Raw genomic sequence first — 55,989 nt, forward strand, 5'->3', positions numbered from 1 at the left:
CGCCGAGTGTGTCTGCCACGGGCTGCGGAAGGTGTTCGAGCACATTGGGGCCGCACCGAGGCACCTGGTGCCCGATTATGTTCCGCGGAACATAATCCGGGACGAGCCGCGGGACCGTGCCGCCGAAGAACGCGAACATCTCCGCATGCGCGCGCAGCCACGAATCCTGCCGCATATCCAGGCACGCCTCCACGAACGCATACCTGCTGAACGGCAGACACGCGACGAACAAATACACCTTCGAGACCTCTCCCGTTGCCGGATCGACCAGCTGCATCGTCGGCCCAGACCAGTCGACCTCGATGCTGCGGTCGGCCTTGTGGCCGACCCGGGACGAGGCGCCAGTGACCATCGCGTGATCGCCATAAAGCCTGCAGAACCGGTCATAACTCATCGCCGCTTGCCCCGCCCGACCGGATGCGTCGACATACTCCTGGTGCAGCAGCTTCAACGTCACCCCAACCCTGGCCAGCTCCCGGTGCACCTGGCCCCAGTCCGGCTGCATAAACACGCTCTCGCGCACCCCGCGGCCGGGAAATAGCGCCAGATAAACCTCACCATCAGACAAATCAGCAACGTCATCCCAGCCGAGCCCTGCCAGATCAGCAGCCTCGATCACCGCCTGAACGCTGTGCCGAGACATGCCCTGAGCAGACGAGATAGCCCTGCCCGATAGGCCTTGATTGCGAAACTGCAAAACCAGTTTCGCCTTGATCTTCCGTACCATTGCCGGTAATCCTTCCGCCACGTGGCCCTCACGTGGTGGAAGGAGCCTTACAGATGGCGCTCACCCACACCGACACTGGCGCTCACCCACGCCAATCGGGATTCCGACCACGGCGCTCACCCGCACCACCTCTGGACCCCCTGAAGGCCAATATTCAGTGATGAACGTGGTTCCTCGATTCGTGCCCGAAAGTCGTGATCCTGCCGAATCCGGATTGGTGACTCGGGTCGTGTCGCTTCTGCGGTCGGTATCGTCCGCCGCTGATAAGGCCAGCGAGTCGGAGTTGCCGCCGAAAGGCAAAAAATGGGGTGTGCACAATGTGCACACTTTGGGCCTCGGACTGAGGCGTACATCGGTCGGATCGGGCCGGATTCCGCATGTTTCCGGGGGAGTCCAGTGGTTTCGGGGGCTGGATTCCGGTTCGAGTCCCGCCTCGGGCACAGTGTTTCCTCAGGTCAGGGGCTTTTGAGTGTTATTTCGTGTGCACATTGTGCACACTCTGGACTCTGATCTGATGTTCCGGGTGTGTGGGGTCCCGGAAACGGCCTATTCGGTTGTGTGGGGAAGCGGCTGCCTACGGCGGGCCGGGTACCGCCCTGCGGGGTCTCTGCTGGGAGTTCATCCTCGTTCGTCCTTCCGTCGGGTTTTCGCGTTCACTTCTTCATGGTGGCTAGAGCCGCGTACAACATGACTTGCTGGTTATTCTTTGGATGGACCTGGGTTTGCGGCCGGTCCGGAATTTTCCGCTCTGATACCTGTTCATGCAGGACAGCGGGGGGAACGGCATGACATAGCCACTGATTCGGAGCTGATCATGAGCTTGCTGAGCCTGGCCAGTCGGCAGGCGGGGCCGGCCTCGAGGGCGAGTTGTAGGAACTGGTGGGCCCTGCTGCCATGGCCTTCCCACCATTTAGCTCGCCGCCGCAGCCATCATTTTCCCGTCATCGCCGCATCCGGCTTCTGGGTAACCGGCGTCTCTGTCCTCGCTGTATTGGCGGTGGGAGCTGGCCACGTTGCCCTCAATCAGATCCGGACGATCTCTGCCTCCGCCGGCGTCAACGCGGCGAGGGCCTCGATCCAGAAGGCCGAAGCGAAGGCGCTGCGGGCCAAGAATCGGGAAGAAGAACAGAAGGCCGTCGCCTCGCAGGTGCCCGAACACAACGAGAGACCGGCCCGCCGCATAGGCTGACCGGTCTCTTCCAGGAGCTCTAGAGCGGCTGGATGTTTTCCGCCTGGGGCCCCTTGGGACCCTGGGTGATGTCGAACTGGACCTTCTGGTTCTCGTCCAGGGACTTGTAACCGCTGGAGGCGATTGCCGAATAGTGTGCGAACACGTCAGCGCTTCCGTCGTCGGGGGCGATGAATCCGAAGCCCTTTTCGGCGTTGAACCACTTGACAGTACCTGTAGCCATGCTGATGTCCTTCACGGGTCGCTGGTCGGTTCCGCTTCTCGGATTGCCGTCCCGGCCACTCACACGGCTGAGCTTATGTGGGTGGTCCGGCCACTGGCAAGAAATTCCGTCAGCGGCGGACAGAGAGCATCCTTGGGCTTGTGCTGAGCGCGTGCTCACCGCGCGACCGGGCCGAAGGCCCCTTATGCGGGACGCCGGGACCGGTTAATGCGTTCAGGGATCTGGTCGTGGACGCCACATTGCGGCGCACGGCCCTTTCGAGCCCGGGCCACCGGAAAACTGCCCGCTGAATAGCCACCATTCCGTGTACGCGGAAAGGCTTAGCCAAGAAGGTCATTTTCTTGCTTCATGTTGTAGTCCACACCGCTGTAGCCGCCGTCAGTGACGATGAACGCTGCTTCCGGGCTTAGTAGAAAAGCGACGACCGAGGCTATGTCTCCAGGTGCTCCGTTTCGACCCAGCGGAGTCAGGCTTGCTGCTTCGTATGATTCGCTGATGATGCCGCTGTCGACCCAGCCCGGGGTCACAGCGTTGACCCGGATTCCTCTGGGCCCAAGAATGTTGGCGAGGCTCCGCGTGACGGAAAGAAGTGCCGCCTTGCTAGCTGAGTAGCCGATGCTTCTGAAGGACCCGATGTGAGCGTCCGTGCCGGCTATGGCGACGGAGGTGGATTTACCATCGGTTCCCGTCCTCGGCCGGTTTTTGTCCCGGCAGTGATCCGCGCTGGGGCGGACCATTGTGCCGTCCGTGGGGATTTGGAATTGGACGTTGTCGGCGGGGCTGCGCGGGGATCATCACGGGCCTCATTGCGGCTTGGTCTCCGCGATGCACGCGGGCGACGGTCCCCACTTAAACTGCCAGAATCAGCCCTTGGCCAGCTGCAGAAGAGTCCAGTCGATACCGTGCGTCGGAACCGCCCACGAAAGCAGCACGCGGATCATGATGGGCGGAATCATCAAAACAGCCAATTCGGCTTCTTCTGCCCAGCGACGCCGGGGGGCTTCCGCATACCATTCGGCGACGGGAACAGTCCGGTTACGAATCGAATTTGGTGTCGAGAATCTCAAAGTCGTTGGATCTCCGCAAGCGACTAATTGCTGAGCAGTATTTGCATGAAGATGCCAAGCAGGATTGAGGAGGCCTAAGACGTGCCGCTAGCAATCCCGGCGTTGAGACTTGGCGTGATCCGCGCGTTCAAGCAGCCGGGACACCATGTAGCCGATGACGAGCCCCCAGAACGCCGGATGGATGTTGAAAAGGCTCAAACCGGAGATGGTCACGACGAAGGTCACCAGGGACCCCAATGTGAAGGCTGTGGCGAAGGCGGTCAAAAAGGCTTGCTGGAGGGCCCTCAGCATCGCAAGGCCGCCCAGGGCCAGGATGAATTCCGTGGGCGCGGCGAGCATGAGACGGGTGAGGGTGGGAGCCAGGAGGGCGCAGATTATGGCCAGAACGCCGTACACCACTGCAGCTGTGTACTGGCGCTGCCTGCTTCCCGAGGAGGTCATGAGGGCGTTCGTGGGGCCGGTCACGCAGGCTGAAACAGCGCCGCAGCAAGCGTTGAGCAAGGAAAACGCGCCTGAAACGATGGCGAAGACATTGATCGGCGGATTGTGGCCGGCGGCACCGAGAACGGCGACGCCCTGGCCATTCTGAACGAACAGCACGGTGAGGGCCAGGGGAACAACCAGTTCGAGCTGGGCAGCCCAGGTGAACTCAGGAAGGGTGAAGACCGGGGTGGCAAGAATCGGTCCGCTTTCCCGGAGGGCAAACTGACCACTTGCCGCCACGGCCAGGCAACCGACCACAAGGGTGCCGAGCACCGGGGGAATGAACCTGCCCAGGGCAGGCACGGCCGAGAGGACCAGGAAGACGGCCACCATCGGGACAGTCACCACGGGGTTCGCCTGGGCTGAGGCAACGACGTCGGTGCCGAATTTCAGGAACACAGCGGCCACCATGGCCATGACGATCGGCATCGGGACGGCTGCCATGATCCGGCGAACCATTCCGGTGGCACCCAGCCCGAGGATGAGAATGCCGGACGTGAAGAACGCCCCGACCACCTCCGGAAAGGACAAGTGCTGCAGGGACGGGCCCAAGAGCACTGTGCCGGGAATGGACCAGGCGAAGCCGAGGGGCTGGCGATAGAGGAGCGACATGAACAGGGTCGCCGCCCCGCCCGAGAAGAGGATGGCAAACACCCAGGACGCGAGCTGGCCTTGGGTAAGTCCGCCCGCCGTTCCAACGGCCAGCGTGACCGCTATCGGGCCGGAGCCGGCAAAGATGAGGCCGATCACCCCGTTGGATACGTAGGGCGTGCCCAGGTCACGGAGGAATTGGCGCACCCCCGCGGGGCGAACCCCCGGGCGTTCGAGCAGCGGCTGGGACTCCGGGGCCACAGCGGCTTCCGCGTGGGGCATAGCGGGCTGGATCTCGCGGGATCGCGGCATTCTGGCTCCTGGGAACGGCGGAAAAAAACACTGGCGCCCCGGAGTTGGCACTCCGGGGCGCCGTCCGTGCAAGAGCCGAGGCGCCGGCACCGATTTCGGGCGGTGGTTCCTACTTGTGCTGGCCTTCCTTGGCGAGGACGTAGTCATAGACCACTTCTTCGCCGGACTGGCCGTCCGTGCGCGGCCGCGGGTCCAGCATCAGCTCGGGCTTGACCGCCGATGCGATGTCATCGTCGTTGTGAGGATCGCCGGGGAAGTACAGCTGCTGGGTTACAGGCTGGAAGCCGGGCGCGGAGACCTTGATGTGGATGTGCGCCGGGCGCCAGGCGTGCCACCCGGCCGCGTTGATCAGCTGCCCGCAAGCTCCGTCCGTGGGAATCTGGTACGGCGCCGGGCGCATCGTGTTGATTTCGAAGCGGCCGCCGTCCTTCGCCTTGACCGTGGCGCGGAAGAGCCACTCGGGGAGGCCCGGGGCGTACTGGGAGTAGAACCCGGCGCTGTCCGCATGCCAAATTTCCACCTGGGCACCTTGGATTGCATTGCCTTCGGTATCAGTGAAGCGGCCCGTGAAGTGCAGTGGGGTGCCCTCCTCGTCCTCGCGCATCTCCACGGTGCCAGGGCTCTGGAGCACGGGGGAGCCGGGGACGTAGTAGGGTCCCTCAATGGTCCCCACGGTGCCCGGACGGTCCTGGGAGTTGACGTCCTCGACAGTGTGTTCCAGCCACACGTCCAGGAACAGCGGCCATTCCCCGTCTGTCCCTACCTTGATCAGCCAGGCCTTGAGTGCGTTGTATTCCTCGTAGGTGACCTCGTGTTCGACGACGATGTCGTTGGCGGCCTTGATGAGTGCCCCTGCCAGCAGGCTCACCCTTTCCTTCGGCACGTCCAGCTGCGCGAGCTTTCCTGAGGCGGTAAAGCGCTCGGTGGCCTTTGAACCGGCTTCGACGGCAGTGCCCTCGTCCTCTTTACGGGCGTCCGTTTGGGTGTCAGTCATGGTGTTCTCCATACTCTTCGTTGAACAGGGGAGGAAGGGTTCCTGCACCCGGTGCGAGTCTCAGTGCGCCGGGGTGTAATTCCGCGGTGACGTGGCTTCGCGTGATGTCTGTCTCATGATAGGCCTCGCGATAAGGACGCCACAAATATCAATTTGGCCGCTTTTTAGTCATGAAGCCTACATAATTTCACCCTTGGTCGAACCTAGGTGTTTGCCTGATGTGAGGGTGGTCACGATAGGGCAGGATTGCCTGACAACGTCCCCCGCCGGCGCCCCCGGCTGGCCCGGACCTTCCGCCAAATTTGTATAGCACCCTCCAATGAAGGAGCAGCCATGACCGAGAACCTGACCCATGTCCGTGAGGTCCTTTCCGACGCCGTGATCGACGACCGTGAGAACGGCGTCATCCGGGCCAAGCGCGAAATTTTCACCGATGAGGATATTTTCGAACTGGAGATGAAGCACATCTTCGAGGGCAACTGGGTTTATCTCGCCCATGAGTCCCAGATCCCCAATGTGGGGGACTACTTCACCACGAACATCGGCCGCACTCCCGTAGTAATCACCCGCGACAAGGACGAGAACCTGAACTGCATCGTCAACGCCTGCTCCCACCGCGGCGCGATGCTGTGCCGCCGCAAGACGGACAACCGCACCACTTTCACCTGCCCGTTCCATGGCTGGACCTTCAAGAACTCCGGTGAGTTGCTGAAGGTCAAGGACTCCCGCAACGCCGGCTACCCGGAGACTTTCAACAAAGAGGGCTCCCACGACCTCACCAAGGTTGCCCGCTTCGACTCCTACCGCGGTTTCCTCTTTGGTTCCTTGAAGGCGGACGTGCTCCCGCTCGAAGAGCACCTGGGTGACGCCACCAAGGTGATCGACTCCATCGTGGACCAGTCCCCGGAGGGACTCGAAGTGCTGCGCGGCTCATCCACCTACACATATGACGGCAACTGGAAGGTGCAGGCGGAGAACGGCGCCGACGGCTACCACGTCACCGCCGTGCACTGGAACTACGCTGCCACCACCGCCCGCCGCAGCGCAGGCGACTCCGCCAACAAGACCAAGGCCATGGACGCCGGCAAGTGGGGCAAGGTCAAGGGCGGCTTCTACTCCTACGACCACGGCCACCTGCTGCTATGGCAGGAGTGGACCAACCCCGAGGACCGCCCGCTGTGGGACCGCCGCGAGGAGCTCGTGGCGAAGTACGGCGAGGAAATGGCCAACTTCATGATCAACATCTCGCGGAACCTGTGCCTGTACCCGAATGTCTACATCATGGACCAGTTCTCCTCCCAGATCCGCCACTTCCGCCCCATCTCCGCGGACCAGACCGAGGTCACCATTTACTGCATCGCACCCAAGGGCGAATCCCAGGAGAACCGCTCCAAGCGCATCCGCCAGTACGAGGACTTCTTCAACGCGACGGGCATGGCCACCCCCGACGACCTCGAAGAGTTCCGATCCTGCAACAAGACTTACTGGGCCACCTCGGCGCCGTGGAACGACATGACGCGCGGGTCCACCCACGAGATCGCCGGCCCCGACGAGCAGGCCCGGGCGCTGGGTATGACCAAGGTCATAGCCTCCGGGGTGCGCACGGAGGACGAGGGGCTCTACCCGATCCAGCACGGGTACTGGAAGGAAGTCATGGACCGGGGCTTGGCGGAGGCGGAGCGCTCCGCTTTGGATAGCCTCCCCGTCACTGCCTGACCGCGTCCACGTCGAACCAGAGAGAGTGCATAACCCATGATCAACCTGACAAAACCTGCTCCGGCGCTCAGGACCGCCGAAGAGATCGCCACGCTCGAAACCGTCCGTGCCTTCCTGTACCGGGAGGCCCGGCTGCTGGATGAGCGCCAATTTGATGACTGGCTCCAGTGCTACCACCCGGACTCCGAGTTCTGGATGCCCGCATGGGACGTCGACGACCGGCTGACCGAGGACCCGCAAAACGAGATCTCGCTCATTTACTACGATAACCGCGGCGGCATTGAGGACCGGGTCTTCCGGATCAAGACGGACCGGTCCTCGGCCACCTCCCTCCCGGAGCCCCGCACCGGGCACAACATCACAAACATCGAGATCGTGGAGCACGACGGCGACCAGGTAAAGGTGCGCTTCAACTGGTTCACCCTGTACTTCCGCTACAACACAACGGACACGTACTTCGGGACCAGCTTCTACACGATCGATCTTGCCGGCGGGGAGCCGGTGATCATGAAGAAGAAGGTCGTCCTCAAGAATGACTACATCCACCACGTGGTTGACGTCTACATGATCTGACGGCAGCGTGCCGGTGCCCGCCCGGCCCCGGCCTTGACCGTTTCAAAACCGTGCCCGGCGGGCACATCCACACTTTCCCGGGTCGCTACGACGCGATCCCCAGCCAGGAGGAAATCATGGGCCACAAAGTAGCCCTCAGCTTCGAGGATGGCGTCACCAAAGTCATCAAGGTCGGCGACTACGAGACCGTGATGGACGCCGCGTACAAGGCACGCATCAACATTCCGTCGGACTGTCGTGATGGTGCGTGCGGCACCTGCAAGGCGTTTTGCGATTCCGGTTCCTTCGATCCGGGTGATTACATTGACGACGCCATGACGGAGGAGGAGCTCGAAAAGGGCTACATGCTCACCTGCCAGGCAGTGCCGGAGTCCGATCTGGCCATTCAGATCCCTGCCACGTCGGAGTCGGCGAAGACCTCGGCCACCACCTTCACTTCCACCGTGAAGGAACTCAACAAGCACACGGAAACAACGGTGTCCTTCACCTTGGACGTGGAAAACCGGGATGCTCTGGCCTTCCTTCCGGGCCAGTACGTCAACGTCAAGGTCCCCGGAACCGACGCGGAGCGTTCCTATTCCTTCAGCAGCGGCCCCGAGGTGCACGATGCGTCGTTCATGGTGCGGGTGACGCCCCAAGGTGCGACGTCCGAATACCTGCGCGACAGGGCAGCGGTGGGCGACACCATAGAATTCACGGGTCCCTACGGCTCGTTCTTCCTGCGCGAGCCCAAGCGACCCCTGCTGCTCCTGGCAGGCGGTACCGGCCTGGCCCCGCTCTTGTCCATCCTTGAGAAGCTCTCCGAGAATCCGCAGTCGGTGCCCGTCCACCTAATTTATGGTTTGACCCGCGAGGCGGACATCGTTGGCTTGGACTGGCTGCGGGAATATGAGGCGAAGCTGCCCGGATTCACGTGGGACTACATTGCTTCCGAACCGGGCACGTCTGCTCCAAACACGGGTTATGTCACCCAGATCATTGCGCCCGCGCACCTGTTCGACGGCGATGTTGACATCTATCTTTGCGGGCCGCCTCCCATGGTCAATGCCGTGTCGAAGTGGCTGGACTCCGAGGGCATCAAGCCCGCCAACTTCTATTTCGAGCGGTTTGCCCCGAAGGAGACCACCGGCGGCGACGCGGAGACAGGTGCACCGGCAGCCGTGGCGAAGATCGAGGCGGAAGGCGACACCATGAGCCGTAGCGAGGCCGTCTCGTCCCTCGAGACCGGCCGGCTGGATTTCCGCAAGGAGGACAGCTTTGCCCAGCTCGACGCGCGCATGGGCCTGGAGCTCGCAGTGAGCGAGCTGATGCTGGGCCGGCTCAGCCAGGAGCAGCTGCACCAGTTCCGCCGGCTTGCCGAGGCCACCACGCGCTTTGTCACCAGTGGCACCATCCAGGACCCGGATGAGTTCGCGCGGACCAACGAGGAGTTCCACGAATACCTCTTTATGGTCTGCGACAACCCCATGCTGCTCGAGTCCTACCGCCGGCTCGACGTCCATGCTCAGATGGCGGCGGCCTTCGAGGCGGGAACCAGCATCTTCATGCGGGTCACGCAGGACCATCTGGATATCGTTGACGCCTTCGAACGTCAGGACAAGGCGCGGGCGCGCGAGGTCATCATGGCCCATGCACACGACGCCAAGGACACCATGGCGAACGCGATCGATGCCAAGGCCGCCCACTGATGACGCAGCCATATGCTGGACAGTTCATTACTCCTGGCCGTTATGCCGGCAAGGTGGCTCTTGTGACCGGCTCCGCCCAGGGCATTGGCCAGAAGGTAGCGGAGCGGATCGGGGCCGAGGGCGGCGCCGTTGTCCTCGTGGACCGGTCCGACCTGGTCCATGAGGTGGCGCAAGGGATCGAGGAGGCGGCCCAGGGTTCCGGTTCAGGAGGCTCGGCTACCTCGGTGACCGCAGATCTTGAGACCTTCGCAGGTGCGCAGCAGGCCGTGGAGGCTGCGCTGGCCGCCCACGGCCGGGTGGACGTACTGGTCAACAATGTCGGCGGCACGATTTGGGCCCGCCCGTACGAAGAGTACGACGAGGAGAAGATCGAGAAGGAAATCCGCCGCTCACTCTTTCCCACCCTCTGGACCTGCCGGGCGGTGCTGCCGGCCATGCTGAAACAGGGCTCCGGTACCATCGTCAACGTTTCCTCGGTGGCCACCCGCGGGCTGCACCGGGTGCCCTATGCAGCGGCGAAGGGCGGAGTCAATGCCTTAACGCAGTCGTTGGCAATGGAGGTGGGCGGACGAGGCATCCGCGTGGTCGCAACCGCACCGGGGGGTACCGAGGCGCCGCCCCGCAAGGTCAAGCGGGGGCCGGAGGCCGAATCCTCCACGGAAAAGGCCTGGTACCAGGTGATCGTTGACCAAACCGTGGATTCTTCCTTTTTCAAGCGCTACGGGACCTTGGACGAACAGGCCGCGCCGATCGTATTCCTTGGATCAGATGAAGCGTCTTACCTCACCGGAACCATCCTTCCAGTTGCTGGCGGGGACCTGGGCTAAGGCCGCCGTGATGAATTCCCGCCGCCAGGGCCGTACGGTCCGCTCCAGTAGGATTGCGGTCATGACGACGGGCTCCATAAGCAGTGAAATGGCGGAGGACCTTCCGCTCGTTGGCCGGCGGGAGGTCTTCGAGGAGCTGTTGGAGATTCTCCGCACTGTCCGCAAGGGACATGTGGGCGCAGTGGTGATCTCCGGGCCATCGGGCTCCGGGAAGACCGCAGTGCTCGATTTATTCCTTGAGCACTGCCGCACCGGGGTCCGTGGTGTCCGCGTACTGTCCGCCATGGGCGACGAATGGGAGGCGCAGTTTGCCCTCGCCGGTTACTCCCAGCTTATGCTCGCCGCGCCGCTTCGCTCGGCAAAGGATTACGACGGCGGCCCGCCGGTTCCCGCTGGCCCCGTCGCGGCTCTCATGCCGGCCCAGGTGGTCAATTACGCTTCGACGCTCAGCGCCCACCTTGAAGGACTGCAGTCGCACGGCACCGTAGTTGTCGCCGTCGACGACGTTCACAAACTCGACGCCGAGAGCCTGCGCATCCTCACCTTCGTCATGCGCCGGCTGCACGGAAAAAGGATTCTGTTCCTGCTCACGATCAACCCCGATGACGCAACACGTGTCCCCGTAGGTGCCCTGGACTTCCTTTCAGGTCATCAGGTCACCCGGATCCCGCTGGATCCGCTCACGCCCAAGCAGGTCCAGCATCTTGCCCGGACGAGGCTCGGCATCGACCTTAGTGCCACGGCGGCCCACGGTCTGGTCCAGCACACCGGCGGAATTGCGCAACCGGTCGTCGAGCTGCTCCAGGAGTTACCAGCGGAGACGTGGCAGACGTGGTTTCCTACCCTGCCTCCGACCTCCCGGGTGCGCGCCCGGATGCGCAGCGTCCTGGCGGCCGCGTCTCCCGGGCTGGTCTCTGTGGCAGAGGCTGCGTCCGTGCTCGGACGCAGCGCGGGTCTGGCGGAGGTTTCCCAGGTCAGCGGGCTGGAGTCGGTCATGGAGGTACTCGACGAGGGACACCGGGCAGGGCTGCTGGGGTTGACTGTTGATCAGGCCCGTTCTTCCGTTGTGTTCTTTGAACCAGGCACAGCTCAGGCCATCTACGAACAGATCGTCCCCAGCCGGCGCATCGCGCTGCACCGGCTGGCAGCTGAGGCCGTGCAGCCCGAGGGTGAACGTCTGGGCCACCGCGTCTCAGCGACTCCCGGAGCAGACGAGGCCCTTGCTGAGGAGTTGGAGGAGCACGCCCGGGGCCAGGCCCTGCTGGGGGTGTGGCAGGATGCCTCGACGGCGCTGTTCTCCGCGTCCCGGCTTTCCCAGGACACCCGTTCCCGGAACGACAGGCTGTTGAGAGCCGTGGACGCCCTGGTGGGTTCCGGCAATATAGCCCAGGCCCAAATGTGGAGCGCGGCAGTGGACGCCCTGCCGTCCTCACCGCTCCGCTCCTCAGTCCTGGGATACCTCTCTACTGTGTCGGGACAAAATGACAGCGCGCAGACGCAGCTGGAGATGGCGTGGCGCACCTGCAACCCGCAGCGTGATCCCGCGGCCGCCGCGCAGGTGGCGCAGCGCTTCGTCCTGCACGGGGTAGCGTCCTGGGACGGCCCGCTGATTACCGGCTGGGCCGAACGGGCGATGGAACTTACGCAGCCGGGAACCCCTGCGCACATTGAGTCAGAGGCAATCTACGGCTTGGGCCTGTATGCACAGGGCCGGCTTTCGGAGGCGGAGGCCTCCTATCACCGGGCCTTCGAACATGCTGCCGAGAACGCCCAGAAGCAGCGGGTCCAGATGGGTGCCGGCTGGCTGGCATTGCGCCTTGACAACGTTGAGTCAGCGTTGATTAACTTCGAGGCGGCTGCTCCCACTGAGTACCGTGGCGGCTCGATGCGGATTTCCCTGTGGGCCGAGGCCTGGCTGGCGCGTACCCACCTGGTGCTTGGCAACTGGGATGCGGCTGCTGCCACCGTGGCGCGCGCATCTGTCCGCCTCGAAACCTCGCGAATGCCGCTGATCCGGCCCCTGCTGTACTGGACAGCGGCGGAGCTTTGGTCCATGCGCGGGGACTGGGACCGGGCCCGATACTACGTTTCACAGGCAGCGGTGCAGCCGGGGACCTACCGGGCCATGCAGGTGCCGGCAAGCCTTGCCCGTGCCCGCTTCCACGAGGCTCGGGCCGACTATGAAAGCGCTTTGGCTGTGCTGCAGCCGCTGACGGAGCTGGACCCCTGGACTGAGAACCGGGTGTCCTTCTGGCCCTGGCAGGACACCTACGTCAACGCCCTTGTCATGACTGATCAGCTCGACGCCGCCGACTCGTTCCTTACCGCGTTTGAACGGGTTCCGCGAGAGCGGGAAGTGCCTTCGGATCTGGCGCGGATGGCGTGGGCGAGGGGCCGACTCGTGGCCGCGCAGGGGGACCCCGACACTGCCAGGGAGCACTTCGAGACGTCCCTGGGCCACCTCCGCGGGCTTAACCGGCCGTATTTGCGGGCGCGGGTCAGCTTTGCCTACGGCCAAAGCATGCGCCGGGCGGGCAAACGGCGCTTGGCGTCCTCGGTCCTGCGCGTGGCCCGCGACCTGTACGACTCCCTTGGGGCGGCCACGTACGTGGAACGGTGCGACCGTGAGCTCAAAGCAACAGGTCTTGACGTCGGTAACCTGCCCGATCCGGCCGATCCCGTGCTCATGGCGGCCAGCGACCACCACCTTCAGTTAACAGCACAGGAACGGGCGGTGGTCGAACTGGTAGCGGCCGGGGCTACCAACAAGGAGGCGGCGCGGGCTCTGTTCCTGGCGGAGAAGACGGTTCAGTACCACCTGACGCGGGTCTACCGGAAGATGGGAATCCGTTCCCGCAGCGAACTTGCGGCTGTGTTCCGGGCCAAGGACTGACCCGGAACACAGCTTGTTCTGAAGTAAGCAGGTGTGACTTGACCCGGCGTTTACTTGACGTCGGACGGGTGCTTGGCGAGCGGCACCACCGAGATGTCCATGAAAGGGAACAACGGCAGGTTCTGCAGGATCTCATGAAGTTCGTCGTTCGAATCGACGTCGAAGATTGAGTAGTTGGCGTACTCCCCAACCACTCGCCAGATTTCCGGCCACTTTCCCGAGTGCTGTAGCTCATGCGAGTAGGCCTTCTCCTTGGCCTTGATCTCCGCGGCTTCCGCGGCGGGGAGGTCGGCGGGCAGGTTTACGTCCATGTGGACAAGAAATTTCACGGATCTACTTTCGGAGGTTGGGATGTCATCGGTCTGAGCGGTACAGGGAGAGCTTGTCTTCATCAACGGCTGTGCCCACGCCTGGTCCCTCGGGAACACGGATGCGACCGCCGGTGATGGCCAGGGGCTCGGCCAGGAGGTCGTCGGCCATGTCCAGGTAATTCGACAGCTCCGCCGCACGCTTGGCCGTATGGGCGAAGGCAGCGCCGAAGACCACCGAGGCGGCGGTGCCGACCTGAGTGTCGATTTGGTTGCCAATATAAACGTCGATGCCCATACCCTCGGCCATCCCCACGATTTTGGCGGCCTCGGTAAAACCGGACCGTGCCGTCTTTACAGCCAGGAGGTTCGCGCCCCCGGTGAGGATTTCCCGTGCGGCCTCACCTAGATTGGCAGCAGACTCGTCCGCAGCGATGGGGATGGGGGAGTTCGCCACGAGGCGACGGCGCCCGAGGACTTCGCGGGCGTCGTCGGGTTCCTCCAGGAACTGCAGGCCCAACTCCGCCGTGCGTCGCAGCACTTCGGCGGCCTCGTTGGCGGACCACCCGCGGTTGGCGTCCATGTAAAGCTCAGCGTCCTCGCCAAGGCCATCGCGCAGTACCCGGGCGGCCTCGATGTCGAGGTGAAGGGGACGGCGCCCGGTCTTGAGCTTGAAGGTGTTGATGCCATAGGTCTCGCGGAACTCCAGCGCCAATGCCAGCAACTCCTGGGCAGGCTTAAAGCCGAGCATATGGGAGACCCGGAGCGAGTCGGAGTACCCGCCCAGCAGCTTTGTCACCGGCTGCCCGAGAGTCTTGCCAATGACGTCCCACAGGGCGATATCCACGGCCCCCTTGGCCGTCTGGTTGTGGACAGTCCGGTACAGGATTTCCTGGACCTTCTCCCGGTCAAAGATGTCGACCCCGATCAGCTGAGGGGCAAAAATATCTTCTACCACCGCGACGATGGACTTCTGCGTCTCACCATAGGTGTAGGGGCGCGGCGGTGTGTCGGCAGTGCCCACCAGCCCGTCGTCTGTGCGGAGCCTGATGATCACATGGTCTGCCTCGTGCACGGACCCGGAGGCGAAGTGCAGGGGGTGGAGATAGGGGATCGAGTAGGGGATCGCCTCAATGGCTGCGATCTTCATCAGCGGGTCAGCCTTTCATCAGTGGGAAACGGCACGGGGCCGGGGTGAGGGGGCAGGCGCCCGGGCTCTGCAGTCGCGGTATCAACGACTTCCAGGAAATTTTGCAGCAGGGTGGAGGGATGCCCGCGCATCCAGGCGACTGCGAGTTCGACCGCGGGGACGTTTTCAATCTCCCGGTAGGCCACGCCTTCGAGTTGGATGGCCCGCACGCTGGACGGCATGACGGCCACCCCGCCCCCAGCGGCCACGAAGGCCAGCATCGTGGAGGTCTCTCCCACCACCTGGGCGATGCGTGGCCGGAAGCCGGCCTGGCGGCACAGGTCCGACGTGGTGCGGTAGAGCACAGATTCGGGTGCATAGGCGATGAAATCCTGGTCCTGCAATTCGTGCATGGCCACGGTCCGGTCTACGGCCAGGGCGCTGAACGAGGGAAGCGCGACGACAAGCGGTTCCTTGGCCACAATCCGGTAGTCGATGTCCGGTGAAGCAACGGGGGGGCGCAGCAACGCGGCGTCGAGTCTACCCTCCCGCAGCCCTGCTTCCATGGAAGGAGTGAGCATTTCGCCGTGCAGCGCAAGGGACAGGCCGGGCAGGACCTGCTTGGCAAGGCGGGCGATCTGCGGCATGACGCCGTAGGTTGCCGACCCTGAGAAGCCCACCCTCAGGACGCCGGTGGCGCCCTTGCCCACTTGAGAGACATCGGCCTGAAGTGTCGCTAACTCGTTGACAATCTGCCGACCGCGATCCAGCAGGAGTTGGCCCGCCGCTGTGAGGTCCACCCTGCGGGTGGTTCGGTTGAGCAACTTCACGCCAAGCTGGTCCTCCAACTGACGAATCTGCTGCGAGAGAGGTGGCTGCGCCATGTGGAGGCGCTTGGCGGCGCGGCCAAAGTGCCGTTCCTCGGCAACCGCGATGAAATAGTTCAATTGGCGGATGTCCAAGGTGCTGCCGTCCTTCTGCCGGGACCGGCCTCAAGGATGCTGCCCTGTGCGCGGTAATTAGTTCAAATAATAACTATAATAAGCCCTACTAGGTAATCTGGCACGCGTAATACTGTCAGGGCAGCATCACGCGGGCTACCTGAGTTGCTCCGAAGGGATACTGTCCCTTGTCCGCCCTTCGACGATCTCCTCCACTTTGTGCTCGGCTTCCTCCAGCTTTCGCTGGCGGGGGACCAAAACGGTCACGACTGCGCCGACGAGGGCTACGGCCCCATAGATATAAAATGCAGTGGCCCCGCCAATGCCTGCGGCAGCCAGCCAGCCACCGATGATGGGTCCCAGTATCCCGCCGAAGCGTCCCACACTTGCGCACCATGCCACGCCAGCGGCCCGGGCATTGGTGGTGTAGTAATTCGACTGGAACCCATAAATCAGGACCTGGGTGCCCAGTGTGCCTACCCCGGCGAAGGCGATGAAGGTGAACAGCAATGGCAGCGGGAAGCTGAAGGTCATCAGCACCAGGCTGATGGTCGCCAGAACAAAGGTGGAGGCGATGACCCGCTGGGGGCCGCCCTTGTCAGCGAGGCGCGAAAGCAGCAGACCGCCCGCGACGGCACCCAGGTTCAGCGCCAGGGGGAAGAACAGGGAGTATGTGCGCCCGTAGCCGTAGCCTTCCATGATTTTCGGCAACCATGTGTTCAGGCCGTAAGTCAGGAGCAGGCCACAGAACGACATCAGGCCAAGCAAAATGGATGGCACAGCGAACTGCCGGGAGAACACTGCGGCGAAACCTGTTTTTTGCGGTGCGGCGCCCACCTGTTGAATGACCCGTTCCTCGATAAGCGGAACGCCGGTGCGATGCGAAGCGGCCTGGGCTTCCTGCTCACGGCCGCGGGCCAGCAGCCAGCGCGGAGACTCAGGGAGCTTGAACCAGGCGATGGGCACGAGGAGGACGAGGGGTAGGGCGCCGATCATGAACAGCCCGCGCCAGCCGATGTCATTGAGCAGCAGGATGCCCAGGATTGATGCCAGGACGCCGCCTGCAGGGACTCCGGAATACACAATTGCGTTGTAGAACTGACGCCTTCCGGCGGGTGCGAATTCAGCCATGGTGGCGCCGGCAGTAGCGATAACCACTCCCAGGCCAAGCCCGGTAACAAACCGCAAGGCTCCAAAAGCAGTGACGCTGGTGGCAAAGGCCGTGACGAACATGCCCACCGAGAACCAGGCGATGCCCAGGAGCATCAGCCGGCGCCGGCCGAAGAAGTCGCCGACTGCGCCGCAGATCAGGGAGCCCACGAGGACTCCGATGAGTGCCCAGGATCCCAGGAGGCCGGCGGCGACTGTATCAAAAGCGCCGATCTGGCTAGGGTCCGCAAGCAGCCCCGGAAGGACAGTGCCGTAAATAACGAGGTCGTATCCGTCAAACACGAGGGCTGTGCAGATGATGAAGGCCACCCAATTGGCGGTGCGCGCCTCCTTTTTTGGATTTTCGGCTATAACGGCATGCGGTTGTGTCATGATGCCAGGTCCTCTCTGGGGGAAGTGAAGGCGGAGCAGCGCAGCGAAGGATCTTCGGGGCCGTCTTCCGATTGCTTTCAGCCTGACAGAGCTGTGATGCAAGTCATATGAGGGAAATACCCGGCTTTTCGCCCGGGGGATATTTATATGCTGCACATATCAAATGGGTGTTTTGGGAGCAAGACCCGGGGCAGTCCCGCCCGTCTCAATCCATACGATCTGGATATGGAACAGCAGGGCAGGAACGCTGGTCGGAATACTGACGCGTGGATAGGCTGGCAAAATGATCAAGCCCGCACGCCTTCACTCAGACCTGTCCCGCCTCGGCCGGGAGTCGGACATGTTCCTGGCCACCGTTGAGTCCCTTGTCGACGACGAGATGACCGCTCCCTCGCTGTGTGAAGGGTGGACGCGAGCCGATGTCATCGCCCACGTCGCCTCCAGCGGCCGCGCTTTGGTGAAGCTCATCGACTGGGCCACGTCAGGTGAGGAGCGTCCCTTGTATGCCTCACGGGACGCCCGCTCCCAGGAGATCGCCGCCTTGGCCGCTCTCCCGAGGGAAGAGCTCGTCGGGGAATTGCGGGAGTCGGCCCGGAACTTCGCCGAGCAGGCACAGCGGCTGGGCGGGGGGCTTGCGGCCCCTGAGGTGCAGCTTAACGGCGGTGCGCTCCCTGCCACCTCCATCGTTGCGCTCCGGATTGCCGAGGTGGTGGTGCATCACCATGACCTCGACACTGCCTGGACCATCGAGGAGGCCGATCCGGATTCGCTGCTGAACGCCCTCGAAGCCGTGGTGCGTTCACTCCGGGCCAAGGGGTCGCCGGGAATGACGTTGGTGACCGAGGAACGTGACGAGTGGGTGATCGGCGACGGCGGTCTGCGGGTTGTGTCCGACCGCGAAGGCCTGCTCCAGTGGCTGGCCCGCGGGGACGCCGAACATATTGACGTGGACGGCCCGGTGCCGGTGCTGCCATCCTGGTGAGCGGACGTGCGGTGGCACAAGGCATGACTGCAGCGGTCCAGGACATGGATGCGGAAGGAAGTCGGGCGACGGCCCGGGTGTCCTTGCCCGATTCAACGTTGCCTGCGGCAGGCTGAAAGGGGTGTGCACATTGTGCACACCCTGGGCTTCGGATCGGGTCGTACTGGTGCCGGACTGGGCCGGATTCGGGATGTTTGCGGGGGAGTCCAGTGGTTTCGGGGGCTGGATTCCGGTTCGAGTCCCACCTTGGGCACGTATTCCCCCCTCGTCAGAGGGGGTTTTGCTTTTAATGTGTGTACATTAACCCTCCGCGGGTCCCTCTGATTGTGGCCGCGGTCTGTGGCTGGTGCCGCGGTGGCCTGTAAAGTTGTGTGGGTGGCGGGCTAGGGTCCTGGCTGGTGGGCCCTCCGCCTGCTGGCGTCCTGGGTTGTCGGTCCTCTTTGTGGCTTGTTCTGATGGCCCTTGTTGGCCGTCACTCATTCATGGCTACGGGTTGTGTTGACGACATGACCTAGGGAAATTTCCTTCTAGCTTTTCCTCCAATAGCTGCTTCCTGTGGGCCAAGCAGAGCGCGCGCATCGCGGGTTTGTCCGGCCAAAGGGGGTGTGTAGATTGTGCACACGCCCCTGGACGGGCATCCGCTCGGCGTGCATTGCGGTCCTTTCCTGCAACTTTTCGGCTGGTATCAGTTCATGCGTCCTGGCGTTCTGGGTGACATGTCCTGAGGGAAAATCGGTGTCTGTCGCGTTGTTAGGATGGCTGGCCGCCCAGTTGGCCATCACGTGAGTCCTCCCGTTCTTTCTTTTGCTTCAACGACGTGTTCCATTTTCTGGGCGTCGTTTCCGACGTGGGCAGGCGGAGCCCTCGTTTACGCTGACCCGCTTTACGATGTCAGCTTTGGGTACATCCCGCTTCAAATACAACTTCCTGGCGGGGCGGATACAAGGGCGCTGCATCTTTCGCAGACCGTGCGAACTGCCATACGCCAAAGCTAATGGCACGGGAGCCATGGCGGCCTGCGGACTTGGCTCCGCGGCATGTCAGGCACTCCCGTCGCTTGCGGGGAGCACTGGCGTGGCGTAGGCGTGGCTGGTCTGGACGATGTCGGTGACGGTGTCGAGTTCGGTCGCATTCCGTGGCCCGTAGATCATGACCATTCCGTGGGCGAGGCGGATGCCCGCGAGGGGGTGGGCGACGGCCCATCCCTTGGCGATTGCGTCGCGGCTCAGCGCCAGCGGCAGTGCCAGATGCAGAGAACCGTCGTAGTCGGGGTGGAGGTGTGCGAACTCGCCAACTTGTGGCACGAGGAACGCATCAAGCGGGGCCCCCGGGCCCTGTTCGACCATGAAGCCAGATGCGCCGGGTACGGAGATGGCTGACTGACGGGCGGTTACCCCTGGCAAGGCCGTGATGCTGCTGAGGAGTTGCTCTCGGATATGGAGGGGGCTGTTGTCGGAGCGTTGCTCCTGGGGAATCGACCAGGAAACTTCGGGCCGGGTACCTTGGCGGGCCGGAAGTTTGCCGTCTGGAAGGGTATCCCACCTGCCGGGCCCGGAGGGCAGAATGCTGCGGGTGGCGAGGAAATTCAGACGTTCTGCGATCCAGCCGTCAAGCTCGGCAATGGTGGTGTTGGTGAGCCCGTGGCCGCCGGGGTCGCGGCGTGCGTAGGCGGGTGCGCCGGAATCGCCGAGCAGGTAGGTCCACGTGCGGTCCAGCAGTTCGCGGGGGATGACTGTGTCCGTGTCGCCTTGGGCTATAAAGACCGGCACTCCGGCCAGGCGCGCAGGTGAGGTTGGGACGCCGGCGTCGAACGGTAATGTTCCGTACAGGATTGCAGCGCCGGCGAAGCGCTGCGGATCGGCCAGAAGCAGACCACCGGCGAACGCGGCGCCGCCGCTGAAGCCAACGAGTATTACCTGGCGGCCCGCGGGCGCCACGTCGTCGAGCCACTCCCGGAACCAGGCCATGGTCTGAGTGAGGGACTCCGCGACCGGACGGCCGATTCCGCGGTTGGCGAACCAGGCGTATCCGCCTCCGGCGGGGATCGGTGCGCGGACGGCTGCGTACGATGGTCCGGGTGGCAGGTGTCCGGCTAGGCCAATGATGCCGGTCTCGTCGGCGCCGCGTCCGTGCAATAGGACCACAAGGGGACGGTCGGGGGCGTCAGGGCTGTGCCAGATGGCGGTAGGTTTGCCGAAATCGTCATTCATGAGTTGTCCTCCTCAGTGCTGGCTGTGGCGATGCGGCCGGCGGTGGGCACGCCGGACCATCGGGCCAGTTCGGCGTCGAGCTCCAGCGGCTCGACGGGAGCGGTGTTCTCGTACTCGCCCCAATGCTGCCGGGGAAGCATCCACATAAGTTCGAACTCGTTGCCGTCCGGATCTGCGCCGTAGATGCTCTTGGTGGCGCCATGGCTGGACTGACCGGTGTATGCGCCAGCGTCCGTCAAGGTCCGGCGGGCCTCGGCGAGCTCATCGATGGTGTCCAGCTGCCACGCGAGGTGGTAGAGCCCGACGCCGCCACGCACCGTAGGCGCCGCGGCGGCGCCTACGCCGAAGAGGCCGAGGTCGTGGTGGTTGCCGGAGCGGGGCAGCCGCAGGAATGCAGCGTTCGCAGCCGGTTCGCGGGCGACCACTTCCATGCTGAAGACGTGGGTGTAGAAGCGCTCGGCCCGGTCAAGGTCGGTGACGAATAGTACGGCGTGGTTCAGCCGGACGGGGGAGACTGGCATCGGAGGTAATTCTTTCTCTGTTTGGGGCCATGAGCGTGCCTCGGGAGCCGGCCAGAATGAAGGCGGGGCGGCTCCCGGTGATGCGATGCTGCGGGGTTGGGCTGACCGTCGGGTCAGGCCTGGACGGCGAATCCTCCAGTCCAAGAGATCTTCTCGCCGGCCGCGAGGGCGATCTGAAGGAAGCCCTTTGCCTCCAGCTCACGTGCCCGTCGCAGTGAGCCGGCATCAATGGCGCGCAGGCCGCCGGCAGTGATGACCTCCGCGAGCCGGGATTTCGCGTCGGCGTCGTCCCCGGCGATCAGCACAGTGGTGGGTTGCCCGGCGATCTCGCCCGCGGCCAGGGTGGCCGCGAAGGTGGTGTTGAAGGCCTTCACCACGTGGGAGTTCGGTAGCGCGGCCTGGATTTCGGCAGCGGCCGAGGAATCAGCCGGCACGGTCAGGGAGTCGAAGGTTTCAAAGTTCAACGGGTTGGTGATGTCCACGATGATCTTGCCGGCGAGCTGGCCAGCACGTTGGGCCAGGATCTCCTGCACGGCGGGGTAGGGAACGGCCAGGACGACAATCTCACCGGTGACCGCCTGGGCAGTGTCCTCGCTGCCGAGGACCTGGACGGTGTTGCCGCCCTTTTCAACGATGCCGGCGATGGCCGTGCCCATGTTGCCCGTTCCGAGGATGCTTACAGTGGTCATAACGGTCTCCTTCGTTTCGAACCCCAGTTGATTGAGGCTTCAACTAAATAGTAGCGGCTAAGGTTAGTTGTCGCAACAACAAACTTCGGAGAGAATGGAGCCATGGAAACGAACTGGCTTACAAAAGACGAATTGGCTGCCTGGGTGCGGCTGTATACGGTGGTCGAGCTGCTGCCCAATGTGTTGGACTCCCAGCTGCGCCGTGACGCGGACCTGACCAGTTTTGAGTACTACGTGCTCGCGATGCTCTCCGAAGCCCCTGACCGGACCCTGCGAATGACCGCCCTGGCGGCCCGGACCAGCGCCACGCTGCCCCGCCTGTCCCACGTCGTCAAGCGGCTCGAGGCGCGCGGTCTAATGGAGCGCTTTCCCTGCCCCGAGGACCGGCGTGCAACCAACGCCCGCATCACCGATGATGGATGGCGCAAAATCCTGGAAGCCGCGCCGGGCCATGTGGCAAACGTCCGCAGTCACGTCATTGACGCGCTCACTCCCGAACAGCTCGGCCAGCTCCGGGGGATCGCCGATGCCCTCCTGGGGAGGCTGGATCCTGATGCGGCTATGGCGCCCCTCTATCGCCGTCATGACGTGACTGCATGAGCCCCCTCGCCAGTCCCGCTCAGAAAATACTGCGCACAGTCGACAAATTAGTTGACGCAACAACCATTTACTCTTAGAGTGGTACTTGAAACATCAACTAAACTTCCGAAGGCCGGGCTTGAACCGCCCCCTTCAGGAAGCCAAGACAAAAGGAACGATCCCATGACTTCTCCGGTCTATCCCGCTGCCACGCAGTCCAATCTCGCCCGTACAGTCCTGCGCCTGGCCGTGGGCGTTGTCTTCTTTGCCCACGGCTGGCAGAAGATCTTTGAATACACCATCCCGGGCACGCAGGCCGCTTTCGTTCAGATGGGGGTACCGGCTGCTCAGCTGGTTGCTCCCGCCATCGGCGTTCTGGAACTCCTTGGGGGCGCCGCCATCATTCTTGGCGTACTGGTCCGCCCAGTGGCCGCCCTCCTGGCACTGGACATGCTCGGCGCCCTGTTCCTGGTCCACGCGCCGGCCGGCATCTTCGCTGACAAAGGCGGATACGAACTCGTGCTCGTCCTCGCGGCCGGCGCGGCAGCCCTCGCCATCGTCGGGGCAGGCCGGTTCTCCATCGACGCCCTGGTCTTCGGCCGCAGCCAGAACCGCACTATCGCAGCCCTGGCCTAAGCAGCAGGCAGCCTCAAGACAAAGCACGGCGCCCGGAACCCGCACAAACGGGTGCCGGGCGCCGTTCTTGGTTACCGACTCGATCGGATGATTCTGAGCGTATCCTCCTTGCACCATGCGGAGCCGTGAAATGAGGCATGGAGGGATGCTTGATGCAGGCGTCCTCGAGGAGCTTCTCCAGCCGCTGGATCTCCCGGGTCCGTTCCCGGGTGATGATGGTCCTGGCCCGGGTCAGGTCACGCAGTTCACGGATCGGCGGCGGGGGCACAAACGAGGCACGGACCAGCCCGTGGGCGCCCAGATCGGCCAGCCAGGCAGCGTCGGAGACATCGGTTTTGCGGCCCGGGACGTTCCTGGCATCACGGGCGTTGACCAGAACGACATTCAGGCCCTCGTCCTCGAGCAGGTAGTAGAAGGGACGCCAGTAATCACCGGTCGCTTCCATCACCACCAGGCTCACCCGCTCCTTGAGCAGGTGTTCCTTCAGGTTCAGAATCTGGCCGGTCATCGCACCCCAAGTGGTGACCGTAGAGGCAGTTGCCTTCGCTCCGCGGCCCTGGACACGGACGCAGACCTTCGCGTCCTTCTTCGAAATATCAATACCCGCGCACCGCGGGTGGATCACTTCCATCCCGGATCACCCTTCCCAGTCATTCCGGCAGGAATCAAGGTGCATGCGTTCCGGGGAGGGCGGATAAAACGACAAATCTGACATTCGTGCTCAAAGGCAACAATCCACGGTCCCGCGGACAACAAAACTGTGCCCTCCACCACCAAACTAGTCCACAGGCTCACCGGCACCATAGGGGAATCGGGGTCCACCGAAACACACACATCAAGTGTGTCCCCACAGCCTCTGCAAGCACCAGAGATCCACCGGATCAGAGGTGACCCGGCCAAATTTTCCATCCCCACGGCGGAGCGAAGCACCTCAGGAACTAGGCCCGGGAGCAGGAAATCGAGCTCGTCCATGCCGACAAATCTGGTGAAAAGGGCGCCCGCTACGGTCACTTTGCGGCGGTGGTTCCGGAGGTTGCGAGGTCGATGCCACGGGTTTCCGGGAGGCCGAAAGTGGCGAAGAGGCTCACCAGGCTCACGCCGGCCAGAAGCAGCCCGATGGCGGGACTCCCCAGGCTGGCGCCGAGCGATGCGGCCACCAGTGGCGTGATGCCGCCGCCGACGAGCGCTCCGAGGTTGTAGGCCATTCCGGCACCTGTGTAGCGGTAACGGGTGGCGAAGAGCTCCGGCAGGAAGGCGCCCACCGGACCGTAGATTCCGGCGACGATCAGCAGCGTGCCGGACAGCCCGACTGCAAACGACCAGGTGGTGCCGATGTCGAGAATCGGGAAAAGCAGGAGCGACCAGGGGATCGCCACGACGCACGAGCCAACGATCACGGCTCGGCGGCCGATCCGGTCGGAGAGCACTGCGCTGCCAATAGTTCCTGCTGCGAAGAACATCGCGCCGACGATTCCCAGCGAGAGGATGGTGGGTCGGCTGTGGCCAAGGCCCTCGGCACTTGTGCCATAGCTGCTGAGAAAGGCTGTGCCGATGTAGAAGAAAGCGAAGAGCATCATGGTGGAGGCGCCGCCCAGGAGGATCTGGCGTGGCTGGTTTCGCACCGACTCCCACACGGGTAGCTTGCGGGGCCCGGCCGGGACGGCGCTCGAGTTGCTGGCCTCCTTGAAGACCGGAGTCTCTTCGATCTTGAGGCGGATGTAGAGACCGATCATAACGAGCACTGCACTTCCGATGAAAGGAATGCGCCAGCCGTACGTGAGGAATGCCTCCGACTTGTCGCCGAGTGACAGATTGATGATGAGGAAGGTTGCACTCGCGAGGGCGAAGCCAATCGACGGGCCCAGCTGGGGGAAGGCTGCGAAGAGGCCCCGGTGTTTGGGCGGGGCGTACTCGGCGGCCATCAGTGCCGCGCCGGCCCATTCGCCGCCGACAGCGAATCCCTGAAGAAAGCGGAGAACAACGAGGATGATCGGCGCGGCGATCCCGATTACGCTGGCGTCGGGCAGCAGCCCGATGGTGACGGTCGCGATGCCCATGATGAGCAGTGTGCTGACGAGCGTTTTCTTGCGCCCCAGCCTGTCACCGAAGTGGCCGAACAGGACGGCACCAAGGGGGCGCGAGACGAAGGCCACGGCAAAGGTTCCGAATGAGGCGAGAGTGCCGGCGGCCGGGCCGAGCGCCGGGAAGAAGACCTGGGGGAAGACGAGGGCCGCAGCCGTACCGTAGATGAGGAAGTCGTAGAACTCGATGATGCTGCCCATCGAGCTGGCGACGGCGACCCTGGCCATCGAGGTGCGGCGCGGACCGGACCGGTTCGCAACCGGTGCGAGGCTTTCGAGCATGCGATATCTCCTTTGACATCGGTCGTCGAAACGAGGTTTGTTTCGACGCGAAGATGTCATCGTGCCAGCGCCGTGCGTTCGCCACCACCTCCCGATGGAGGTGTTTTCGCGCCACCGGTCAGGGCAAAAGGCGGAGCCGGCGTGCGGCCACTACGGCCTCCGCACGGCTGTGCGCGTCCAGTTTCGCCATGATCGTCTGCATGTAGCTCTTCACGGTCACTGCCTTGAGTGAGAGCCGTTTGCCGGTTTCGGCATAGGAACAGCCGAGCGCCACTTGGGCGAGCACATCCGTCTCCCGCCGGGTGAGGTGCGGGACGCCGGCCGGCGCCGCGTCGGAGCCCTCGAGCCGTGCGGTCACGGCGATGATGCGCTGGGCGAGTTCGGGATCAGTCGTGGTGCTGGCCACCGAGAGGAGCTCGGCATGCGCGAGCCGGACGGTCTCGATGAGGTTCCGGTCCGGTGGCTCCGCGGCCAGGCTTTGGACGACCCGGAGAATCGAGACTCGGTGGTCCACCTCGTCCCGAATGGCCAGTTCCCGCGAGATCCTCGAGGCGCCGGTGCTGAGTTCGGTCACCACGGACTCGCCGATCGATGTCCGCTCCCGCGTTGCCGCGTAGAGGACACACCGGGCACGGCCGTCTACGAGGATGGGGAGCGCCACCATAGTCCGCAGCCCCTCGATGCGTACGGCGGCGTCATGATGATGGGTGATGCTGTCCGAGTCAAAGTAATCGGCCACCCCGACCGTGCGCGCCTGGGAGAGGGCCCGCCCGCCCACCCCCTCCCCGGGCTGCACGCTGAGGTTCTTCAGACCGTGCGTCGTGGTGCCGAAGAACTCGGTGATGGTGAGCTCGGTGCGGTTGACGAGGCCTGCGAAGAACACCGCTGAGCCTGTCCGGGCTGCGGTTTCCCGGATCGCCCGCTTCAGCAGGTCGCGGTCGCTCGGACGGTAGACGTCGTTGTCACTCCCTGTCATAGGGCCCTTCCCCGGTTAGATGGAGCAGGTGGACTGAGCAGCCGGATGGAGCAGGCTAGACGGAGCGGCCGTCGATCTTGTCCTGGATGCGCCGCGCCAGCTCAGCAGTGGGTGTCGAGCGGGGAAAAACAGCCACAACCAGGTCGTCCCCGGCCGGGACGGATGCGGGGCCGCCCTGCGGCAGTACCCCGAAAATACGGCGCACCGCCAACAGCTCGTGTTCCAGGTTCTGGAGGGAACCGCGGGAGGAGTCCAGCATCATTTCGCGCAGCACATAGTTATGGGTTGAGGTGACAGCAGCGGCGAACCGGATTGCATCAAGCGTTGATATGCCCGGCAGTGCCTGGCGAAGGTAGTCCGAGAAAAGACGTTCATAGCGGGAGACCATGATCGTTTCCCGGTCCCGCAGCGCGGGCACCGCCTGCACCACGTGGTAGCGCTTTTGGGACAGCTTTCGGCGTTCGGAAAATTTCACGAAGACCAGCTCTGCGGCCTGGCACACAGCCTCCCACGGATCGGGATGGCTGGCTGCCAGGTAAACCGTCAGCTCGGTGAGCAGGGCTTCGTGGTCCGCAAAGATCACGTCTTCCTTAGCGCGGAACTGACGGAAGAAGGTGCTGCGGGAGATTCCGGCAGCGAGGGCAATATCGTCCACGCTGGTCGGGTCGTAGCCATTGTCGGTGAACAGATCCAGCGCGGCCTCGGCCACGCCGGAACGGAAATTAGCCACTGATGCCATCCCGGTACAGTAGCAGCGCGTCACCCTGTCCGCCGCCGCCACAAAGCGCGACGGCGGATTTGCCGCTCCCGCGCCGCATTAGTTCATGGACGGCCGAGACCACCAGCCGCGCTCCGGAGGCGCCGATCGGATGTCCGATGGCGATGGCTCCGCCGTTGATGTTCACCTTGTCCAAACCGACGCCCAGGGCTGCTGCGGAGTGGGCCACCACCGAGGCGAAGGCCTCGTTGATCTCCACAAAGTCAAGATCCCCGGCCGTCCAGCCGGCGCGCGCGAGGGCCGCGGTGATTGCCTGTGCCGGCTTGTCCGGCAGTGTTGTGTCGGGCCCGGCGATCTGCCCGGCGGGCCCGACGACGGCCAGCACCTCGAGCCCGTGGGCATCGGCGTACTCGCGGGTCACCAGCACGACGGCGGCGGCGCCGTCGCTCAGCGGTGAAGCATTTCCGGCGGTGACTGTTCCCTCCGCGGTGAAGGCCGGCTTTAGCCCGGCCAGCACCTCCTGCGTGGATTGCGGGCGGACGCCCTCGTCATCGCCTACCAGTACGGGCGCGCCGCGCTTCTGCGGCACCGAAACAGGGACGATTTCGGCGCTGAATCTTCCCTCGGCCCGGGCCGCGGCTGCCCGCTGGTGGGACAGCGCCGCGATAGTGTCCTGCACCTCGCGGGAGAGCTGAAGGTCCGCGTTGGCGCGGTCCGTGGCAATGCCCATGAGCTCCTGGTCAAAGGCATCCGTGAGCCCATCATGGCTGGCCGAGTCCACGGCCGTGATGCCGCCGTAGAGGTAACCGGCGCGCGAGCCGGTGAGCAGGTGCGGCGCCTGACTCATGGATTCCTGGCCGCCGGCGACCACCACATTCGCCTCGCCCAGTTTGAGCAACCGGACGCCCTCGATGATGGCACTCAGCCCGGAGAGGCAGACCTTGTTCACCGTGACGGCGGGGGCACTGAGCGGTATTCCTGCCGCGACGGCGCTTTGCCGCGCGGGGTTCTGGCCCGCGCCGGCCGTCAGGACCTGGCCCACGATGACCGCGTCGACGGACGCCGGTCCGATCCCGGAGCGCTCCAGGGCCGCGGCGATGGCCGCGGCGCCCAGCTGCACAGCGCTTTGTGAAGCCAGCTGGCCCATCAGCTTTCCTTGAGGGGTGCGGGCCGCGCCCACAACAACTATGTCCTGGCTACTCATTTAGTGGGTTCCTTGCTGGGGGCGGGGGCGCTGAGGTCCAGGGCACGTAGCCGCGACTTCAGGACTTTGCCGGTGGAGTTGTGAGGGAGCTCTTCGGGGAAAAGGATCCTGTCCGGAACCTTGAATCCTGAGAGCAGGCCCTTGACGTGCGAGCGGATCTCCTCGGCCGTGACCGAGCTGGAGCTGCTGCGGATGACAAAGGCCACCGGGCGTTCGCCCCATTTCTCGTGCGCGACGCCGATCACGGCCACGTTCAGCACCGCCGGGTGGCTCATAATGGCTTGCTCCACCTCAATTGTGGAGATGTTTTCTCCGCCGGAGATGATGATGTCCTTGGCCCGGTCCTTGAACTGGATGTAGCCGTCGGGATGCATCACGCCGAGGTCGCCGGTATGGAACCAGCCGCCGCGGAAGGCGTCGGCCGTGGCCTCGGGATCCTTGAAGTAACCGAGCATCACGTTGTTACCCCGCAGCACGATTTCGCCCAGCGTTGCGCCGTCGGCCGGGACATCGAGCATGTCCAGATCCACGATGCGCGCCGTCTCGGCCTGCAGCATCCCCACCCCCTGGCGGGAGATCTTGACGGCCCTGTCCTGGGCGGAAAGATCATCCCACTCGGTTTGATGCTCACAGATCGTGTACGGGCCGTACACCTCGGTCAACCCGTAAACGTGGACCACGCTGATCCCGATTGACTCCAGTGACGCGATGATCGCGGGCGACGGCGGCGCCCCCGCCGTCGTGATCCGCAGCGGCACCTTGAGCTCGTGGGCCTGGGGTGCGCCGGCAATAATGCTGCACACCGTGGGGGCGCCACAGAGGTTGGTGACTCCGAGAGTGTCGATGGCGTCCCAGACGGCGTCGGCGCGCACTGCCCGCAGGCAGATGTGGACGCCTGCGGCCGCCGTCACGGCCCAAGTGGTGCACCAACCGTTGCAGTGGAACATCGGAAGGGTCCAGAGGTAGCGCGTGTCGCCGGTGAAGTGATTGTGGAAGGTTTCCCCGAGCGAGTTCAGGTAGGCACCGCGATGCGAATACAGCACTCCCTTGGGCTTGCCCGTGGTGCCGGAGGTGTAGTTGAGCGTGATCGGGGCGCGTTCGTCCTCTACGCTCCACGGAAGATCTGCGTCCTGGTGTCCGGACGCGGCGAGGAAGTCTGCGTACTGCGTCGTGCCGATGCCTGCCGGGACGTCCGGATACGGGATGGTGCTGTCAGGCACTTCGATCACCTCAGCCAGCTGTGTCAGGCCCAGGTCCATTCCCGCCACGGTGGCCAGCAGTTCCGAATCGGCAAACAGCAGCCTGGCTTCGGAATGCTCCAGGATGTATTGGAGTTCCCTGGCGGACATCCGCGAGTTCAGGGCCACCAGGACGCCGCCAGCCAGGGGGACGGCGTAATGGGCAATCAGCAGTTCCGGCACATTAGGACACAGGAAGGCCACCCGGTCTCCGGGCTGGATCCTGCTCTTGATCGCTTTGGCCAGCCCCTGGGCTTCGGCGGCGAAGTCCCGGTACGTATAGGAGCGGTCACCGTGGATGATCGCCGTCTTCTGTCCGAACACCTCGGCGGAGCGCTGCAGGAACCGCAGGGGGCTCAGCGGGGTTTCATTGGGAAGTTCAACTGTGGTCATGGCGAATCCTTAGGCGAAGGCGCTTTGTCCGGTGACATCGCGGCCGATCAATAGGGTCTGAATGCTTTGCGTTCCTTCGTACGTATGTATGGATTCGATGTCGAGAAGGTGCCGGATCACGTGGTTTTCCAGCAGGATGCCGTTGCCGCCCAACATGTCGCGGGCAATGGACGCCAGCTCGCGGGCCTTGCGGGTGTTGTGGTACTTCGCCATCGAGGCCTGGGTGGGGCGCATCTCGCCGGCCGCATCAAGTCCCGCGAGGTGGAAACAGTGCAGCTGCATGCTGGTCAGCTCCGAGAGCATGTACGCCAGTCGCTCCTGGACAAGTTGGAACTTTGCCAGCGGCTTGCCGAACTGTGTCCGCTGCGTGGCATAGTTCAACGCGGCTTCGTAGACGGCGGTGGCGTGGCCGAGAGCGGACCAGGCGACCCCCAAACGCGTGGCAACAAGGATTTCGGACGTGTCCTTGAAAGTGCGGGCGCCGGGGAGAAGATTGGCCTTTGGAATGCGGACGTTGTTCAGCTTGATCCGGGCCTGGTGGATTGCGCGCAGCGAGGCCTTTCCGGTGATGGTTTCGGCCTCGTAACCCTCCCGGTCCTGTTCCACCAGGAAACCACGGACATCGCCGTCGTCATCGCGTGCCCATACCACCGTGACATCGCCTACGGAGCCGTTGCCGATCCACTTCTTCTCGCCATTGAGGACGTAGTCCTCCGCGTCGAGCGAGGCGGTGGTTTCCAGTGCCACGGAATCGGAGCCGTGGTCCGGTTCCGTCAGGGCGAAGGCGCCGAGCTTTTCGCCGCGGGCCAGCGGACCGAGCCAGGTCCGGCGCTGGGTGTCGGAGCCAAAAAGGGCAATCGTCCGCAGTACCAGGCCGCCCTGGACTGCGATGACAGTGCCCAGGGAACCGTCCCCGCGGGAGACCTCCATGTTGACCAGGCCGGCGGCCAGCGCGGACATGGGCTCCAGGCCCTGTACGTCAATGCCATCGGCCAGGAGGTTCATGGTGCCCATCCGCTTGGCCAGATGGGCGGGGAACTCGGCCCGTTCCCAGTAGTCGTTCATCTGCGATATGGCCTCCGCGGTGAAATCCCGGGCACGCCTCCACGCTTCGCGGTCGGGTGCGGAAATGTTGGCGAAGACGGAGTAGTAGTCCGTGTCCAGCGGTTCAGCGACGTCATAGTCGGGCATGGGCTTACATCCTTTTTTGGGGAGGAATTGAGAAATGGCGCGGAGGTGGCGGCGCTTGTTTGAGGCGGGCCGCGCGGCCCTGGCTATCAGGCGAAGCCGGACCCGGGGTGGAAATCTTTACCCCACACACGCCGGGAGGCGCCGCTTTGGTCTAGCAGCGGGGTGAGGCCCCCCAGACGCTGGGGGAAGTTGGCGCCCAGCAGCATGCACAAATCCACTTCCGCCGGACCGGCCACCACCTTTTCGGCGAGCATCAGGCCCACCTCCTCGGCCAGGGCGTCAAGTATCCCTGCCCTGATGGCCTCCGCGTCAGGTGCCGGCACCGAATCTCCGGCATCGGCAGACGGCAGCAAGGCGGCCGCCTCGGGAAGCACCGTGCCGGACTTAGCGAGGTAGCCGCGCAGCCGGGCATCCGCAATGGCTGCCAGGCTGGTACTGACATAAAACCGGTCAGGGTAGGCGGCGTGCATGGTCTCGCAGATGTGCAACTGGACCGCGGGTCCGATGAAACCCAGCAGCGTCAGCGGGGTCATGGGTAGCCCGTGCGGGTCCAGGGCATGGTCCGCCAGCTCGATATCCGTCCCGTCATCAATGACCTGCAGCAGTTCGCAGAACAGCCGGGTCAGGATCCGGTTCACGACAAAGCCCGGCGTGTCCGTTACCAGGACCGCAGTCTTGCCCAGAAGCCGGGCAAGCGAACAAGCGGTGGCGACGCTGACGTCGTCGTTGCTTTCAGTGCTGATGATTTCCACGAGCGGCAGCACAGCCACCGGATTGAAGAAATGCAGTCCCACCAGGCGTTCCGGATGGGCCAGGCCGTGACCCATCGCCGTCACGGAAAGGGACGACGTATTCGTCAGGAGCAGCGCATCAGTGCGCAGCAGGGGCTCGATCTCCGCGAAGACGGCGCGTTTGACGGCCAACTCCTCGAACACCGCCTCGATGACCACATCGCAGTCCCGGTACTCGCGCTTATCCACGGTGCCGCGGACAAGACTTCCCAAGTCGCGGGCCGCCGTTTCGCTGAGTTGCCCCCGGCTCACCAGCTTCTCCAAGTGCCCGGCGATCCAGCCAAGCGCGCCATCCACCTTTGCCTGGGAAAGATCCGTGATCAGGACCGGAACGCCGAGCTGTTTGGCAAAAACAAGGGCAAGCTGGCTCGCCATGAGCCCGGCCCCGATTACGCCAACGCTTCGGACGGGGCGCGGATCGGCGCTGGGTGCGCCCGCCGGCCGCTGCCGTTGAGTGTCCAGTAGGGCCGCGGCATACGCCTGCGCCGATTTTCCGGGCGACTTGCCGGCGTCGACGGCAGCGCCCGTGAGTGAGGCAGTTTCTACGACATTGTCAGGAACCATGTCACCGTTCTACAGTGAAACTGAGTGTCAAGTCAACTGATACTCAGTTTCAAAGAAGGTGATTGTGGCTTTGGAACGGCTGGGTTGGCGCGATGATCTCCGAGATAGTTCCCTTTTCTGTGCGCCTCAATTCGGCTGATGTCGCAGTAGGGCGAGACTAAATCGGGGCTATGCGAGACAATGGGAACGGCGGCCGCCACGCGCAACAGTGAGAGCAGTCACATTGGCCGGACGTCTGTTCAGCCGGTGTGGACTGTAAGTCTCAATGAGGAGGAACGATGGGTAACGAAGCCGAAACTCCGGACGCAGCGGCGTCCGTGGACTTCGAACAGGTCCAGTCGACAGAGCGGTTCCAGGAACTGCGCAAACGTCACCGTAGCTTTGTCTTTCCCATGGCCATTGCATTCCTGCTCTGGTATTTCGCATACGTCCTGCTGGCTGACTACGCCGTCGAGTTTATGTCCACCAAAGTGTGGGGAAACATCAACATCGGCCTGATCCTGGGCCTGCTGCAGTTCGTCTCCACGTTCGCCATTACCGGTTGGTATGTGAGCTACTCCAACCGGAAACTGGACCCCATCGCCGCCGAAATCCGCCACGAAATCGAAGGCCACGAGTTCGACCAATCCGGCAACCGAGTGGACGGAGCGGCGAAATGAGAGGGACCCGGTTCCTGTGAGAAGCCGTGTCTTACGGCTTGAGAGGCGGAATCCCGGCTTTTCCAGGGGTCTGCCCTTTCGCCTTGGAGCCCTTCCATAGATGATGGGAGCGGTGGCTGCTTTCGGTATGCAGCACCAAGACGGGGCAGTCCGCGTGGGCAACACACGCAGTGCTCACGGAGCCGAGGTGCATGCCAAGGAAGCCCCCATGGCCCCGGCGTCCAACCACCAGCAATGAAGCGCCGGCCGCCACTTCCACGAGCTTCGCCGCAGCCGGTCCGCGGACCAGTTGCGAGGTCAGTCTTTCCGGAGTCTCCTCACCGAACGCCTTTTCCAAGGCGTCCGCAAGAGTCTTCGCCGCAGCCGCTTCAAACCGGGCGAAATCGGGTGGAACATATCCGGCGTAAATCTCCGGAAAATCCCAACAGGCAATAGCGACAATGGTGGCGTTCAGGGCCGGAGCCAGCTGTGCCCCCAGACGGAGGGCCTGGATGGACGATTCCGAACCGTCCACACCGACAAGAACCTTGGCTTCCGCATCCATGATCATTCTCCTTCGAAGGTGAATCCCCTGGTTGTTCCTAGTCTGCAGCTCCCATTAGCGGTAGCTGTGTGCCGAGCATATGCGCACCCGCAGGCGAACGGAACTGCCTACGGATGTTTCTCGGGTCTGTCCGGGAATCCGATGCTATTTAGGTCCAATCACCGAAGTAGCCGCATGGGCTAAAGCAGTGTCCACGGGTCCGTCCAAACCGTGTAACCACTCGCCTTATCGACAAATTCGCGGGAGCAAGAGCCTTGAGCTGCTATCCAGAGACCGGATGAGTCGGGCATGACATCACCCTGGGCTCCTCCTTCTACCGCTGTGGGCTGATTTCGTTTTCGTAGTCATTCATAGTGGGCCACGACTGGAGCTACAAACTTGAGGAACTGCCTGAACCGGAGAAGCTTCCGCCGCTGCTGCCATAGCCCGTGGTTCCGCCGGCGCCCCTGGCAGAGCTGACGCTGCCCACGCCGGTGTTCAGGCCAGAGTTGGAGGCAGGAACAGAGAAGAAATAGTAGGACGGGTAGACGGGGCCGAGGATGCTGGGTTCGTAAGTCTGCTTACGGTGGCGGTCCGTGCCTTCCTGCGCGTTCTCCATCTCCGTGCGCATGAGCTTTGCTTCGCGGTCGGTCTTGGTAAGACCCTCGATCACGGTTTCTGCGTGGTTCTTCAGGAGAACTGAAAGATGGCTCCTGGCGTCGCGCAACCCGTCCAAGGCAGTTTCCGGTGTGATCGTGCCGTCCGCGAGTTCTGCGGTCCAGCGCTCGATCTCGGGCAGGCTCGCGTCACGGAAGGACCTGAGGGCCGCGGCGGTGGCGGAGTCACGTTGCCCGTGACGTTTGCTGAGCAGTTGCTCCACGCCCGCCAGATCGCTGCGGAAGGGCGCCAGCTGCCGGTCCCAAGCTGTGGGCCAGGCAGTGAGCTTGTTGAGCAACGCGTTGCTGTCGGCAATGACGTCGTCCAGGGCGTCCAGTTCCGCCGCCGCATCTGCGTACTCCCGCACCAGCTTGAGGTTCGACCGGCGGCCCAACGCCTTCGGTGTCAGGGCCTGGACCCGGTTCGAGAGCCCGGTGGTGGCGTTGTACCGGTTGAGGAAATTGCGGTGATTTCCACAACACTGCTGCCATAGGAAGAGGACTGGGGGATGGTGCGGGCATTCAGTTCCGTGACATCCAGGTCCGTGCTCACACTGGCATAGCTCCGGTCTCCGCGCGCCAAGTCCTTCCGGCTGCCCGCCCTTGTCACCGCACCCACCGTTAGCCATGCCGCAATGCCCAGGGCGGCCAAGGCGCCGGTCACCCACGCAGCGACCTGGAATGCCGTGGACCGGTACCAGGGCTGGTTGATCAGTTCGGCACCGCGCCGGACTCCGGCGATGGTTCCGTCCGTCCATTGGGCGTCCCGCAGGAGGTCCTTTGCGGCATTTTGGATGTCATCCCTTTATTCCAGCGAGACCTTGCGGTCCTCGCCCATATAGGTGCTCACATGCCGGCCGACAGGATCGAGCGCAAAGATGAAGAGCCCGTTGGCCCACTTCTGCCCGTCGGGACTGATCCAGTCCGGGTGTTCCGCGCAGGCTCCGTTAACGCCCACCGCCATGATTTGAGCACCGCTGTCGCTGAAGCTCGCGTCGCCGCGGCCGCGAACCGTGCCGGTTGAGGCCGCCATAGCGGCATCTGCGCGAGGGATGGGGCCCTGGAAGACGGAATGCCTGAGGGTATGTTCAGCTGCCTGACATGTCTCCCCGACGAGATCGCCACGCTCTGCAACTCCGGAAACTGACCTCCGGAAACAGCTGTATCGTTACCGGCCAATCCACTGCATCCCGGGCTACTAGCCGGGTAATGCTGGGATAACGCAGTCGCCGAGAATTTCTCGCACCTCGATCAGGAATCCTTGGCCGCGTAACCGAAATACAACGACGAAACTGTCTCAAAAACTTGACGTGCGCATGCTCTATGGAATGGGCAGATGAGGCACCAGCCAAGAGCGTCGCCCGACCACCTGAATTGTCCCGGGCCCTCGCCCTGGACAACGTCGGGTGGCCGCCAACCGCATACCCTAATAACCGACGGAAGTCACCTCCGCCTGTTCCACCGGACCGACGCGTAGACCACACTCCTGGACTCTACGGACTCGAGGGACTCCTTCCGCCGGGAAACCAGCATCACCCGTGGCATCAACAGCGCCGTCTAGAAGCAGCACGGGGCAGGAATATCTTACGAATGACGCCAAAGCTACGTGGACCGTTCGCCACCGTGACGGTCCGGGGTGCTTGGAAGGACAGGAGTCTGATCCAATCAGGCTGGTGGTCCTGCAGCTGCACGTCCGTCAGTGCAGTGGCAGTCTCCTGGACAACTAGGGCGGCCTCCAGTTCGGCGAGCTTGGCGCCGAGGCAGCGGTGGATGCCGGAGCCAAAAACAATGCCATGGCTGGTGGATTGACCGCGGTGGGCCGTCTCCGCAGGCATGGACTGGCTCGCGAGTGCGGCCGGTGACGTGATTTGGTTGCCGCTGAGTTCGAGGAGGATTTCGGTGCCTGAAGGAATTCGGGCGTCACCGAGGTTCGTATCGTGGGCTGCCACCCGGCGCCACGTGGGGACGGATGATTCGGTGGCCAGCACGTGCCGGACCATGGCCCTGGAACCGGCGTCGGATGCCGCGTCCTTCCAGCCCACGGGCGCGGACCCTTCCAGGAGCCGGAACAGCGTGGTGCTGATCAGTTGGGTGGTTGTTTCCTGTCCGGCGATCAGCAGGAAGTAGCCCAGCGAGCAGATTTCAGTCGTCGACAGGCCGTGCTCTGCCAAGGATTTGAACAGGTTCCGTCCGGGGGCCGCCCTGGATTCCGCGACGAGCTTCCGCAGCCAGACGTAGAAATCTGCGGCGCTGTGGGCCAGTTCGAGTTGCCGGTCTTGGTCCGGCCAGCCCCAGAACAGCTCCATGGACTCACGGCCCCACCGCTTGAGGTCCGCAAGATCCCGAACGGGCAGCCCGAGGAGTTCGAGCATGACGACTGCCGGGGGAAAAGCAGCCACCGCCTGCACGAGGTCCACGCTTCCGGAGAAGCCGAGCTGGTCCGCGGCGTTTCGTGCCGCTTCCTGGGCCAGCTCCCGGATCCGCGGCTCCATGGCGGCGACCGTGGCAGGGGTGAAAAAGCCCGCCACGACCTTGCGGATCCCGGCGTGTGTGTCCGTGTCGTTGCTGGCCAGCACGGGAGGCAACGCAAAGCGGACGCGCTGCAGCACGCGCAGGGCGGGCCCTTCCAGTGGCGTCACGGCGACCAGGGCATTCGCGGGGCTGAAGTCGGCAGGCCGGTGCAGCACTTCGCGGACCGCGTCCGGGTCGCGCACCACGAGGTACGGGCAGCGGGCCCCGTCGGAGCCTTCCGTCTGACGCATGGTCTCCGTCTGTCCCGGACCTCCCACCCGCGGCTTCTCGGTTCTGGCGGTCATCATCGCCGGATTCATGCGGGCAGGCCGTTCAGCCATGCAGCCGCACCGGCGCGGAAAGCAGCCGGGGGCAGTTCCGAGGCCTGCTCGGGAAGGGCGCCGAGCAAGGGCGCCCGCAACGAATCGAGCACCTGCCGGTTGCTGTGGTGTACGAAGTCGGGTTTTCCGGGCCAGCTTCCGAGCACCACCCCAAGGACCTGCAGGTCCCGCGCGTCCAGCGCTTCGAGGGTCAGGGCGGTGTGGTTCAGGGTACCGAGCCCCGGCCGGGCGACCAGCACAAATGCGGCCGCCAGGAGGGATCCAAGCTCCGCCAGGGTGCCGCCGTCGGAATCCAACTCCACCAGCAGGCCGCCTGCGCCCTCCACCAGGACGTGATCGTGGGACGCGGCGAGCTCGCGGACCTTCTTGGCGTGCGCAGCCAGCGTTGGGAGCGGCGTTCCGTCGACGGCGGCAGCGGCGACGGGCGCCAGCGGCTCCTGCAGGACAACTCCGGTTTCTGCTGTCACGGCGCCGGCGAGCCGGACAATCTCGGCAGCGTCGGAATCGCCGTCGGCTGCTCCTGACTGGCACGGTTTGTAAACCGCGACGCTGCGCCCCGTTCCGTGGAGGACGGCGGCCAGGGCCGCCGTCGTGATGGTCTTGCCGACGCCGGTGTCCGTTCCGGTTACGAGGATGATGCCGGGCAGGTTCATGGAAGTTCCTCCAAAATGCTGCGCAGCACTGCGCAGCTGTCTTCGATTTCCTCGTGCGTCAGGGTGGCACGGGCGGTGAGCCGCAGCCGGGAGATTCCGTCCGGAACGGACGGTGGGCGGAAGCATCCGATCCGGACACCGGCAGTCCGCGCCGCCTCGGCAGCTGCCAGGGCTGATGCGGCGGACGGCATGGCGATGGACTGGACGGCCCCCGCCGTTTGCTCGACGGCGGCCCGGTCGGCCGCTGTCTGCTCGACGACGGCGCCGCGGGCTGCAAGGGCAGGGCCAAGCCCGGCGGCCAGGGCTGCAGCGTTGCTTCGCACGGATTCCGCCCGCCAGGGCTCATCCCGGATGATCCGCACCGCCGCGAGGGCTGCGGCGGCGGAGGCCGGCGCCAGCCCGGTGTCGAAGATGAAGCTGCGTGCCCGGTTGAGCAGGTGTTCCCGCAGCAGGGCGGATCCCAGGACCGCTCCGCCCTGGCTGCCCAGGGCCTTGGACAGCGTCGCGGTCACGACCACATTCGGGTGCCCGGCAAGGAAGGTTCCGGCCACCGCGCCGCGGCCCTGGAAGTCACCGGTGCCGATGACTCCGAGGCTGTGGGCCTCATCGATGAGCAGCACGGCGTCGTGGTCCTCGGCCAGGGCCAGCAGGGCAGCGAGCGGGGCTTCGTCGCCGAGGACGCTGTAGAGGGATTCGACGGCGATCAGCGCCCGCGGCTCCGACCGGCCGGCAAGCAGGCGGCCGGCGTCCTCCACGCTGTTGTGGGTGAACGATTCGGTGCGGGAGCGGCTGAGCCGGAAACCGTCGATCATGGAGGCGTGGCAGTGTTCGTCCGCAATGATCAGGGTTCCGGGGCCACCGAGCGCCGTGATCACACCGATGTTTGCCAGGTAGCCGGAGGAGAACACCAACGCCATTTCCATCCCCGCCAGCAGGGCCAGTTCCTCCTCGAGGTCCAGATGCAGCCGGGTGGTTCCGCCCACCAGGCGCGAGGACGTGGCGCCCGCGCCCCACAGCGACGCGGCCGCCGCAGCGGCCTCGGCAACCCGAGGGTCCGCCGCGAGGCCCAGATAGTCGTTGCTGGCCAGGTCGATGAACTGTTCGTCCGCGGCACGGGGGAGCGGGCGGCGGACCAGGCCCCGGCGGTCCCGGACCGCGGCCTGCCGCTCGAGCCACTGGATCATGGAGCGGCTCATGCCGCACCTCCCGCCCGTGCCGGGACGCGCTCATGTACGACGCGTCCGTGTACTTCGGCGACGGCGGCCGTCATGCCCGCCGTGATCTGTTCAATGTCCGCTGCGGTGCTGATGTACGGGGGCATGGTGTAGACGAGGTTCCGGAACGGCCGGACCCAGACCCCGTGCCGGATGGCCGCGGCGGTGACCGCGGCTACGTCGACGGCGTCGTGCAGCTCGATGACTCCGACGGCGCCGATGGTGCGGACATCCCGGACCGCCTCAAGGTCCAGGGCGGGAGCGAGCCCTGTTTCGAGGCCGGCGCCGATCCGGGCGACGTCGGCCCGCCAGCCGCCGTCGCCGATGATGCCGAGGCTGGCGTTGGCAACCGCACATGCCAGCGGGTTGCCCATGAAGGTGGGGCCGTGCAGCAGCGCACCGGCCTGGCCGCGGGACACAGTCGACGCAATCTCCGCGGTGCAGACCATGGCGGCGAGGGTCAGGTAGCCGCCGGTCAGTGCCTTGCCCACGCACATGATGTCCGGCACGACGCCGGCATGATCGGCCGCGAACAGCTCGCCGGTGCGGCCAAAACCGGTGGCGATCTCATCGAAGATGAGCAGCAGGCCATGCCGGTCCGCCACGTGCCGCAGTACTGTCAGGCATTCGGCCGGGTACGCGTGCATGCCGCCGGCACCCTGCAGGACCGGTTCGACGATGATCGCGGCCAGCTCCCCGGAATGCGCCGCCGCGATGTCCCCGAGTTCGGACGCCCACGCACGCACGGTTTCCGGGGTCGCGGAGGCGGCTGCCGGGGGACGGGGCGCGAACACGTTGCCGGCCAGCAGGCCCGGGAACGCGGAGTGCATCCCGTCCACGGGATCACAGACACCCATCGCCGCGAACGTATCGCCGTGGTACCCGCCGTGGATGCTCAGGAACCGCTGCCTCAGCGGGTGCCCGGACGCGGTCTGGAACTGCACCGCCAGCTTCAGTGCAACCTCCACTGCGACCGAACCCGAGTCCGCAAGGAATACCCGCTCCAAGCCCGGCCGGCCGGGCGCGGACGGGGCCATGTCCACCAGCTGCTCGGCCAGTTCCACCGCCGGGGCGTGCGTGAGTCCGCCGAACATCACATGGCTGAAACTCTCCAGCTGCCGCCGCGCGGCGGCGTCCAGCACAGGGTTGCGGTAGCCGTGGATCACCGACCACCACGAGGACATCGCATCAACCACCTCGTGGCGTGCGCCGTCCTCGGCCCGAAGCCGCAGCCGCACGCCGTCGGCCGCCTCGACCTCCCACAGCGGAAGATCCGGGGACGCCGGCGCGTAGGGGTGCCAAAGCCTGGCGCGGTCCCGCTGGATCAGGCCCGGCGGTGTCTCGCCACTCATGGTGCGAGCATTCCGTGGCGGGAGCATTCGGCGGTCCAGCCCAACGGAGTCACCTGGACTTTCATGCGGCGCCGGCAGGCGGCGCAGTACCGCGGCGGCTCCATTGCGAGCCGTTCGCCGCAACGGTGGTGAACGTCCGACGCCGGGCCGGCGCCGACGTCGGACGGTTCACCGCAGTGCCCGCAGAACTCAGCCGTGGTTGCGGTTGCTGCATCGCCGGTGGTTGAGCCTGTCGAGCCTGGGGAGCGGTGGGGGATCATAGTGTCTTCTGGAGTTCCTTGATGGGCATGTTCAGCTCGACGAGCAGGTTCAGGTCGGCGTCTGCCGGGCGGCCCAGGGTGGTCAAGTAGTTGCCGACGATGACGGCGTTGATGCCGCCCATGAGGCCTGCCTTGGTTCCGAGGTCGCCGAGGGTCAGCTCCCGTCCGCCGGCGTAGCGCAGCACGGTGCGGGGCATCGCAAGGCGGAACGCGGCGATCGCGCGGAGGGCGTCCTTGCCGTCCATGATGCCCTGGTTTTCCAGCGGGGTTCCAGGGCGGGGGTTGAGGAAGTTCAGCGGGACTTCGTGGGGTTCGAGGGCCGCGAGCTGGGCGGCGAGTTCCGCGCGCTGCTCCAGGCTCTCGCCCATGCCGATCAGGGCGCCGCAGCACAGTTCCATGCCGGCGTCTTTAACCATGTTGCAGGTGTCCAGGCGCTCCTCGTAGCTGTGGGTGGTGACGACCTCCGGGAAGTAGCTGCGGGCAGTTTCGAGGTTGTGGTTGTAGCGGTGGACGCCCCAGCTGGCGAGCTGGTCCACCTGGCGCTGGGTGAGCATACCCAGGGAGCAGGCAATGTTGATGTCCACGGCTTCGTTGATCCGGTCGATCGCGAACTTGATCTGGTTCATCAGCTTGATGTCGGGGCCGCGGACGGCGGCGACGATGCAGAACTCGGTGGCTCCCGTTGCAGCGGTTTCCTTCGCGGCCTTGACGAGTTCGGGAATGTCGAGCCAGACGCCACGGACGGGGGAGTCGAAGAGGCCGGACTGGCTGCAGAAGTGGCAGTCCTCGGGGCAACCGCCCGTCTTGATCGAGATGATGCCTTCCACCTCCACGTCCTCACCGCAGTGCCGCAGCCGGACCTCGTGGGCCAGCTGCAGGGCGGCGGGCAGATCCCGGTCCGGTAGCCTGAGGATTTCCAGAAGCTGGCTTTCGGAGAGGCCGATGCCCTGCTCCAGAACCTGGTTCCGGGCGGTCTCGAGGATTGGGCCGGGGTTGGCCTGGAGCTCTGGCTGCATCGTCATCGATAGTCCTTTGGGGGTGCATAGCTGCGGATATTGCCTCGGAACAAACGCTAGTTCCCAGTTACAAGCGAGATTTTGTTGGGTTTCGACAAAGTGGTGAAGCTGAAATTAGAAGGACCAATACCCAAGCGACGGGACGCTGGACGGAATGTCTTGACTACCTGCAGCCGGGCAATGTGGTGATGGTGGCAGATCTGTCCAGGCTGGGCCGTAGCATCGCTGACCGGCTGACATCGTGACAGTGCTCCGCCAGCGGGGGGATAGTTCCGTTCCCTTGGTGTGGACGGCGACAGCGGAATCCATTCTCGAAAAAGTCGCGCGCGGACGAGTTGCACTCCAAGCCGTCAAGCAAAACTGAGACACACCACTAGAGCATCGCTCCGCCCCTGTGATGGTGTTCGGCGGCGCTGGAATTCAATGAAGGTCAGGAGGCCGCAGGCTCAGCAGCCAGGCTCGGGGGAGAGCGGATGCTGGCCAGGGATGTTTAGGGCAGACTGGTGGCGTGAGCGGAATCCGGTGGGTGCTGCATGTCGATCTCGACCAGTTCATCGCGGCGGTCGAAGTGCTCCGGCGGCCGGAGCTTGCGGGGAAGCCGATAATTGTCGGCGGTCGGGGGGACCCCACGGAACGAGCGGTGGTATCGACCGCATCCTACGAAGCCAGGGCGTTCGGTGTGGGTTCCGGGATGCCCTTACGCATTGCGGCCCGGAAAGTGCCCGACGCTGTGATCCTGCCCGTCGATCAGGAGGCTTACCTCGCGGCGTCTGAAACGGTGATGGCTACGCTGCGCGCGCAGCCCGGCGCCACCCTGCAGGTGCTGGGTTGGGATGAAGCCTTTATGGGCACTGAGACAGAGAATCCGGAAGCCTACGCCCGGCAGGTGCAGGCGGCTGTCCTGGAGCGAACGCAGCTGCATTGCAGCGTGGGCATCGGCGACACGTTGGTCCGAGCCAAGGTCGCCACCGGATTCGGCAAGCCGGCCGGCGTTTTCCGCCTCACTGCCGGGAACTGGCTCGACGTTATGGGCAGTCGGCCCACCAAGGACCTGTGGGGTGTCGGAATCAAGGTGTCGGGCCGGCTGGCCAAGCTCGGCATCAATACAGTGGCCGAGCTCGCCGCGTCCGACCCCCAGAACCTGGTTCCGGAGTTTGGCCCCAGGATGGGTCCTTGGTACGCGGAGCTCGGACGCGGGGACGGCGCCAGCGTTGTGGACGATACGCCGTGGGTTGCCCGCGGGCATAGCCGGGAGACCACCTTCCAGCGGGACCTGACCGAGCCCGCCCAGGTGGACGACGCCGTGAGGGAGCTGACAGCGCGTGTCCTTGAGGATGTTGTGGCTGAAGGACGGCCCGTGGTTGGGCTGACTCTGAAGGTTCGGTACGCGCCGTTCGTGACCAAGAACCACGGGAGGAAGATTCCCGAGACATTCGACCGGGAGGAAATTCTCGCGAGGGCTTTGGGCCTCGCAGCAGGAATCGAAGCGGGCCGTCCGATCCGACTCCTAGGCCTGCGGGCCGAAATGGCCATGCCCGACGATGCCCGAAAGGGACATACGCCTACGCGGGGCGGTTGGTGAGTGAGATGAAGTGTTCCGTCTGGGTTTTATTGGCCGCCGTCCTGTGGTTGTGCGGGTGCACCAGTCCAAGCGGTCCGGTCACGGGGCATTCCGGGGACGTTGCCGGTGTGGTCCTGACCGCCCCGGTCTGTCCCGTCGAACGTGTTGGTCAGGAGTGTCCACCGCGCCCAGTATCAGGGGCCGCGGTTGTGGCTTTGGACGGGGACGCCGTCCGGGGCTCAACACAAACCGATAGCACCGGTGCCTTCCATCTGACGCTGCCTGACGGACGTTATGTAATCAGGGCGACCAAAGTCGGCGGCTACGCTTCGACGGCTACCGAGCTTGTGGTCATCTCGGACAGGCCCGTTCACATCACGCTGGTTGTTGACAGCGGGATTCGCTAAGCCTGGTCCGCGCAGGGCCGGCAGATGTCGGCACCGAACCAAGCTATTCCGGCGGCATACGAATGGGGAAACCCCGCACCGTAAGGAGAACGATGACCGAGCCGGATCAAGGACGCGGCTGGTGGCCCGAAGAGTGCTGCCCGGCGGCGTAGAGCCGGACCCGCGGTTCACCCTGGCCAACGAGCGAACCTTCCTGGCTTGGGTCCGCACCGCCCTGGCCTTTCTCGCCGGCGGGCTGGCGCTGGAAGCCTTCGCGATTGAGGCATTCCCCGAACCCTTGCGCAAAGCGCTGGCCCTACTCCTGGTAGCTATCGGGATGCTGATCAGTGCCGGCGCCGGTCACTGCAGCTGTGGTGATCATCCTGATCGCACTGAACTAATGCCGGGAGCTCGAGCTGCTCCCACGCACCAGGACCCCGGGCTCCAACCCGAGCGCACGGTGCTCTGCTGGGGCCGGACCGCGATGGCTCTTTTTGCCGCCGCGCTGGTTTTCCTGCGCTGGCTGCCTCACTACCGTTTCTGGATTCTGATTCTCATCGCGGTGGCGGGCACCATCGCGGTCAGCTTTTACGCCACACAGCGCGGCCGCTATTCCGCGCGCGTCAGGGGCATCGCGGCGGAACAGTTTCACTCAGACGTGGCTGCCGTCTTCTGGTCCAGCGGCTCCGCTCTGCTGATGGGGATCCTGGGCCTGATCATCCTGTTCACGGGCTAGCGTCCAGCATCCGGGTTCTCGTCCCGCGCTCTCGGCCGACAACTCTGGTGAGATCCGCTCGGTGGCGGCTGCCGCCGTCGTCCGGCATTTCCACTGTGGCACTGACGCCGCCCACGGCGGCACGGCCGCGCCTACCTGGCGGAGACCAACACCGGCTGGCCGCGTGCACGCTGAGCCGCGATTCCCGCCTCGTCCGGTCTCCTAGGGGCTTTCCTTCTGCCGGGCCGACGTCTCCGATGGTCTGCGTTGATGCTGGCGGACTGCGAGCAGCGGAAACAGGAGCACCGATAGCATTCCCGCTCCAACGAGGGCGGAGGCGATTCCGCCTGAGATCAGCCCCTCGTCCCGGCCAATGCCTGTCACCGCCACGACAATCGGCAATCCTGTTGCACCAAACAGGATGATGGCCCGCTTGTCGGCATGGCTGGACTTTGGGGGAGCAGCGAGAAGCGACGGCAGACCTCGGATGATGAGCAGGAGGAGCAGGAACAGGGGGACCAGTGCGAGAGCTGCGGGGCTGGCGGTTAGCGCGCGTAGGTCGAAGTCTATGCCTGTGTCGATGAAGAAGAGCGGCACCAGGAATCCGAAAGCGATGGCGTCGATTTTCCCCTCAATGACTTTCCGGTCTTGCTCGGGAGCGCGCGCGATGGCGACTTTCCAGAGGACTCCGGCGGCGAATGCACCCAACAGCATGTCGAGTCCCAGGACCATGCTGAGTACAACGAGCACAGTGAGGATAAAGATGATGGACCGGAGGGCGAACTGGCCGCTGGTGTGGAGGGTCCTGGTGACCTGGGAATGGAGCAGTGAGTGCCGTGCGCGCGACGCGAGATAAATCGCCAGGCCGGTCAGGAGAACAAACCCGAGGGGTATAGCTGTTGCCGGGCCCAACTGCCAACGAAGAAGAGCATGGCCAGCCCGAAATCGGCGAGCGTATCCGTGAACTGGGCGGGTTGGATCCATCCCAACAGGCTGGGGCCGAGCATGATTCCGAGGACAATTTCGAAGACCACGATCGGCACCTTGACCACCCGATCAAGGAAACGGGCCGCAAGGGGCGCCGCGATAGCCAGCAAGGCGATCAGAACCATTGACGTCGACAAGCCATCCATCGGCGGTACCTCCGGTAGCTCGGCTGCTTCGAAGGAAAAGTAATCCAAAGCTACCGCCACTGTTGGGGATGGCGCCATAACAGCCACCTCCCACTGGGACACGATCAGGAAGTCGTACTGACGATCGCGGTGGGCGAAAGCGTTAGCCCGCGGGTCCACCCGGCTGGCCACCCCCATGAGATATAAACCGAGTGGCTTGCCGCGACTTCGGACACGGTTGAACCGGCTCGTCCCGCCATGGCATGTTGCGCGACCGGTGGGATCATCCGGTCAGCGGAGGCGATCAGGTACCAACCGGGCAAGGAACGCAAGGCAGGTTGGGTGATGGCTCCTTCGAGGGCATCGACGCCCCAAGGGACCTGCGAGTGAGATGGCGCGACCCTGACCAGCTGAGGACGAGGTTCGGCGGGACGTCAGGTTTCCCTGTTCCGCCGGGAGAACTGGCGGTGGAGTTTGTTCCTGGCGCCGTGTTCGACAAGGGTCGGGATGTAGGTCCGGATCCGGCCGGCATCCAGTGTTTCGTACTCCTCTGTGACGACCCGGACAACCAGCGGCCGGGGTGCGTCGGGATAGCGTGCGGCGAGGAGGTCGCTGACTTTGGCGATGGTGTCGTGCTTCTCCGTATCTTCCATCCAACTAGTTTGATGCCGAAGACTTGTGGCGTCTATCACATTTTGCTGGGATGGGGGAAGCGCTGAAGACCCGCTCGACGCGCGCACGTCCGGTTTCCGTTGCGGTGTCAGGATCCCGGGCGCCCGGGCCACTGCTTGCCGGCCCACGGGTCGTAGCCGGCGATGAGCTCCTCCTGTGGCGGACGCTCCGGTTCGGGGACGTGCTGCAGGTTCACCCGCACCCGGTACCAGAGCGAGCTTGATCCGCGCATTCCGTCGACGAGCACATCGGCGGGGTGCAGGGCCGGGACGAGGTCCACGTGCCGGGACTTCCACTCATCGAGTGCCGCGAGGGCCTCGGGCTTGGTCCTGGTGCGGGCAACCTCGATGAGCGGCATCAGCGACTGCCGGCGGCCGGAGCCGTCTCCGCTGCGCGACGGCTTCTCGGCGGGGCCGAGCTCGGCCGCCAGTGCCAGAAGTCCATCGAGTGTGCCCACCGCGTCATCGATGCCTGCGTGGGGGTCACCCACGTCGGCGAAGCGCCCGGGCACCGTGCGGACCGTGAACTGTTCGGGCCGGATGGAGCGGACCTCATCCCAGGTGAGCGGCGTCGAAACCCGGGCATCGGGCAACGGTCGGATCGAGTACGCCGATGCCACGGTGCGGTCCTTTGCGCTGGTTGAAGTCGACGAACACACTTTCGCCGCGCTCTTCCTTCCACCACCGCGCGGTAGCGAGGCCGGGAGCGCGGTTTTCGACCTCGCGGGCGAGGGTCTCGGCGGCGAGCCGCACCTCGCGGTACTGCCACTGCGGCGCGATCCGCACCAGGATATGCAGTCCGCGCGATCCGCTCGTCTTCGGCCACCCCACCAGCCCCACGTCGTCGAGCACCTCCCGCGCGACATATGCGACATCAACGATCTGGGACCAGCCGACCCCCGGCATCGGATCGAGGTCCACCCGGAGCTCGTCCGGGTGCTCAAGGTCCTCAGCGCGCACGGGATGCGGGTTAAGGTCCAGGCAGCCAAGATTCACCACCCACGCCAGGCCCGCAGCATCCCGGATGACGGCCTCCTCAGCCGACGTCCCCGACGCGTAGTGCAGCGTCGTTGTGTCGATGAAGTCGGGGTGGTTTTCGGGCACGCGCTTTTGGAAAAACGGCTCAGCGTAGATGCCCTTCGGGAAGCGCTTGAGCACCATGGGCCGGCCACCCGCACCGCGCAGCGCACCATCCGCGACGGCGAGGTAATAGCGCACCAGGTCGAGCTTAGTCAGCCCGGGCTCGGGGAAAACCACCTTGTCCGGACTCGAGATGCGCACCTCGGCGCCGCCAATGTCGAGGATCTCGGCCGGGGTCTTCGACGGGCTCATGCCGCCACGCTAGCAACGATTGGAGGCCCCAGCCAGACCTGCTGGAGGGAACAGCTGCACCACGAGGGATGGCCGGAGGGGAGCCCGACACTCCGTGCCTGCAGTTCAGAGCAGCAGGACTACGCCGACCGCCACCAGCCAGAGTGACCACACCACGTAGGTCACTGGCGTCAGCGTCGCGGCCAGCTTCCAGCCATGCGGTTCGAACGATCCCACGAATTCCAGCGAGCACAGTGCCAGCACTGCGCCGACGACGATCCCCATAATCCCGAGCAAGGCCGGAACGGCGGTGCTCTGGATCATGGCCACGCCGGCGAGCACCCTGGGCAGCCTCAGTCTCTGCCGGTCGCTGCTGACCGCTGGCCTCGTGGACAGGTTCCGATTGGTCGTCTTCCCGGTGATTACAGGCAGCACCGGCAAGGAACGGATCTACGACGGCTATCCGGACATCTCGCTCGAGATGGTAAATAGAAGGACCTTCGACGGTCGGCTCCAGCTGCTCGAGTACATCCCCACCGTCCTCAGCGGCCCGCCGGGCAGCGGTCCCACCTGAGCCAATCCGTGGAGTTCCCGCGTCAGTAGCTGGCGGGGGTTTCGCCGTCGGAGGCCTTAGTGAAAGCGGCGGCCAGCGCCTCGGAGCCGCGGGCGAGGATAGCGACGTCGGCGCCCACCAGGACAAAGGCGGCGCCGGCCGCCAGGTAGCTGCGGGCAGTATCGGGGTTGAACGCGTTCACCCCGGCAGGTTTCCCGGCCGCTTTTGCGGCGGCAAGGCAGTGTTCGACGGCGGCGCGCACCTTGGGGTGTTCCTGGTGTCCCAGCACGCCCATCGAAGCCGCGAGGTCGGACGGTCCCAGGAAGATGCCGTCCACGCCGTCCACGGCCAGGATATCCTCGACGGCTTCGACGGCCGCTGTCGATTCGATCTGGACGGTGACGCTGACGGTCTCTGACGCCCGGGTGAGGTAGTCCGGGACACGGTTCCAGCGCGAGGCCCGGGCGAGGGCGGATCCCACGCCGCGGACGCCGTGCGGCGGGTAGCGGGTGGCGGCCACCGCTGCTTCCGCCTCCTGCACCGAGTTCACCATGGGAATCAGCAGGTTCTGCACTCCCAGATCCAGGTACTGCTTGATCAGCACGGTGTCGTTGACCGGGGGCCGGACCAGGACCTGGACCGGGTAGCCGTTGACGGCCTGGAGCTGGGCGAGGATGGATTCGAGGCCGTTGGGGCTGTGTTCGGCGTCGATGAGGAGCCAGTCCAGGCCGGATCCGGCGCAGAGTTCTGCGATCAGCGGGCTGCCGGAGCAGACCCACATTCCTGCCAGGGGGCGGTCCGCCGCGGCGAGGGCGTCGCGGAAGGTGTTCGCGTAGACAGGATTTCCGGGTTCTACTCGAAGCGGCATGTGATGGCTCCCAAGGGTCCGTAGTCGGCGTGGACGGTGTCGCCTTTGTACACCCACAGCGGGCGGGTGAAGGAGCCGGCGAGGATGATGTCCCCGGCTTTCATTCCGTCGCCGTGGGCGGCGATCTTGTTGGCGAGCCAGTGCACGCCGTTGGCGGGGTGGTCCAGGACGCCGGCGGCAACACCGGTTTCCTCCACGGTCTGGTTTTTGTAGAGGATGGCCGAGACCCAGCGGAGGTCCACGGCGTCGGGTTTTACGGGGTTGCCGCCGATCACCATGGCGCCCATCGCGGCGTTGTCTGCGATGGTGTCCACGATGGTCCGGCCCTCCATTTCGATCCGGGAGTCCAGGATTTCCAGTGCCGGAACCACGTAGTCCGTGGCGTCCAGGACGTCGAAGATGGTGCAGCCGGGTCCGGACAGGTCCTTCTTCAGCACAAATGCCAGTTCAACTTCCACCCGGGGATGGGTGTACTGGTCCCACTCCACCGAGCAGCCGGTTCCGAGCACCATGTCATCGAAGATGGCGCCGTAGTCCGGCTCGGTGATGCCGGTGGCGGACTGCATGGCCTTGGAGGTGAGGCCGATCTTGCGGCCCACCAGCTTGCGGCCGGCGTCCTCGTTGCGCCGCCGCCACAGCTGCTGCACGGCATAGGAGTCCTCCACCGTCATCTCCGGGTAGCGGGCGGTGAGGCGGGGGACCGGGGTGCGGGTCCGGGCGGCCGCCAGGAGTTCGTCGGCGATGGCCTCAATCGTCTTCGCGTCCAGCATGGCTACAGCTGCGCCCCCAGCTTGAAGCCTGTCCGGTCCCCTTCGGGGGCCCCGTCTTTGCGGGTGTAGGAGAAGCCGTCGGCACCCACGGTGACCGCCATTTCGCTCTTTTCCTCACGCACGACGACGGGCTGCGGCTTACCGTCGAGGTCCAGGACCAGGGAGGCCTCGGTGTACCAGGACGGGACCACGGGGTTGCCCCACCAGTCGCGGCGCTGGTTGTCGTGGACGTCCCAGGTGACGACGGGGTTGTCGGGGTCGCCGGTGTAGTAGTCCTGGGTGTAGATCTCGATGCGGTGTCCGTCGGGATCCAGGATGTAGAGGTAGAAGGCGTTGGACACGCCGTGCCGGCCGGGGCCGCGTTCGATCCGGTCGCTGATGCGCAGGGCGCCCATCTTGTCGCAGATCTGGATGATGTTGTGCTTTTCGTGGGTGGCGAACGCGATGTGGTGCATGCGCGGGCCGTTGCCGCCGGTCAGGGCGGTGTCGTGCACGGTCTGCTTGCGGTGCATCCAGACCGCGTACGTGACGCCGTCGGAGTCCTGGATGTCCTCGGAGACGCGGAAGCCGAGGTCCTCAAGGTACTTGCGGCCGCGGGGCACGTCGGGGGTGACCTGGTTGAAGTGGTCCAGGCGGACCAGTTCGCCGGCGGAGTAGAGGTCGTAGCGCTGGGTGAGGCGTTCGACGTGTTCCACGTCGTAGAAGAACTCGTAGGGGAATCCCAGCGGGTCCTCCACGCGGACAGAGTCACCCACACCTTTCGTGAAGCCCTCCTTGCGGCGTTCGGTGCGGCAGCCCAGTTCCTGGTAATAGGCCTCTGCGGCGTCCACTTCGTCGGGGGACTTCACCCGGTAGGCAAAAGCGGCGACGGCGGCGATGGGTCCCTTGCGGAGCACGAGGTTGTGGTGGATGAACTCCTCCAGGGAGCGCAGGTAGATGTTGTTCTCATCTTCCTCGGTCACGTGCAGGCCCAGGACGTCCACGTAGAACGCGCGGGACCTGGCAAGGTCGGTGACCACGATCTCCATGTAGGCGCAGCGGACGATGTCCGGAGCCGGGACGGTGGGGGTGCGGACAAAGTCGGTCATGGGATTCTCTCTTCTTTGAAAGGGCTTGGCGGCTCAGGCGCCGAATTTGGGTGTGTGAACGGTGCCGAGGCTGATGTGCACGGCCTGCTGATCGGTGTAGAAATCGATGGAGCGGTAGCCGCCCTCGTGGCCCAGGCCCGAGGCTTTAACGCCGCCGAACGGGGTGCGGAGGTCGCGGACGTTGTGGCTGTTCAGCCAGACCATGCCGGCCTCGACGTTCTGCGAGAAGTTGTGGGCGCGGGTCAGGTTCTGGGTCCAGATGTAGGCCGCGAGACCGTAGCGGGTGTTGTTCGCCAGGGCGAGTGCTTCGTCGTCGTTCTCGAACGGGGTGATCGCGACGACGGGACCGAAGATTTCCTCCTGGAAGATCCGCGCGTCGGGGGCGACGTCGGCGAACACGGTGGGTGCGATGTAGTTGCCTTCGGGGAGGTGGTCGGGGCGGCCGCCTCCGGCGAGGAGCCGGCCTTCGGTCTTGCCGATCTCCACGTAGGAGGCCACCTTCGCATAGTGCTCCGGGTGGACCAGGGCACCCACTTCGGTCTTGGGATCGTGCGGGTCCCCGACCACAATGTTTTTGGCGCGGGCGGCGTACTTTTCGCAGAACTCGTCGTAGATGGCGCGTTCCACGAGGATGCGGGAACCGGCGGTGCAGCGTTCGCCGTTGAGGGAGAAGACCCCGAACAGGGCGGAATCGATCGCGGCATCCAGGTCGGCGTCGGCAAACACCACACAGGGGGATTTGCCGCCGAGTTCCATCGAGAGGCCCTTGAGGTTGGCGGCGGCGTTCCGGAAGATCGTCTGGCCCGTGGTGGTCTCGCCGGTGAACGAGATCAGCGGGACGTCCGGGTGCTTGACGAGGGCGTCGCCGGCTTCCTCGCCGAGGCCGTTGACCAGGTTGAACACACCGTCCGGGAGCCCGGCGTCCTTGAAGATCTGCGCCCAGAGCGACGCGGACAGGGGCGTGAACTCGGCGGGTTTGAGGACCACTGTGTTCCCGGTGGCCAGCGCGGGGGCGAGTTTCCAGGACTCCAGCATGAACGGCGTGTTCCACGGGGTGATGAGGCCGGCGACGCCGATCGGCTTGCGGTTCACGTAGTTGATCTGGGCACCGGGGACCTTCATGGCGTCGTCAAACTGGGCCACGATCAGGTCCGCGAAGAACCGGAAGTTCTCGGCCGCGCGCAGCGCCTGGCCCTTGGCCTGGGTGATCGGCAGGCCGGTGTCGAACGTTTCGAGTTCGGCGAGGCGCTCCTCCTGGGCCTCGACGGCGTCCGCGATTTTGTTCAGGAGCCGGGCGCGTTCGCGCGGCTTCATCTTCGGCCAGGGCCCGGTGGTGAATGCTTCGCGGGCGGCGGCGACGGCGAGGTCGATGTCCTCCTTCTGGCCGGCCGCAGCGGTGGCGTAGTTCTGGTTGGAGACCGGGTCCAGGACGTCGAAGGTCTTCCCGCCCACGGAGTCAACGAACTGGCCATTGATGTAGTGCTGGATGTGTGTGGGGAGGTCCTGCGGCACGTAGTGTTTCGTGGACTGTTCGGCGGTGAACGTCATTGTTGTTTTCCTTTGCTTCTAATGCAACGCGGGGTCACTTCTTGCCCATGCGGGGCCGTTTATCGGGCGTTTAGTGACCCCGCGTTGCTTTGGGCGAGGTACGCGTCCAAGGTGGCGGAGCGGTGCCGGCGGGCGGACTTCTCAATCTCTTCCGCGCCGGCTCCGCCCTCGATGAGCCGGAGCAGCGCCTCGTGCTCGTCCACCGATTCGTGGGCACGGCCCGGAACGAACCGGAACGTCGAAGACCGGAGCGAGGCGAGCCGGTTCCAGCCCCGGTGGACCAGGTCCAGGATGTGCGGGTTGGGGCACTGCTCAAAGAGGATGCTGTGGAAGTCCTGGTTCAGCGCCGTGAAGCGGACGGGGTCGAAATGCTGGAGGCATTCGCGCATGTCCTCGTTCACCGCCCGGGCACGTGCAATATCCGCCGGGCCAATCAGCGGCGCCGACAACGCGGTGGCTGCGCCCTCGACGATGCTCAGGGTCTGCATCGTGTAGAGGTACTCGGTGGGGTCGATCCCGGATACCCTAGCGCCGACGTTCCGCTCAAATGTCACCAGACCTTCGGCCTCGAGGCGGCGGATCGCTTCACGGACCGGGACCACGCTGACTCCCAGATCCTTGGCGATGGCGGCCAGGACCAGCCGGTAGCCGGGGGAGTAGGTACCGTCCACGATCCGTGCCTTGACGGCCGCGTAGGCCTGCTCTGATTTGCTGCCTGTCGCCATCAACGTCTCAGTCATTGGGCTTTGCCTGCTTCCCATGCCTCGTACTTCATCCGCCAGGTGGCGTTCAGCGGGTAGAGGCCGTCCACGCTGTGGCCCTGTGCCACCATTTCCGCGATGAAGGTTTCCTCGCGCTCTTGGATGATGGACTCGTCCGCGAGCTCATCGGCGAGGGCCGGCGGGATCACCAGGATGCCGTCGGCGTCGGCCACGATGATGTCCCCGGGCTGCACGGTGGTGCCGCCGCAGGCGATGGTGATGTCCGTGTCCCACGGGATGTGCCGGCGCCCCAGGACGGCGGGGTGCGGGTTGGCGTAGTAGGTGGGCATGTCCATCGCGGCCACCGCGGCGAAGTCCCGGACCCCGCCGTCGGTGATGATCGCCGCAGCACCCCGGACCTGGGCCCGCAGTGCCAGGATGTCACCGATCGTGCCGGTGCCCTTTTCCCCTCGGGCTTCCATCACCAGAATTTCACCCTCGTTGACGGAGTCGATGGCCTGCTTCTGGGCGTTGAAACCGCCGCCATGTGACTTGAACAGGTCCTCGCGATTGGGCACATACCGCAGGGTCCGGGCCAGGCCCACGATCCGCTTCTCCGGGCGGGTGGAGGTGAGTCCGTCGATGCTGACATTGTTCAGGCCGCGCTTGCGCAGCTGCGAGGACAGGGTGGCGGTGCAGACGCTTTCCAGCTTCGCTTTCAGCTCAGGGGTCAGAACATGCCCGACGGCGGCAGCCTCCACGGGTGCAAGGCCCGCCGCTGCCCGCGAACCGTACGCCTCCTCCCGCTGCCCGTCATCTGCCTTGGGCTGCGCACCAAAGTCAGCGAACGCCGTCGTGCCTTCCTCCACCCGGGTGACCAGACGCCCCGTGGAGAGACTGGTGGATGCGCTGGCTTCAACGGTGCTGACTTCAACCTCGACGACGTCGCCCGGCTTGGCCACCGAGGCGCCGGCGGGGGTGCCGGTCAGGATGATGTCGCCCTCCTCTAGCGTCGACAGCTGGGACAGGTCGGCGACGAGGCGGGCGAATGGAAAAAGCAGGTCCGCGGTCGTGTCGTCCTGGACGAGGTCGCCGTTGTGCCAGGTACGGATGCGGAGACCGGCGGGGTCCACGGCGTCCGCGGGGATCAACTCGGGGCCGATCGGCGTGAAGCCGTCGCCGCCCTTGGACCGGAGGTTGGAGCCCTTGTCCGCGTAGCGGAGATCGTAGACGCCGAGGTCGTTGCTGGCGGTCACCCACTCGACATGGCTCCAGGCGTCCTCCACGCCGACCCGGCGGGCGGGCTTGCCGATGATCAGGGCGACCTCGCCCTCGAAGCCGAGGAGTTCGCAGCCGGACGGACGCTCTACAGCGGAAGGGGCTTCTGCCGAACCGAACGTTAGGGAGGACGGCGGCTTCAGGAAGTAGGAGGGCTGCTCCGGCGTGCGGCCACGCTGGGCTGCCCGGCTGGGGTAATTGATGTGCACCGCGATGACCTTGCGGGCCGCGGCCAGGGTATGGTCGGTGACCTGTTCCAAGAATTACTCCTCATCGAGTATGAAATCGTATACGAAGCAATATTCCATATAACTCGTACTGCGTCAATGCGTGTGTCCGAGCAAAGGCTTTGCCGGTCGGCGTTTACCGTGCGGGCTTGGAGAGTGTCCCCGAGCACGTTTCCGGCGTCAGTCCTTCGTCCGTGGAAACGTGGGGTTGCATCCCAGGGACGATATCGGTGTTTTGCGCGCTCATGGCCAGCCACCGACCTTTCGATTGGCGGGCGCCGTGAAGCTGATGACTCCGCGCCTTGTTCCTGTTCGGTCCCCGTCGGGGTCAATCTGCCCGGTCATGGTCCACCGGGCGTGAACCACGGCCACATCAGTCCCGAGGAAGCGGACCCTGACGCGCTCCAGCACCATCACGGTGTCCGGGAACATGCGCCGGAACCCAATGGCATGGTTCTCACGGATCTGACGCCGGTTCGTCCACCAAAGACCGACAACGTTAACGAAGTCGGCGTCGTCTACAAAGAGGGCCGCCAAGGCCTCCGGATCCGCCGCGTTCCAGGCAGCACCGAACTCCTCAGCGATCCCACGCGGGTTACTGGGCATTGGATAGGGCACTTTCAGGGCTCTTTGGGGATTCATCCTTTCAGGAGAGCCTTAGCGACCTACCTCGGTGCTGACTGGAAGTCGGCTAGCTGGAGGTCGAAGGCACTGCGGCGCGGCTGTCCTCATCAATATGCCCACAGGCCCGCGCGTACTGCTGGCCGATGACGGGCTGGAAGTCCGACGCCGGCGCCGCGACAAGTGCCACCGGCCAGTCGGGACGGGCTCCCGTGAGTGCCCAGGCGGCCTGTGCTGCGGCGCCGCGGGCCACGTATTCGTCGGGGCTTGGCACCACCACCGGCAGGTCAAACACCGGTGACGCGATCTTCTGTACCGCCGGGTTCTGCACGGCTCCGCCGATCAGCAGCAGCCGCCGCGCCGGGTAGCCCAAAGCCAGCAAGGCTGCCAGGCCGCCGGACAATCCGCACAGCATCCCTTCGATGGCCGCCCGGGCAATGTTGCTTCGGGTGGCGGACGCGATGCTGAGACCATGCAGGCTGGCCTTGGCGTGCGGCAGGTTGGGGGTGCGTTCGCCCTCAAAATACGGCACGAGCACCACACCATCTGCCCCGGGCGCAGCGTCCAATGCCAGCCTGGAGAGTTCATCAAAACCGACGTCCAGCAGCGTGGCCATGGAGCTCAGCACCCTGGCGGCGTTCAGCGTACGGCGATGGGCAGATAGTCGCCGCCCGCGTCTGCAAAGCCGGCAACTGTTCCGCTGGGATCGTAACCAACCTCGGATGCGACGGCGAAGACTGTTCCGCTGGTGCCGACGGAGACCACCACATCCCCGGGCTTGGCGCCCAGACCCAGGGCCGCGGCTGCGTTATCCCCGGCGCCGGCGCCGAGCAGGATTTCAGCCCGCCCGCCGCCACCACTTGGGCCAGCATCCGTACGAGGGCGAGCGCCGGCGTTGCTCCCCGCAAAACAGAGTGGATGAACACGGCCGGCGGCTTCGCCGGCAGCCAGCACGCGCGGCAGGATGACAGCGCCCCCGGCCGCGGGGGCAGCCGAAACAGGTGCAGGTCCAGCCGCTTCCGGCTCTTGACGGGCTTCGCGTGCGTCCCTGCCGAAGGCCAGCCGGAATAGCTCCACGTCATAGCTGCCGGAAGCGGGGCTCCAGTAGCCGGTCCCGCTGGCATCCGAGCGGTCCG

General features: G+C 64.7%; 52 protein-coding genes and 5 pseudogenes (1 of these 57 only partly in view). 15 read left to right on the forward strand and 42 right to left on the reverse strand.

Annotation, left to right across the window (positions count from 1 at the left end; all coding sequences use genetic code 11):
- Positions 1-727 (reverse strand): transposase (locus NG697_RS04955; protein WP_509908554.1); only part of this gene is annotated, 727 nt, incomplete at its 3' end.
- 814 nt (positions 728-1,541) lie between these two features.
- Here NG697_RS04955 and NG697_RS04960 point away from each other — a divergent pair.
- Complete coding sequence (locus NG697_RS04960) at positions 1,542-1,916, forward strand: hypothetical protein (RefSeq protein WP_252598674.1); 375 nt, start codon at positions 1,542-1,544, stop codon at positions 1,914-1,916.
- A 19-nt stretch (positions 1,917-1,935) separates the two neighbouring features.
- Here NG697_RS04960 and NG697_RS04965 read toward each other — a convergent pair whose 3' ends face one another.
- From NG697_RS04965 to catA, 4 genes are all read right to left on the reverse strand, one after another.
- On the reverse strand, positions 1,936-2,139 hold the full coding sequence (locus NG697_RS04965; RefSeq protein ID WP_091256599.1) for a cold-shock protein: 204 nt from the start codon (positions 2,137-2,139) through the stop codon (positions 1,936-1,938).
- A gap of 320 nt (positions 2,140-2,459) precedes the next feature.
- On the reverse strand, positions 2,460-2,876 hold the full coding sequence (locus tag NG697_RS04970) for an SDR family NAD(P)-dependent oxidoreductase (protein ID WP_252611959.1): 417 nt from the start codon (positions 2,874-2,876) through the stop codon (positions 2,460-2,462).
- Between the two features lie 417 nt (positions 2,877-3,293).
- A complete protein-coding gene (locus NG697_RS04975; protein ID WP_252598676.1) occupies positions 3,294-4,592 on the reverse strand; it encodes a benzoate/H(+) symporter BenE family transporter in 1,299 nt (432 codons plus the stop codon).
- Between the two features lie 109 nt (positions 4,593-4,701).
- Complete coding sequence (gene catA, locus NG697_RS04980; RefSeq protein WP_252598677.1) at positions 4,702-5,598, reverse strand: catechol 1,2-dioxygenase; 897 nt, start codon at positions 5,596-5,598, stop codon at positions 4,702-4,704.
- Positions 5,599-5,919: 321 nt separating this feature from the next.
- Between catA and benA the strand changes: the two genes are divergently transcribed.
- The 5 genes from benA (at position 5,920) to NG697_RS05005 (ending at position 13,283) form a co-directional block, all read left to right on the forward strand.
- Entirely contained in the window at positions 5,920-7,302 is a 1,383-nt protein-coding gene (gene benA / locus NG697_RS04985; protein WP_252598678.1) for a benzoate 1,2-dioxygenase large subunit, read from the forward strand.
- A 36-nt stretch (positions 7,303-7,338) separates the two neighbouring features.
- Complete coding sequence (gene benB, locus NG697_RS04990) at positions 7,339-7,875, forward strand: benzoate 1,2-dioxygenase small subunit (RefSeq protein ID WP_252613715.1); 537 nt, start codon at positions 7,339-7,341, stop codon at positions 7,873-7,875.
- Between the two features lie 116 nt (positions 7,876-7,991).
- Positions 7,992-9,563 carry a benzoate 1,2-dioxygenase electron transfer component BenC gene (gene benC / locus NG697_RS04995; protein WP_252613716.1) on the forward strand — a complete coding sequence of 524 codons (1,572 nt, stop codon included), beginning with the start codon at positions 7,992-7,994 and terminating at the stop codon, positions 9,561-9,563.
- On the forward strand, positions 9,563-10,390 hold the full coding sequence (locus NG697_RS05000) for a 1,6-dihydroxycyclohexa-2,4-diene-1-carboxylate dehydrogenase (RefSeq protein ID WP_252613717.1): 828 nt from the start codon (positions 9,563-9,565) through the stop codon (positions 10,388-10,390). The genes benC and NG697_RS05000 overlap by 1 nt, the downstream gene beginning before the upstream one ends.
- A 61-nt stretch (positions 10,391-10,451) precedes the next feature.
- Positions 10,452-13,283, forward strand: a complete 2,832-nt coding sequence (locus NG697_RS05005; RefSeq protein ID WP_252613718.1) for an AAA family ATPase — start codon at positions 10,452-10,454, stop codon at positions 13,281-13,283.
- Between the two features lie 50 nt (positions 13,284-13,333).
- Here the strand turns inward: NG697_RS05005 and catC are convergent, their stop codons facing one another.
- The 4 genes from catC to NG697_RS05025 form a co-directional block, all read right to left on the reverse strand.
- On the reverse strand, positions 13,334-13,612 hold the full coding sequence (gene catC / locus NG697_RS05010; protein WP_252598683.1) for a muconolactone Delta-isomerase: 279 nt from the start codon (positions 13,610-13,612) through the stop codon (positions 13,334-13,336).
- Between the two features lie 25 nt (positions 13,613-13,637).
- Positions 13,638-14,741: a mandelate racemase/muconate lactonizing enzyme family protein gene (locus NG697_RS05015; protein WP_252598684.1), complete on the reverse strand. Its 1,104-nt coding sequence runs from the start codon at positions 14,739-14,741 to the stop codon at positions 13,638-13,640.
- On the reverse strand, positions 14,741-15,682 hold the full coding sequence (locus NG697_RS05020; RefSeq protein WP_252611965.1) for a LysR substrate-binding domain-containing protein: 942 nt from the start codon (positions 15,680-15,682) through the stop codon (positions 14,741-14,743). Before NG697_RS05020 ends, NG697_RS05015 begins: the two co-directional genes overlap by 1 nt.
- A 135-nt stretch (positions 15,683-15,817) precedes the next feature.
- Complete coding sequence (locus tag NG697_RS05025; protein ID WP_252611966.1) at positions 15,818-17,203, reverse strand: MFS transporter; 1,386 nt, start codon at positions 17,201-17,203, stop codon at positions 15,818-15,820.
- Positions 17,204-17,486: 283 nt separating this feature from the next.
- Between NG697_RS05025 and NG697_RS05030 the strand changes: the two genes are divergently transcribed.
- Complete coding sequence (locus tag NG697_RS05030) at positions 17,487-18,185, forward strand: maleylpyruvate isomerase family mycothiol-dependent enzyme (protein ID WP_252598687.1); 699 nt, start codon at positions 17,487-17,489, stop codon at positions 18,183-18,185.
- Between the two features lie 1,040 nt (positions 18,186-19,225).
- Here NG697_RS05030 and NG697_RS05035 read toward each other — a convergent pair.
- From NG697_RS05035 to NG697_RS05045, 3 genes are all read right to left on the reverse strand, one after another.
- On the reverse strand, positions 19,226-20,395 hold the full coding sequence (locus tag NG697_RS05035) for a luciferase domain-containing protein (protein WP_252613719.1): 1,170 nt from the start codon (positions 20,393-20,395) through the stop codon (positions 19,226-19,228).
- Entirely contained in the window at positions 20,392-20,916 is a 525-nt protein-coding gene (locus tag NG697_RS05040) for a VOC family protein (RefSeq protein ID WP_252613720.1), read from the reverse strand. Before NG697_RS05040 ends, NG697_RS05035 begins: the two co-directional genes overlap by 4 nt.
- Positions 20,917-21,029: 113 nt before the next feature.
- Positions 21,030-21,605 (reverse strand): NADPH-dependent F420 reductase, encoded by a 576-nt coding sequence (locus tag NG697_RS05045; RefSeq protein ID WP_058929036.1) that lies wholly within the window; start codon positions 21,603-21,605, stop codon positions 21,030-21,032.
- Positions 21,606-21,707: 102 nt separating this feature from the next.
- Here NG697_RS05045 and NG697_RS05050 point away from each other — a divergent pair, with 102 nt between their 5' ends.
- Both NG697_RS05050 and NG697_RS05055 read left to right on the forward strand, forming a co-directional pair.
- Entirely contained in the window at positions 21,708-22,205 is a 498-nt protein-coding gene (locus tag NG697_RS05050; RefSeq protein ID WP_252613721.1) for a MarR family winged helix-turn-helix transcriptional regulator, read from the forward strand.
- A 162-nt stretch (positions 22,206-22,367) separates the two neighbouring features.
- Positions 22,368-22,820, forward strand: coding sequence for a DoxX family protein (locus tag NG697_RS05055; protein ID WP_252613722.1), 453 nt, complete (start codon positions 22,368-22,370; stop codon positions 22,818-22,820).
- 136 nt (positions 22,821-22,956) lie between these two features.
- Here NG697_RS05055 and NG697_RS05060 read toward each other — a convergent pair.
- The 8 genes and pseudogenes from NG697_RS05060 to NG697_RS05095 form a co-directional block, all read right to left on the reverse strand.
- Positions 22,957-23,451: pseudogene (locus NG697_RS05060) on the reverse strand (IS110 family transposase); the annotation flags it as partial.
- Positions 23,452-23,827: 376 nt separating this feature from the next.
- On the reverse strand, positions 23,828-25,183 hold the full coding sequence (locus NG697_RS05065) for an MFS transporter (protein WP_252611973.1): 1,356 nt from the start codon (positions 25,181-25,183) through the stop codon (positions 23,828-23,830).
- 118 nt (positions 25,184-25,301) lie between these two features.
- Positions 25,302-26,159, reverse strand: coding sequence for a LuxR C-terminal-related transcriptional regulator (locus NG697_RS05070; protein ID WP_252611975.1), 858 nt, complete (start codon positions 26,157-26,159; stop codon positions 25,302-25,304).
- A gap of 55 nt (positions 26,160-26,214) precedes the next feature.
- Positions 26,215-26,898, reverse strand: coding sequence for a TetR/AcrR family transcriptional regulator (locus tag NG697_RS05075; protein ID WP_252611977.1), 684 nt, complete (start codon positions 26,896-26,898; stop codon positions 26,215-26,217).
- A complete protein-coding gene (locus tag NG697_RS05080) occupies positions 26,882-28,081 on the reverse strand; it encodes an acetyl-CoA C-acyltransferase (protein ID WP_252611979.1) in 1,200 nt (399 codons plus the stop codon). The genes NG697_RS05075 and NG697_RS05080 overlap by 17 nt, the downstream gene beginning before the upstream one ends.
- Entirely contained in the window at positions 28,078-29,712 is a 1,635-nt protein-coding gene (locus NG697_RS05085; protein ID WP_252613723.1) for an AMP-binding protein, read from the reverse strand. The genes NG697_RS05080 and NG697_RS05085 overlap by 4 nt, the downstream gene beginning before the upstream one ends.
- Before the next feature lie 9 nt (positions 29,713-29,721).
- On the reverse strand, positions 29,722-30,903 hold the full coding sequence (locus NG697_RS05090) for an acyl-CoA dehydrogenase family protein (RefSeq protein WP_252613724.1): 1,182 nt from the start codon (positions 30,901-30,903) through the stop codon (positions 29,722-29,724).
- 86 nt (positions 30,904-30,989) lie between these two features.
- On the reverse strand, positions 30,990-32,258 hold the full coding sequence (locus NG697_RS05095) for a 3-hydroxyacyl-CoA dehydrogenase family protein (protein WP_252611981.1): 1,269 nt from the start codon (positions 32,256-32,258) through the stop codon (positions 30,990-30,992).
- Between the two features lie 278 nt (positions 32,259-32,536).
- Here NG697_RS05095 and NG697_RS05100 point away from each other — a divergent pair, with 278 nt between their 5' ends.
- Positions 32,537-32,917, forward strand: coding sequence for a DUF485 domain-containing protein (locus tag NG697_RS05100; RefSeq protein WP_252598698.1), 381 nt, complete (start codon positions 32,537-32,539; stop codon positions 32,915-32,917).
- 31 nt (positions 32,918-32,948) lie between these two features.
- Here NG697_RS05100 and NG697_RS05105 read toward each other — a convergent pair whose 3' ends face one another.
- The 8 genes and pseudogenes from NG697_RS05105 to bioB all read right to left on the reverse strand — a co-directional run bounded on the left by NG697_RS05105 (position 32,949) and on the right by bioB (position 41,449).
- Positions 32,949-33,461: a universal stress protein gene (locus NG697_RS05105; protein ID WP_252598699.1), complete on the reverse strand. Its 513-nt coding sequence runs from the start codon at positions 33,459-33,461 to the stop codon at positions 32,949-32,951.
- Positions 33,462-33,831: 370 nt separating this feature from the next.
- A pseudogene (locus NG697_RS05110) lies at positions 33,832-35,129 on the reverse strand (DUF5129 domain-containing protein).
- A gap of 511 nt (positions 35,130-35,640) precedes the next feature.
- Entirely contained in the window at positions 35,641-36,858 is a 1,218-nt protein-coding gene (locus tag NG697_RS05115) for a cytochrome P450 (RefSeq protein WP_252598701.1), read from the reverse strand.
- A gap of 65 nt (positions 36,859-36,923) precedes the next feature.
- Complete coding sequence (bioD, locus tag NG697_RS05120) at positions 36,924-37,601, reverse strand: dethiobiotin synthase (protein WP_252598702.1); 678 nt, start codon at positions 37,599-37,601, stop codon at positions 36,924-36,926.
- Positions 37,598-38,785, reverse strand: coding sequence for an aminotransferase class I/II-fold pyridoxal phosphate-dependent enzyme (locus NG697_RS05125; RefSeq protein WP_374209899.1), 1,188 nt, complete (start codon positions 38,783-38,785; stop codon positions 37,598-37,600). The genes bioD and NG697_RS05125 overlap by 4 nt, the downstream gene beginning before the upstream one ends.
- An 8-nt stretch (positions 38,786-38,793) precedes the next feature.
- Positions 38,794-40,167: an adenosylmethionine--8-amino-7-oxononanoate transaminase gene (locus tag NG697_RS05130; protein ID WP_252611985.1), complete on the reverse strand. Its 1,374-nt coding sequence runs from the start codon at positions 40,165-40,167 to the stop codon at positions 38,794-38,796.
- Entirely contained in the window at positions 40,164-40,427 is a 264-nt protein-coding gene (gene bsaP / locus NG697_RS21495; protein WP_445260443.1) for a biotin synthase auxiliary protein BsaP, read from the reverse strand. The genes NG697_RS05130 and bsaP overlap by 4 nt, the downstream gene beginning before the upstream one ends.
- Entirely contained in the window at positions 40,424-41,449 is a 1,026-nt protein-coding gene (bioB, locus tag NG697_RS05135) for a biotin synthase BioB (RefSeq protein ID WP_252598705.1), read from the reverse strand. Before bioB ends, bsaP begins: the two co-directional genes overlap by 4 nt.
- 502 nt (positions 41,450-41,951) lie before the next feature.
- Here bioB and NG697_RS05140 point away from each other — a divergent pair.
- The 4 genes and pseudogenes from NG697_RS05140 to NG697_RS05150 all read left to right on the forward strand — a co-directional run bounded on the left by NG697_RS05140 (position 41,952) and on the right by NG697_RS05150 (position 44,126).
- A complete protein-coding gene (locus NG697_RS05140; protein ID WP_445260444.1) occupies positions 41,952-43,025 on the forward strand; it encodes a DNA polymerase IV in 1,074 nt (357 codons plus the stop codon).
- A 5-nt stretch (positions 43,026-43,030) separates the two neighbouring features.
- Entirely contained in the window at positions 43,031-43,411 is a 381-nt protein-coding gene (locus NG697_RS21325) for a carboxypeptidase-like regulatory domain-containing protein (protein WP_374209893.1), read from the forward strand.
- 118 nt (positions 43,412-43,529) lie between these two features.
- Positions 43,530-43,748 (forward strand): annotated as a pseudogene (locus NG697_RS05145) (YidH family protein); the annotation flags it as partial.
- Positions 43,728-44,126 carry a DUF202 domain-containing protein gene (locus NG697_RS05150; protein ID WP_374209900.1) on the forward strand — a complete coding sequence of 133 codons (399 nt, stop codon included), beginning with the start codon at positions 43,728-43,730 and terminating at the stop codon, positions 44,124-44,126. The pseudogene NG697_RS05145 and the gene NG697_RS05150, both read left to right, overlap by 21 nt.
- A gap of 201 nt (positions 44,127-44,327) precedes the next feature.
- On the opposite strand, the gene NG697_RS05155 is transcribed toward NG697_RS05150, so the two are convergent.
- The 5 genes and pseudogenes from NG697_RS05155 to NG697_RS05175 form a co-directional block, all read right to left on the reverse strand.
- Positions 44,328-45,017: a cation:proton antiporter domain-containing protein gene (locus NG697_RS05155; protein WP_252613726.1), complete on the reverse strand. Its 690-nt coding sequence runs from the start codon at positions 45,015-45,017 to the stop codon at positions 44,328-44,330.
- Entirely contained in the window at positions 44,975-45,316 is a 342-nt protein-coding gene (locus tag NG697_RS05160) for a cation:proton antiporter domain-containing protein (RefSeq protein WP_252613727.1), read from the reverse strand. Before NG697_RS05160 ends, NG697_RS05155 begins: the two co-directional genes overlap by 43 nt.
- Positions 45,317-45,651: 335 nt before the next feature.
- A complete protein-coding gene (locus tag NG697_RS05165; protein WP_252598706.1) occupies positions 45,652-45,870 on the reverse strand; it encodes a three-helix bundle dimerization domain-containing protein in 219 nt (72 codons plus the stop codon).
- Between the two features lie 107 nt (positions 45,871-45,977).
- Positions 45,978-47,220, reverse strand: a pseudogene (gene ligD, locus NG697_RS05170) (non-homologous end-joining DNA ligase).
- A 105-nt stretch (positions 47,221-47,325) separates the two neighbouring features.
- Complete coding sequence (locus NG697_RS05175; protein ID WP_252607904.1) at positions 47,326-47,523, reverse strand: hypothetical protein; 198 nt, start codon at positions 47,521-47,523, stop codon at positions 47,326-47,328.
- 7 nt (positions 47,524-47,530) lie between these two features.
- On the opposite strand from NG697_RS05175, the pseudogene NG697_RS05180 reads away from it, so the two are divergent.
- Positions 47,531-47,773: pseudogene (locus NG697_RS05180) on the forward strand (dihydrofolate reductase family protein); the annotation flags it as partial.
- A gap of 22 nt (positions 47,774-47,795) precedes the next feature.
- On the opposite strand, the gene NG697_RS05185 reads toward NG697_RS05180, so the two are convergent.
- The 9 genes from NG697_RS05185 to NG697_RS21535 form a co-directional block, all read right to left on the reverse strand.
- A complete protein-coding gene (locus NG697_RS05185) occupies positions 47,796-48,620 on the reverse strand; it encodes an aldolase/citrate lyase family protein (RefSeq protein WP_252598711.1) in 825 nt (274 codons plus the stop codon).
- Positions 48,605-49,390, reverse strand: coding sequence for a 2-oxo-hept-4-ene-1,7-dioate hydratase (gene hpaH / locus NG697_RS05190; protein ID WP_252598712.1), 786 nt, complete (start codon positions 49,388-49,390; stop codon positions 48,605-48,607). Before hpaH ends, NG697_RS05185 begins: the two co-directional genes overlap by 16 nt.
- Before the next feature lie 2 nt (positions 49,391-49,392).
- Positions 49,393-50,478 (reverse strand): 3,4-dihydroxyphenylacetate 2,3-dioxygenase, encoded by a 1,086-nt coding sequence (gene hpaD / locus NG697_RS05195; RefSeq protein WP_252598713.1) that lies wholly within the window; start codon positions 50,476-50,478, stop codon positions 49,393-49,395.
- Positions 50,479-50,511: 33 nt separating this feature from the next.
- The gene (hpaE, locus tag NG697_RS05200; protein ID WP_252613728.1) at positions 50,512-52,026 is read right to left on the reverse strand and encodes a 5-carboxymethyl-2-hydroxymuconate semialdehyde dehydrogenase; all 1,515 of its coding nucleotides are present in this window, start codon (positions 52,024-52,026) and stop codon (positions 50,512-50,514) included.
- A 59-nt stretch (positions 52,027-52,085) separates the two neighbouring features.
- On the reverse strand, positions 52,086-52,766 hold the full coding sequence (locus tag NG697_RS05205) for a GntR family transcriptional regulator (protein ID WP_252607906.1): 681 nt from the start codon (positions 52,764-52,766) through the stop codon (positions 52,086-52,088).
- Positions 52,763-54,265, reverse strand: coding sequence for a fumarylacetoacetate hydrolase family protein (locus NG697_RS05210; protein WP_252607907.1), 1,503 nt, complete (start codon positions 54,263-54,265; stop codon positions 52,763-52,765). The genes NG697_RS05205 and NG697_RS05210 overlap by 4 nt, the downstream gene beginning before the upstream one ends.
- Before the next feature lie 210 nt (positions 54,266-54,475).
- Positions 54,476-54,838 (reverse strand): SgcJ/EcaC family oxidoreductase, encoded by a 363-nt coding sequence (locus tag NG697_RS05215; RefSeq protein ID WP_252598717.1) that lies wholly within the window; start codon positions 54,836-54,838, stop codon positions 54,476-54,478.
- Between the two features lie 85 nt (positions 54,839-54,923).
- The gene (locus NG697_RS21530; RefSeq protein ID WP_509908555.1) at positions 54,924-55,577 is read right to left on the reverse strand and encodes an FGGY-family carbohydrate kinase; all 654 of its coding nucleotides are present in this window, start codon (positions 55,575-55,577) and stop codon (positions 54,924-54,926) included.
- On the reverse strand, positions 55,493-55,989 hold the 3' portion of the coding sequence (locus tag NG697_RS21535) for an FGGY family carbohydrate kinase (RefSeq protein ID WP_509908520.1). Its footprint extends 541 nt past the window's final position; 497 of the gene's 1,038 nt are visible here — the last part of the coding sequence; the start codon falls outside the window, past its right edge; the stop codon is at positions 55,493-55,495. The genes NG697_RS21530 and NG697_RS21535 overlap by 85 nt, the downstream gene beginning before the upstream one ends.

It is taken from the genome of Pseudarthrobacter raffinosi (genome assembly GCF_023913835.1).
GTDB lineage: Bacteria > Actinomycetota > Actinomycetes > Actinomycetales > Micrococcaceae > Arthrobacter > Arthrobacter raffinosi.

Excerpts from the sequence above, each read along its gene's own strand:
- NG697_RS05075 (WP_252611977.1), bottom strand. The coding sequence starts at position 26,898 with ATGGCATCAGTGGCTAATTTCCGTTCCGGCGTGGCCGAGGCCGCGCTG.
- benB (WP_252613715.1), top strand. The coding sequence starts at position 7,339 with ATGATCAACCTGACAAAACCTGCTCCGGCGCTCAGGACCGCCGAAGAG.
- NG697_RS04965 (WP_091256599.1), bottom strand. The coding sequence starts at position 2,139 with ATGGCTACAGGTACTGTCAAGTGGTTCAACGCCGAAAAGGGCTTCGGA.
- NG697_RS05165 (WP_252598706.1), bottom strand. The coding sequence starts at position 45,870 with ATGGAAGATACGGAGAAGCACGACACCATCGCCAAAGTCAGCGACCTC.
- NG697_RS05070 (WP_252611975.1), bottom strand. The coding sequence starts at position 26,159 with ATGACAGGGAGTGACAACGACGTCTACCGTCCGAGCGACCGCGACCTG.
- NG697_RS05055 (WP_252613722.1), top strand. The coding sequence starts at position 22,368 with ATGACTTCTCCGGTCTATCCCGCTGCCACGCAGTCCAATCTCGCCCGT.
- NG697_RS05205 (WP_252607906.1), bottom strand. The coding sequence starts at position 52,766 with ATGACTGAGACGTTGATGGCGACAGGCAGCAAATCAGAGCAGGCCTAC.
- NG697_RS04970 (WP_252611959.1), bottom strand. The coding sequence starts at position 2,876 with ATGGTCCGCCCCAGCGCGGATCACTGCCGGGACAAAAACCGGCCGAGG.
- bioB (WP_252598705.1), bottom strand. The coding sequence starts at position 41,449 with ATGACGATGCAGCCAGAGCTCCAGGCCAACCCCGGCCCAATCCTCGAG.
- bsaP (WP_445260443.1), bottom strand. The coding sequence starts at position 40,427 with ATGATCCCCCACCGCTCCCCAGGCTCGACAGGCTCAACCACCGGCGAT.
- NG697_RS05040 (WP_252613720.1), bottom strand. The coding sequence starts at position 20,916 with ATGCCAGTCTCCCCCGTCCGGCTGAACCACGCCGTACTATTCGTCACC.
- NG697_RS05050 (WP_252613721.1), top strand. The coding sequence starts at position 21,708 with ATGGAAACGAACTGGCTTACAAAAGACGAATTGGCTGCCTGGGTGCGG.
- hpaD (WP_252598713.1), bottom strand. The coding sequence starts at position 50,478 with ATGACCGACTTTGTCCGCACCCCCACCGTCCCGGCTCCGGACATCGTC.
- NG697_RS05185 (WP_252598711.1), bottom strand. The coding sequence starts at position 48,620 with ATGCCGCTTCGAGTAGAACCCGGAAATCCTGTCTACGCGAACACCTTC.
- NG697_RS05150 (WP_374209900.1), top strand. The coding sequence starts at position 43,728 with ATGCTGATCAGTGCCGGCGCCGGTCACTGCAGCTGTGGTGATCATCCT.
- NG697_RS05000 (WP_252613717.1), top strand. The coding sequence starts at position 9,563 with ATGACGCAGCCATATGCTGGACAGTTCATTACTCCTGGCCGTTATGCC.
- catA (WP_252598677.1), bottom strand. The coding sequence starts at position 5,598 with ATGGAGAACACCATGACTGACACCCAAACGGACGCCCGTAAAGAGGAC.
- NG697_RS05130 (WP_252611985.1), bottom strand. The coding sequence starts at position 40,167 with ATGAGTGGCGAGACACCGCCGGGCCTGATCCAGCGGGACCGCGCCAGG.
- NG697_RS05015 (WP_252598684.1), bottom strand. The coding sequence starts at position 14,741 with ATGAAGATCGCAGCCATTGAGGCGATCCCCTACTCGATCCCCTATCTC.
- NG697_RS05005 (WP_252613718.1), top strand. The coding sequence starts at position 10,452 with ATGACGACGGGCTCCATAAGCAGTGAAATGGCGGAGGACCTTCCGCTC.
- NG697_RS05100 (WP_252598698.1), top strand. The coding sequence starts at position 32,537 with ATGGGTAACGAAGCCGAAACTCCGGACGCAGCGGCGTCCGTGGACTTC.
- NG697_RS21325 (WP_374209893.1), top strand. The coding sequence starts at position 43,031 with ATGAAGTGTTCCGTCTGGGTTTTATTGGCCGCCGTCCTGTGGTTGTGC.
- bioD (WP_252598702.1), bottom strand. The coding sequence starts at position 37,601 with ATGAACCTGCCCGGCATCATCCTCGTAACCGGAACGGACACCGGCGTC.
- NG697_RS05085 (WP_252613723.1), bottom strand. The coding sequence starts at position 29,712 with ATGACCACAGTTGAACTTCCCAATGAAACCCCGCTGAGCCCCCTGCGG.
- NG697_RS05105 (WP_252598699.1), bottom strand. The coding sequence starts at position 33,461 with ATGGATGCGGAAGCCAAGGTTCTTGTCGGTGTGGACGGTTCGGAATCG.
- NG697_RS05035 (WP_252613719.1), bottom strand. The coding sequence starts at position 20,395 with ATGAATGACGATTTCGGCAAACCTACCGCCATCTGGCACAGCCCTGAC.
- NG697_RS04960 (WP_252598674.1), top strand. The coding sequence starts at position 1,542 with ATGAGCTTGCTGAGCCTGGCCAGTCGGCAGGCGGGGCCGGCCTCGAGG.
- NG697_RS05125 (WP_374209899.1), bottom strand. The coding sequence starts at position 38,785 with ATGATCCAGTGGCTCGAGCGGCAGGCCGCGGTCCGGGACCGCCGGGGC.
- NG697_RS05095 (WP_252611981.1), bottom strand. The coding sequence starts at position 32,258 with ATGGTTCCTGACAATGTCGTAGAAACTGCCTCACTCACGGGCGCTGCC.
- NG697_RS05080 (WP_252611979.1), bottom strand. The coding sequence starts at position 28,081 with ATGAGTAGCCAGGACATAGTTGTTGTGGGCGCGGCCCGCACCCCTCAA.
- benC (WP_252613716.1), top strand. The coding sequence starts at position 7,992 with ATGGGCCACAAAGTAGCCCTCAGCTTCGAGGATGGCGTCACCAAAGTC.
- NG697_RS05090 (WP_252613724.1), bottom strand. The coding sequence starts at position 30,903 with ATGCCCGACTATGACGTCGCTGAACCGCTGGACACGGACTACTACTCC.
- NG697_RS05045 (WP_058929036.1), bottom strand. The coding sequence starts at position 21,605 with ATGACCACTGTAAGCATCCTCGGAACGGGCAACATGGGCACGGCCATC.
- NG697_RS05030 (WP_252598687.1), top strand. The coding sequence starts at position 17,487 with ATGATCAAGCCCGCACGCCTTCACTCAGACCTGTCCCGCCTCGGCCGG.
- NG697_RS05025 (WP_252611966.1), bottom strand. The coding sequence starts at position 17,203 with ATGACACAACCGCATGCCGTTATAGCCGAAAATCCAAAAAAGGAGGCG.
- NG697_RS05175 (WP_252607904.1), bottom strand. The coding sequence starts at position 47,523 with ATGATCCAGAGCACCGCCGTTCCGGCCTTGCTCGGGATTATGGGGATC.
- NG697_RS05065 (WP_252611973.1), bottom strand. The coding sequence starts at position 25,183 with ATGCTCGAAAGCCTCGCACCGGTTGCGAACCGGTCCGGTCCGCGCCGC.
- NG697_RS05160 (WP_252613727.1), bottom strand. The coding sequence starts at position 45,316 with ATGGCGCCATCCCCAACAGTGGCGGTAGCTTTGGATTACTTTTCCTTC.
- NG697_RS04975 (WP_252598676.1), bottom strand. The coding sequence starts at position 4,592 with ATGCCGCGATCCCGCGAGATCCAGCCCGCTATGCCCCACGCGGAAGCC.
- hpaE (WP_252613728.1), bottom strand. The coding sequence starts at position 52,026 with ATGACGTTCACCGCCGAACAGTCCACGAAACACTACGTGCCGCAGGAC.
- benA (WP_252598678.1), top strand. The coding sequence starts at position 5,920 with ATGACCGAGAACCTGACCCATGTCCGTGAGGTCCTTTCCGACGCCGTG.
- hpaH (WP_252598712.1), bottom strand. The coding sequence starts at position 49,390 with ATGCTGGACGCGAAGACGATTGAGGCCATCGCCGACGAACTCCTGGCG.
- NG697_RS05215 (WP_252598717.1), bottom strand. The coding sequence starts at position 54,838 with ATGCCCAGTAACCCGCGTGGGATCGCTGAGGAGTTCGGTGCTGCCTGG.
- NG697_RS05115 (WP_252598701.1), bottom strand. The coding sequence starts at position 36,858 with ATGCGTCAGACGGAAGGCTCCGACGGGGCCCGCTGCCCGTACCTCGTG.